Annotated in this window: 49 protein-coding genes and 1 riboswitch (2 of these 50 cut by a window edge); of the genes, 30 read left to right on the forward strand and 19 right to left on the reverse strand. The window is 59.6% G+C overall.

Features of this window, described 5'->3' with window-relative positions; all coding sequences use genetic code 11:
• The 4 genes from WLY71_RS00260 to WLY71_RS00275 form a co-directional block, all read left to right on the forward strand.
• Nucleotides 1-883 carry the 3' portion of an L-carnitine dehydrogenase gene (locus WLY71_RS00260; protein ID WP_347802044.1) on the forward strand. 83 nt of this gene lie to the left of the window's left edge, so only the last 883 of its 966 coding nucleotides appear in the window; the start codon falls outside the window, past its left edge; its stop codon occupies nucleotides 881-883.
• Nucleotides 884-1,044: 161 nt separating this feature from the next.
• Nucleotides 1,045-1,521 carry a thioesterase family protein gene (locus tag WLY71_RS00265; RefSeq protein ID WP_347802045.1) on the forward strand — a complete coding sequence of 159 codons (477 nt, stop codon included), beginning with the start codon at nucleotides 1,045-1,047 and terminating at the stop codon, nucleotides 1,519-1,521.
• Between the two features lie 14 nt (nucleotides 1,522-1,535).
• On the forward strand, nucleotides 1,536-2,699 hold the full coding sequence (locus WLY71_RS00270; RefSeq protein ID WP_347802046.1) for a gamma-butyrobetaine dioxygenase: 1,164 nt from the start codon (nucleotides 1,536-1,538) through the stop codon (nucleotides 2,697-2,699).
• 398 nt (nucleotides 2,700-3,097) lie between these two features.
• Nucleotides 3,098-3,361, forward strand: coding sequence for a hypothetical protein (locus WLY71_RS00275; protein ID WP_347802047.1), 264 nt, complete (start codon nucleotides 3,098-3,100; stop codon nucleotides 3,359-3,361).
• Between the two features lie 118 nt (nucleotides 3,362-3,479).
• Here the strand turns inward: WLY71_RS00275 and gbdR are convergent, their stop codons facing one another.
• Both gbdR and WLY71_RS00285 read right to left on the reverse strand, forming a co-directional pair.
• Nucleotides 3,480-4,583 carry a choline metabolism transcriptional regulator GbdR gene (gbdR, locus tag WLY71_RS00280; RefSeq protein WP_201198415.1) on the reverse strand — a complete coding sequence of 368 codons (1,104 nt, stop codon included), beginning with the start codon at nucleotides 4,581-4,583 and terminating at the stop codon, nucleotides 3,480-3,482.
• 521 nt (nucleotides 4,584-5,104) lie between these two features.
• Nucleotides 5,105-6,481: an L-serine ammonia-lyase gene (locus WLY71_RS00285; RefSeq protein ID WP_347802048.1), complete on the reverse strand. Its 1,377-nt coding sequence runs from the start codon at nucleotides 6,479-6,481 to the stop codon at nucleotides 5,105-5,107.
• A 436-nt stretch (nucleotides 6,482-6,917) separates the two neighbouring features.
• Between WLY71_RS00285 and WLY71_RS00290 the strand changes: the two genes are divergently transcribed.
• The 3 genes from WLY71_RS00290 (at nucleotide 6,918) to choV (ending at nucleotide 9,952) form a co-directional block, all read left to right on the forward strand.
• Complete coding sequence (locus WLY71_RS00290; RefSeq protein ID WP_347802049.1) at nucleotides 6,918-7,865, forward strand: choline ABC transporter substrate-binding protein; 948 nt, start codon at nucleotides 6,918-6,920, stop codon at nucleotides 7,863-7,865.
• Between the two features lie 66 nt (nucleotides 7,866-7,931).
• The gene (gene choW, locus WLY71_RS00295; protein WP_282380591.1) at nucleotides 7,932-8,777 is read left to right on the forward strand and encodes a choline ABC transporter permease subunit; all 846 of its coding nucleotides are present in this window, start codon (nucleotides 7,932-7,934) and stop codon (nucleotides 8,775-8,777) included.
• Nucleotides 8,774-9,952 carry a choline ABC transporter ATP-binding protein gene (gene choV / locus WLY71_RS00300; RefSeq protein WP_283181978.1) on the forward strand — a complete coding sequence of 393 codons (1,179 nt, stop codon included), beginning with the start codon at nucleotides 8,774-8,776 and terminating at the stop codon, nucleotides 9,950-9,952. Before choW ends, choV begins: the two co-directional genes overlap by 4 nt.
• A gap of 216 nt (nucleotides 9,953-10,168) precedes the next feature.
• Here choV and WLY71_RS00305 read toward each other — a convergent pair whose 3' ends face one another.
• Nucleotides 10,169-12,118 carry a BCCT family transporter gene (locus WLY71_RS00305; protein ID WP_347802119.1) on the reverse strand — a complete coding sequence of 650 codons (1,950 nt, stop codon included), beginning with the start codon at nucleotides 12,116-12,118 and terminating at the stop codon, nucleotides 10,169-10,171.
• A 379-nt stretch (nucleotides 12,119-12,497) separates the two neighbouring features.
• Here WLY71_RS00305 and betI point away from each other — a divergent pair, with 379 nt between their 5' ends.
• From betI to yccS, 9 genes are all read left to right on the forward strand, one after another.
• Entirely contained in the window at nucleotides 12,498-13,091 is a 594-nt protein-coding gene (gene betI, locus WLY71_RS00310) for a transcriptional regulator BetI (RefSeq protein ID WP_283181979.1), read from the forward strand.
• Between the two features lie 107 nt (nucleotides 13,092-13,198).
• Complete coding sequence (gene betB, locus WLY71_RS00315) at nucleotides 13,199-14,671, forward strand: betaine-aldehyde dehydrogenase (RefSeq protein ID WP_347802050.1); 1,473 nt, start codon at nucleotides 13,199-13,201, stop codon at nucleotides 14,669-14,671.
• Between the two features lie 155 nt (nucleotides 14,672-14,826).
• Entirely contained in the window at nucleotides 14,827-16,530 is a 1,704-nt protein-coding gene (gene betA / locus WLY71_RS00320) for a choline dehydrogenase (RefSeq protein WP_347802051.1), read from the forward strand.
• Between the two features lie 284 nt (nucleotides 16,531-16,814).
• The gene (locus tag WLY71_RS00325; protein WP_347802052.1) at nucleotides 16,815-18,257 is read left to right on the forward strand and encodes a TldD/PmbA family protein; all 1,443 of its coding nucleotides are present in this window, start codon (nucleotides 16,815-16,817) and stop codon (nucleotides 18,255-18,257) included.
• Nucleotides 18,257-19,594, forward strand: coding sequence for a TldD/PmbA family protein (locus tag WLY71_RS00330; RefSeq protein ID WP_347802053.1), 1,338 nt, complete (start codon nucleotides 18,257-18,259; stop codon nucleotides 19,592-19,594). Before WLY71_RS00325 ends, WLY71_RS00330 begins: the two co-directional genes overlap by 1 nt.
• Nucleotides 19,595-19,783: 189 nt before the next feature.
• On the forward strand, nucleotides 19,784-21,211 hold the full coding sequence (gene mdtD, locus WLY71_RS00335; protein WP_347802054.1) for a multidrug transporter subunit MdtD: 1,428 nt from the start codon (nucleotides 19,784-19,786) through the stop codon (nucleotides 21,209-21,211).
• A gap of 101 nt (nucleotides 21,212-21,312) precedes the next feature.
• Entirely contained in the window at nucleotides 21,313-22,698 is a 1,386-nt protein-coding gene (dbpA, locus tag WLY71_RS00340; protein WP_129440455.1) for an ATP-dependent RNA helicase DbpA, read from the forward strand.
• 152 nt (nucleotides 22,699-22,850) lie between these two features.
• Entirely contained in the window at nucleotides 22,851-24,029 is a 1,179-nt protein-coding gene (locus WLY71_RS00345) for a BaiN/RdsA family NAD(P)/FAD-dependent oxidoreductase (protein ID WP_347802055.1), read from the forward strand.
• Between the two features lie 185 nt (nucleotides 24,030-24,214).
• Complete coding sequence (gene yccS, locus WLY71_RS00350) at nucleotides 24,215-26,398, forward strand: YccS family putative transporter (RefSeq protein WP_347802056.1); 2,184 nt, start codon at nucleotides 24,215-24,217, stop codon at nucleotides 26,396-26,398.
• Nucleotides 26,399-26,516: 118 nt separating this feature from the next.
• Here the strand turns inward: yccS and WLY71_RS00355 are convergent, their stop codons facing one another.
• Nucleotides 26,517-27,254: a substrate-binding periplasmic protein gene (locus WLY71_RS00355; RefSeq protein WP_347802057.1), complete on the reverse strand. Its 738-nt coding sequence runs from the start codon at nucleotides 27,252-27,254 to the stop codon at nucleotides 26,517-26,519.
• Nucleotides 27,255-27,511: 257 nt separating this feature from the next.
• Here WLY71_RS00355 and WLY71_RS00360 point away from each other — a divergent pair, with 257 nt between their 5' ends.
• Complete coding sequence (locus WLY71_RS00360; RefSeq protein ID WP_347802058.1) at nucleotides 27,512-27,964, forward strand: GNAT family N-acetyltransferase; 453 nt, start codon at nucleotides 27,512-27,514, stop codon at nucleotides 27,962-27,964.
• 96 nt (nucleotides 27,965-28,060) lie between these two features.
• Here WLY71_RS00360 and WLY71_RS00365 read toward each other — a convergent pair whose 3' ends face one another.
• The 3 genes from WLY71_RS00365 to WLY71_RS00375 all read right to left on the reverse strand — a co-directional run bounded on the left by WLY71_RS00365 (nucleotide 28,061) and on the right by WLY71_RS00375 (nucleotide 31,126).
• Nucleotides 28,061-28,351: a winged helix-turn-helix domain-containing protein gene (locus tag WLY71_RS00365; RefSeq protein WP_218440357.1), complete on the reverse strand. Its 291-nt coding sequence runs from the start codon at nucleotides 28,349-28,351 to the stop codon at nucleotides 28,061-28,063.
• A 114-nt stretch (nucleotides 28,352-28,465) separates the two neighbouring features.
• Nucleotides 28,466-28,957 (reverse strand): M48 metallopeptidase family protein, encoded by a 492-nt coding sequence (locus WLY71_RS00370; protein ID WP_347802120.1) that lies wholly within the window; start codon nucleotides 28,955-28,957, stop codon nucleotides 28,466-28,468.
• A gap of 45 nt (nucleotides 28,958-29,002) precedes the next feature.
• A complete protein-coding gene (locus WLY71_RS00375; RefSeq protein ID WP_347802059.1) occupies nucleotides 29,003-31,126 on the reverse strand; it encodes a putative bifunctional diguanylate cyclase/phosphodiesterase in 2,124 nt (707 codons plus the stop codon).
• A gap of 323 nt (nucleotides 31,127-31,449) precedes the next feature.
• Between WLY71_RS00375 and WLY71_RS00380 the strand changes: the two genes are divergently transcribed.
• Nucleotides 31,450-32,118, forward strand: coding sequence for a polysaccharide lyase family 7 protein (locus tag WLY71_RS00380; protein ID WP_347802060.1), 669 nt, complete (start codon nucleotides 31,450-31,452; stop codon nucleotides 32,116-32,118).
• Nucleotides 32,119-32,708: 590 nt separating this feature from the next.
• Nucleotides 32,709-32,933, forward strand: a complete 225-nt coding sequence (locus WLY71_RS00385; protein WP_347802061.1) for a fructose-bisphosphate aldolase — start codon at nucleotides 32,709-32,711, stop codon at nucleotides 32,931-32,933.
• 68 nt (nucleotides 32,934-33,001) lie between these two features.
• On the opposite strand, the gene fba is transcribed toward WLY71_RS00385, so the two are convergent.
• The 6 genes from fba to tkt form a co-directional block, all read right to left on the reverse strand.
• Complete coding sequence (gene fba / locus WLY71_RS00390; RefSeq protein ID WP_046045276.1) at nucleotides 33,002-34,066, reverse strand: class II fructose-bisphosphate aldolase; 1,065 nt, start codon at nucleotides 34,064-34,066, stop codon at nucleotides 33,002-33,004.
• A 242-nt stretch (nucleotides 34,067-34,308) separates the two neighbouring features.
• Entirely contained in the window at nucleotides 34,309-34,641 is a 333-nt protein-coding gene (locus tag WLY71_RS00395) for an MliC family protein (RefSeq protein WP_347802062.1), read from the reverse strand.
• A 56-nt stretch (nucleotides 34,642-34,697) separates the two neighbouring features.
• Entirely contained in the window at nucleotides 34,698-34,919 is a 222-nt protein-coding gene (locus WLY71_RS00400) for a hypothetical protein (protein WP_046045274.1), read from the reverse strand.
• Nucleotides 34,920-34,953: 34 nt separating this feature from the next.
• A complete protein-coding gene (locus tag WLY71_RS00405) occupies nucleotides 34,954-36,117 on the reverse strand; it encodes a phosphoglycerate kinase (protein ID WP_347802063.1) in 1,164 nt (387 codons plus the stop codon).
• 12 nt (nucleotides 36,118-36,129) lie between these two features.
• A complete protein-coding gene (gene epd, locus WLY71_RS00410) occupies nucleotides 36,130-37,197 on the reverse strand; it encodes an erythrose-4-phosphate dehydrogenase (RefSeq protein ID WP_347802064.1) in 1,068 nt (355 codons plus the stop codon).
• 150 nt (nucleotides 37,198-37,347) lie between these two features.
• Entirely contained in the window at nucleotides 37,348-39,345 is a 1,998-nt protein-coding gene (gene tkt, locus WLY71_RS00415) for a transketolase (protein ID WP_347802065.1), read from the reverse strand.
• Between the two features lie 273 nt (nucleotides 39,346-39,618).
• On the opposite strand from tkt, the gene WLY71_RS00420 reads away from it, so the two are divergent.
• The 4 genes from WLY71_RS00420 (at nucleotide 39,619) to WLY71_RS00435 (ending at nucleotide 44,243) form a co-directional block, all read left to right on the forward strand.
• On the forward strand, nucleotides 39,619-40,614 hold the full coding sequence (locus WLY71_RS00420; RefSeq protein WP_347802066.1) for an ArsR/SmtB family transcription factor: 996 nt from the start codon (nucleotides 39,619-39,621) through the stop codon (nucleotides 40,612-40,614).
• A gap of 18 nt (nucleotides 40,615-40,632) precedes the next feature.
• Nucleotides 40,633-41,823, forward strand: coding sequence for a methionine adenosyltransferase (gene metK, locus WLY71_RS00425; RefSeq protein ID WP_033060397.1), 1,191 nt, complete (start codon nucleotides 40,633-40,635; stop codon nucleotides 41,821-41,823).
• A 251-nt stretch (nucleotides 41,824-42,074) separates the two neighbouring features.
• Nucleotides 42,075-43,748: an NAD-dependent DNA ligase LigB gene (gene ligB / locus WLY71_RS00430; protein ID WP_347802067.1), complete on the forward strand. Its 1,674-nt coding sequence runs from the start codon at nucleotides 42,075-42,077 to the stop codon at nucleotides 43,746-43,748.
• A 99-nt stretch (nucleotides 43,749-43,847) separates the two neighbouring features.
• Nucleotides 43,848-44,243 carry a DUF1090 domain-containing protein gene (locus tag WLY71_RS00435; protein WP_347802068.1) on the forward strand — a complete coding sequence of 132 codons (396 nt, stop codon included), beginning with the start codon at nucleotides 43,848-43,850 and terminating at the stop codon, nucleotides 44,241-44,243.
• A gap of 3 nt (nucleotides 44,244-44,246) precedes the next feature.
• Here the strand turns inward: WLY71_RS00435 and WLY71_RS00440 are convergent, their stop codons facing one another.
• Nucleotides 44,247-44,696 (reverse strand): c-type cytochrome, encoded by a 450-nt coding sequence (locus WLY71_RS00440; RefSeq protein WP_347802069.1) that lies wholly within the window; start codon nucleotides 44,694-44,696, stop codon nucleotides 44,247-44,249.
• Nucleotides 44,697-44,824: 128 nt separating this feature from the next.
• Between WLY71_RS00440 and mltA the strand changes: the two genes are divergently transcribed.
• Entirely contained in the window at nucleotides 44,825-45,997 is a 1,173-nt protein-coding gene (gene mltA / locus WLY71_RS00445) for a murein transglycosylase A (RefSeq protein WP_347802070.1), read from the forward strand.
• A gap of 80 nt (nucleotides 45,998-46,077) precedes the next feature.
• Here mltA and WLY71_RS00450 read toward each other — a convergent pair whose 3' ends face one another.
• Nucleotides 46,078-46,461 (reverse strand): MAPEG family protein, encoded by a 384-nt coding sequence (locus WLY71_RS00450; protein WP_347802071.1) that lies wholly within the window; start codon nucleotides 46,459-46,461, stop codon nucleotides 46,078-46,080.
• A gap of 40 nt (nucleotides 46,462-46,501) precedes the next feature.
• Complete coding sequence (locus WLY71_RS00455; RefSeq protein ID WP_347802072.1) at nucleotides 46,502-47,335, reverse strand: EamA family transporter; 834 nt, start codon at nucleotides 47,333-47,335, stop codon at nucleotides 46,502-46,504.
• 310 nt (nucleotides 47,336-47,645) lie between these two features.
• Between WLY71_RS00455 and WLY71_RS00460 the strand changes: the two genes are divergently transcribed.
• A complete protein-coding gene (locus WLY71_RS00460) occupies nucleotides 47,646-48,833 on the forward strand; it encodes an MFS transporter (RefSeq protein ID WP_347802073.1) in 1,188 nt (395 codons plus the stop codon).
• A gap of 41 nt (nucleotides 48,834-48,874) precedes the next feature.
• Here WLY71_RS00460 and WLY71_RS00465 read toward each other — a convergent pair whose 3' ends face one another.
• Both WLY71_RS00465 and WLY71_RS00470 read right to left on the reverse strand, forming a co-directional pair.
• On the reverse strand, nucleotides 48,875-49,762 hold the full coding sequence (locus tag WLY71_RS00465) for a formate/nitrite transporter family protein (protein WP_347802074.1): 888 nt from the start codon (nucleotides 49,760-49,762) through the stop codon (nucleotides 48,875-48,877).
• A 171-nt stretch (nucleotides 49,763-49,933) separates the two neighbouring features.
• Nucleotides 49,934-50,338, reverse strand: a complete 405-nt coding sequence (locus WLY71_RS00470) for an acyl-CoA thioesterase (RefSeq protein WP_347802075.1) — start codon at nucleotides 50,336-50,338, stop codon at nucleotides 49,934-49,936.
• A 198-nt stretch (nucleotides 50,339-50,536) separates the two neighbouring features.
• A riboswitch (S-adenosyl-L-homocysteine riboswitch) is annotated at nucleotides 50,537-50,639 on the forward strand.
• A gap of 22 nt (nucleotides 50,640-50,661) precedes the next feature.
• On the opposite strand from WLY71_RS00470, the gene ahcY reads away from it, so the two are divergent.
• The 5 genes from ahcY (at nucleotide 50,662) to rhlE2 (ending at nucleotide 57,174) form a co-directional block, all read left to right on the forward strand.
• Nucleotides 50,662-52,071 carry an adenosylhomocysteinase gene (gene ahcY / locus WLY71_RS00475; RefSeq protein WP_077747242.1) on the forward strand — a complete coding sequence of 470 codons (1,410 nt, stop codon included), beginning with the start codon at nucleotides 50,662-50,664 and terminating at the stop codon, nucleotides 52,069-52,071.
• Between the two features lie 89 nt (nucleotides 52,072-52,160).
• The gene (metF, locus tag WLY71_RS00480; RefSeq protein ID WP_347802076.1) at nucleotides 52,161-53,006 is read left to right on the forward strand and encodes a methylenetetrahydrofolate reductase [NAD(P)H]; all 846 of its coding nucleotides are present in this window, start codon (nucleotides 52,161-52,163) and stop codon (nucleotides 53,004-53,006) included.
• Between the two features lie 74 nt (nucleotides 53,007-53,080).
• Nucleotides 53,081-54,163, forward strand: a complete 1,083-nt coding sequence (locus tag WLY71_RS00485; RefSeq protein WP_347802077.1) for a hypothetical protein — start codon at nucleotides 53,081-53,083, stop codon at nucleotides 54,161-54,163.
• Nucleotides 54,164-54,251: 88 nt separating this feature from the next.
• Complete coding sequence (locus tag WLY71_RS00490; protein WP_347802078.1) at nucleotides 54,252-55,067, forward strand: substrate-binding periplasmic protein; 816 nt, start codon at nucleotides 54,252-54,254, stop codon at nucleotides 55,065-55,067.
• A gap of 223 nt (nucleotides 55,068-55,290) precedes the next feature.
• A complete protein-coding gene (gene rhlE2 / locus WLY71_RS00495) occupies nucleotides 55,291-57,174 on the forward strand; it encodes an RNA helicase RhlE2 (protein ID WP_347802079.1) in 1,884 nt (627 codons plus the stop codon).
• A 252-nt stretch (nucleotides 57,175-57,426) separates the two neighbouring features.
• Here rhlE2 and WLY71_RS00500 read toward each other — a convergent pair whose 3' ends face one another.
• On the reverse strand, nucleotides 57,427-57,671 hold the 3' portion of the coding sequence (locus tag WLY71_RS00500) for a YceI family protein (protein WP_133835621.1). It continues 349 nt past the right edge of the window; only the last 245 of its 594 coding nucleotides appear in the window; its start codon lies beyond the right edge, outside the window — the gene reads right to left on this strand; the stop codon is at nucleotides 57,427-57,429.

Raw genomic sequence — 57,671 nt, forward strand, 5'->3', positions numbered from 1 at the left:
CCACGGCCTCGACGTGGTGGCCTGGGACCCGGCGCCCGGTGCCGAAGCCGCGCTGCGCAAACGCGTCGCCAATGCCTGGGGAGCGTTGGAGAAACAGGGCCTTGCGCCAGGTGCATCGCAGGATCGGCTGCGCTTTGTCGCAACCATTGAAGAATGCGTTCGCGACGCGGATTTCATTCAGGAAAGCGCCCCTGAGCGTCTGGACCTGAAACTGGAACTGCACAGCAAAATCAGCGCGGCGGCCAAGCCCAATGCCTTGATCGGCTCCAGTACTTCCGGCCTGTTGCCGAGTGAGTTCTACGAGAGTTCGACGCACCCGGAACGTTGCGTGGTCGGGCACCCGTTCAACCCGGTTTACCTGCTGCCGCTGGTGGAAGTGGTGGGTGGCAAAAACACCGCGCCCGAAGCCGTTCAAGCGGCAATGAAAGTCTACGAATCCTTGGGCATGCGTCCGCTGCATGTGCGCAAGGAAGTGCCGGGGTTTATCGCCGACCGCTTGCTCGAAGCGCTGTGGCGTGAGGCGCTGCACCTGGTTAACGACGGTGTAGCGACCACCGGTGAAATCGATGATGCGATCCGCTTTGGCGCGGGCCTGCGCTGGTCGTTCATGGGCACGTTCTTGACGTACACCCTGGCGGGTGGCGATGCGGGCATGCGGCACTTCATGGCGCAATTCGGGCCGGCGTTGCAATTGCCGTGGACGTATCTGCCGGCACCGGAGCTGACCGACAAGTTGATTGATGATGTGGTGGATGGCACCAGCGATCAGCTGGGCACGCACAGCATTTCGGCGCTGGAGCGCTATCGTGATGATTGCTTGCTGGCGGTGCTGGAGGCGGTGAAGACCACCAAGGCCAAACATGGCATGGCGTTTAGCGAATAAACCAAGTCAGGGGCCAGCAGGTCTGGCCTCATCGCGGGCAAGCCCGCTCCCACAGGGATCTACTGAGTGGCATAGATTGTATATCCACCTCAAATCACTGTGGGAGCGGGCTTGCCCGCGATAGCGACAGCCCAGACACCAACAACGTTGGATCACTCACCATGCCCACCCTAACCACCTACCAAACCAAAATCATCCCCGACTGGGTCGATTACAACGGCCACCTGCGCGATGCCTTCTACCTGCTCATCTTCAGCTACGCCACCGACGCGCTGATGGATCGTCTGGGCATGGACAGCAACAACCGCGAAGCCAGCGGCAACTCGCTGTTCACCCTCGAACTGCACCTCAATTACCTGCACGAAGTGAAGCTCGACGCCGACGTCGAAGTGCACACCCAAATCATCGGCCACGACAGCAAACGCCTGCACCTCTATCATAGCCTGCATCTGGCGGGAGATGAGAAGGAATTGGCGGGCAACGAGCAAATGTTGCTGCACGTCGATCTTGCCGGGCCGCGCTCCGCACCGTTCAGCGAAGACACCTTGAGCAAGCTGCAAGCCCTCGTCGCCGAGCAAACCGACCTTCCCGCCCCCGACTACATTGGCCGAGTGATCGCGTTACCCCCTAAAAAATAACAAGGAGATCGCCATTGAACACCGCCGCCGCTTTTGCCGACTTCCGTATCTACCCGTTGATCAGCGCGTTGACCGCCGTACACACCCTGGCGGACCGAATTCAAGTGAAGTGGGCCGATGACCGTGTCAGCCCCTTTCATCATCAGTGGCTGCGGGACAACTGTCCGTGCCCGCTGTGCGTCTACACCGTGACCCGCGAGCAAGTGCTGGAAATCGTCGACGTCGCCGAAAACCTGAAGCCCTCGGACGTCAGCATTGATGCCGAAGGCTGCCTGCGTGTCGATTGGCAGGACGGCCATCTCAGCCGCTTCGATCCTGGCTGGTTACGGGCCCACGCCTACGACGATGAGTCCCGCGCCGAACGCCGGGCATCCAAGCCAAAAAGCCAGCTCTGGAACAGCCACCTGACGCTGCCGGTGTTCGAATACCAGGCGTTGATGAACGACAACGACGCCTTGCTGCAATGGCTGCTGGCCGTGCGCGATACCGGCCTGACTCGGGTCCGCGGAATGCCCACCGAGCCGGGCTCGTTGAAGCTGATTGCCCAGCGGATTTCCTTCATCCGCGAGAGCAATTTTGGCGTGCTGTTCAACGTGCAATCCAAGGCCGATGCCGACAGCAATGCTTACACCGCTTTCAACCTGCCGCTGCACAGCGACCTGCCAACCCGGGAGTTACAACCGGGGCTGCAATTTCTGCATTGCCTGGTGAATGACGCCGAGGGTGGCGAGAGTATTTTCGTCGACGGTTTTGCCATTGCCGAAGCCTTGCGTCAGGAAGATCCCGAGGCGTTTAAAAGCCTCTGCGAAATCCCTGTGGAATTCCGCAACAAAGACCGCCACAGCGACTACCGCTGTCTCGCGCCGATCATCGCGCTGGATGCCTTTGGGCAGGTTTCGGAAATCCGCATGGCGAATTTTCTGCGTGGTCCGTTCGATGCGTCGGTCGAGCAGATGCCCGCTCTCTATCACGCCTACCGCCGCTTTATTGCGATGACCCGGGAAACGCGATTCCGCGTGATGACGCGGTTAAACCCCGGCGAAATGTGGTGTTTCGACAACCGCCGCACCCTCCACGCCCGCAACGCCTTCGACCCCGCCACTGGCGCCCGGCATTTTCAGGGTTGCTATGTCGACCGTGATGAATTGTTGTCGCGCATTCTCGTGCTGCAGCGTTAAAACGCGTCATCGTTCATCGCGAGCAAGCTCGCTCCCACAGGGATCTGCAGCGGACACAGTATTTGTGTACGACACAGTTCCAATGTGGGAGCGAGCTTGCTCGCGATGGCGTCAGTCCAATCAACACTTCCATACCTGATTCACAGGCAAAAAAAACCCCGATCAAGCCGTGACAGGATCGGGGCAGAGGTGGGTACTGTTGAGGAGCCGTTGCGCGAGGGTGACCAAACCTTCGTGAAGCCAGCTGATCCCAGTGTGCCCACTCTCCTCCTGCGCAAGTTAGCCGAAAACGACCTGTTCATAGGTATTGCGGCCATTGCGACAAATCGTCCTTGCCGCCACTCCGTACCCCTACGAGAATCGAGCCACGACACCGTTCCCTGAAGAAGGATTGCGTCATGATGTACGCCGATTTGATTGACCAGGAAGACCTGTTGGGCCAGCTCAAGGCGTTAGGATTTGCAATACCCCCGGGTGCAACCGCTGAGCAGGCCTGCGAATGCGCGGTACGGGGTTTGAACAACGAACGGGCAACGGAACTGCGGACAATGGTCAAGCAGATGTACACCAGCAGCGCGACCATCCTGCCGGCCGTGCGCCAGGCCATCGACAAGCAATTGCTGCCCGCGTTGGCGGAGTATCAGCAGAGCCGTAGCGCCTGATAGAACCCATCGCGAGCAAGCTCGCTCCTACAGTTGACCGCATTCCCCTGAGAGAACTCGGTCAATGTGGGAGCGAGCTTGCTCCGGGCGGCGTTCCGACGATGAAGCCAACCCGGTCTTAGAGCCTTACGCTAGCGAAAGTCGACTCATTACGCGCCTGACTCAACGCCGACAACGGTCCTGACAGCGGCGACAGCACCAGTGCTTGCGGCAGTGGCATCATCGCCACTTGTTGCGTGGTGTTGGAACCTACGCGTTCGTCACGCGGCGGAATGCCGAAGTATTCGCGGTAGCACTTGGAGAAGTGCGGCGTAGACACGAAGCCACACACCGATGCCACTTCGATGATCGACATCGGCGTTTGCTTGAGCAACTGCCGGGCGCGGATCAAGCGCAGTTTCAGGTAATAACGCGATGGCGAGCAGTGCAGGTATTTCTGGAACAGCCGCTCCAGCTGACGACGCGACACGGCGACGTACACCGCCAGTTCGTCGAGGTCGATCGGCTCTTCGAGGTTGGCCTCCATCAGCGCGACGATTTCCTGCAACTTCGGCTGGTTGGTGCCGAGCATGTGCTTGAGCGGCACACGCTGGTGATCCTGCTCGTTGCGGATGCGCTCGTAGACGAACATTTCCGAAATCGCGGCCGACAGTTCACGACCGTGATCGCGGCTGATCAGGTGCAGCATCATGTCCAGCGGCGCGGTGCCGCCGGAGCTGGTGAAACGGTTACGGTCGAGGGTGAACAGACGGGTACTCATGGCCACACGCGGGAACGCTTCCTGCATCGAGGCCAGGCACTCCCAGTGCACACTGCAATCGAAACCATCCAGCAGGCCGGCGCACGCCAGGGCCCAGCTGCCGGTGCAGACCGCACCGAGACGGCGGGACTGACGCGCCTGGCTTTGCAGCCACGAAACGTGTTCACGGGTAACAGTGCGCTGGATGCCGATACCGCCGCAGACAATGATGGTGTCCAGGGCAGGCGCTTTGTGCATGGAGCAGTCGGGAGTGATTTGCAGACCGTCACTGGCCCAGACCTGACCACCGTCGACGGTGAGTGTGGTCCAGCGATACAGCTCGCGGCCGGACAGTTGGTTGGCCATGCGCAGGGGTTCTACTGCGGAGGCCAGAGAAATAAGCGTGAAATTGTCCAGCAGCAAAAAGCCGATGGATTGAGGCGCACGGTTCTGGGGTTGGGCCCCGGAGTTGAACGTCGTCATCGCGGTATCTCCTCACACAAAGCGGGTGATGGCCTCAGGCGGAGGCTCTTGTTATTGCCATCGTTCTCGCGTGGGAGACGGGCTTTGTAATGACAGAGCAAATGCCATGCCTAAAGTTGAATGGCCGTTCAATAACTCCTGAAAACGACGTCGCGCCGCGTCTATATAAGCCGCGCCGCGAGTGGGGGTTATAAGTGCCATTATCGGCGGGAGGCGCTCTGCCCAGTTGGGCGTGAGCAAATCGGTAGCACTTGTGGGAACAGGGCTACAGCGACCTGGTAAAGAGTGTCACCGCAAGCACAGGTGACAGGCGGTAATGGCCAGCTTGGATCCCGGATCTCCGGCAAGTGGCTTATCTGTAAGCGACGCGCCAAAACGTGGCGTGCTTTGAATCGAGTGTTCACTTACCGCGCAGTTTTGACTGGTCTGGCGCCTTCACGCCCTGAGCTTTTCCGTCAACACGGTTTTGCTGTGTCCGGCTCGCTGGTCAACGGCGATCCGACGATGCAGGCGACGCGGTCTCAGCACTCAACCGCGCTAACCGCCAACCCACCGCGCGATGTCTCTTTATATTTGTCATGCATGTCCGCGCCGGTATCACGCATTGTGCGGATCACCCGATCCAGCGAGATAAAGTGCTGACCGTCGCCACGCAGCGCCATCTGCGCTGCGTTGATCGCCTTCACCGCGGCAATCGCATTGCGCTCGATGCACGGTACTTGCACCAGCCCGCCCACCGGGTCGCAGGTCAGGCCGAGGTTATGTTCCAGACCGATTTCCGCCGCGTTACACAGCTGCTCCGGTGTCGCACCCAGAATCTCCGCCAGCCCGGCCGCCGCCATGGCGCAAGCCGAACCGACTTCGCCCTGGCAACCGACTTCCGCACCGGAAATCGAAGCGTTTTTCTTGCACAGAATCCCTACCGCCGCCGCACTGAGGAAATAGTCGACTACGTTGGCGTCAGTCACCACCTCGCTGAACTTCATAAAGTAATGCAGCACCGCCGGAATTATCCCCGCCGCGCCATTGGTCGGTGCAGTCACCATGCGCCCGCCAGCGGCGTTTTCTTCGTTGACCGCCAGGGCGAACAGGTTGACCCACTCCATTGCGCTCAGCGTCGAGCCGATCACATTGGGTTTTCCCAACTCTTGCAGGCTGCGGTGCAACCTGGCCGCGCGACGGCGCACATTCAGGCCGCCGGGCAAGATGCCTTCGTGCTTGAGGCCTTGTTCGACGCAATCCTGCATGGCGCGCCAGAGTGTCATCAGGCCAGCGCGAATTTCCTCTTCGCTGCGCCAGACCTTCTCGTTGGCCATCATCAATTCGGCGACGCGCAGGTTGTGCTGCTTACAGAGGCTGAGCAGTTCGACGGCGCTGGAGAAGTCGTACGGCAACACGGTGCGATCCAGATCGACCACGCCGCTGGAAGCCTGGGCTTCGTCCACGACAAAACCGCCGCCGATGGAATAGTAGGTGTCGCGATGCAGCTCGCCGTCATCACCTTCGACGATCAGCGTCATGGCGTTAGGGTGGAACGGCAGGTTCTCGTCGATCAGGCGCATGTCCCGGGCCCAGATGAACGGGACCGACAAACAACCGTCGAGCAACAGCGTGTGGGTTTCGCGCAGGGTTTCGATGCGGAGGCCGATTTGCGACGGATCGATCGCGTCCGGCCACTCGCCCATCAGCCCCATGATCACCGCGTTGTCGCTGCCGTGACCGATGCCGGTGGCCGACAACGAACCATAAAGCTGAACTTCGACGCGCCGTACTTGTTCCAAAAGACCCTGCTCACGCAAACCTTGCACGAACAGCGCCGCGGCCCGCATGGGTCCCACGGTGTGCGAACTGGAAGGGCCGATGCCGATTTTGAACAGGTCGAAAACACTGATAGCCATTACTGCCGAACTCCTGGATGTGCCAACTCCAGACGCAAAAGCGCCCAGTGACGGAGCTGCTACGCTCAAGCTGCAATCCGCCGGGATGGCCGCATCATCAGGCTTTTACCGTGTCGTTCGACGTCTCACACCGACCCACTCATGCCCACCAACGCCGCGAGCCATCAGCGCTACGTTTTCACGGTTTTTTTACGGCTCAAAGGAGCAGAAAGGGCTGAAAATAGCTGTAAACGACCTCACCGACACTGGATGCGACCATCCCTGTACTGGTTACGACGCACCCTGTAGGCGTCAGATTTTCACTGGTACATGATCGTATCGACTCGATTGCAAGGCGCCGTGGTAAAGCTGTCTCCAAAACGCCATCCAACCGCAACACATAAGTGCGGTGGTCCAGTCGGAACACTGCCAAAAAAAAACACCAAGGAGTCCACCCATGAAAGGTTCCCCGTCGTTGTTGTTGGCCGCCATGCTAAGTCTGCCGGTTCTGGCGCAAGCCGCAGAACCGGCTCAATGCAGCACCGTAAACTTCTCCGATGTCGGCTGGACTGACATTACTGTCACCACCGCCACCACCAGCGTCGTACTCGAAGCCCTGGGCTACAAAACCAAAACCACGATGATTTCCGTGCCGGTGACCTATAAGTCCCTGGCCGACGGCAAGAACATGGACGTATTCCTCGGTAACTGGATGCCGACCATGGAAAACGACATCAAAGCCTACCGCGAAGCCGGCGCTGTGGAGACCCTGCGCGCCAACCTGGAAAACGCAAAATACACACTCGCCGTCCCCGAAGAGTTGTATAACAAGGGGCTGAAGGATTTCGCCGATATCGCCAAGTTCAAGAAAGAACTCGACGGCAAGATCTACGGCATCGAGCCGGGTAACGACGGCAACCGTCTGATCCAGAGCATGATCGACAAGGACGCCTTCGGCTTGAAAGCCGCCGGCTTCAAGGTGGTCGAGTCCAGCGAGGCAGGCATGCTCTCGCAAGTCGATCGCGCTCAGCGTCGCAACACCGCCGTGGTGTTCCTGGGCTGGGAACCGCACCCGATGAACACGCGTTTCAAGATGAAGTACCTGACGGGCGGCGACGACTACTTCGGCCCGAACTTCGGTCAGGCGACCATCTTCACCAACACCCGCAAGGGCTACGCCCAGGAATGCAGCAACGTTGGACAGTTGCTGAAAAACCTGGTGTTCACCCTCGACATGGAAAGTACCCTGATGGGCAACGTCCTGGACGACAAAATGAAGCCTGACGCGGCCGCTAAGGCCTGGCTGAAAAAGAATCCACAGGTCCTCGATACCTGGCTCGCTGGCGTGACCACCATTGACGGTAAACCAGGCCTGGAGGCCGTGAAAGCCAAGCTCGCGCAGTAATCGCTTACGCCGGGCGGGTTCGCTCGCCCGGGCTGTTTATTTCCTTGCATGCGGACGTTCACTACCATGCTGATTGATCAGAAAATACCTCTAGGCCAGTACATCGCGGGCTTCGTTGAATGGTTGACGCAACACGGCGCCAACACCTTCGACGCGATCGCCGTGTCACTGGAAACGATGATCCACGGCGTGACTTTTGCGCTGACCTGGTTCAACCCGCTGGCATTGATCGGCCTCATCGCGCTACTGGCACACTTTATTCAACGAAAGTGGGGACTGACCGTTTTTGTCATCGCCTCCTTCCTGCTGATCCTCAATCTGGGGTACTGGCAGGAAACCATGGAAACCCTTGCCCAGGTGTTGTTCGCCACCCTGGTCTGCGTGGTCATCGGCGTGCCGTTGGGCATCGTCGCCGCGCACAAACCCATGTTCTACACACTGATGCGTCCGGTGCTCGATCTGATGCAGACCGTGCCGACCTTCGTGTACCTCATTCCTACCCTGACCCTCTTCGGTCTGGGTGTGGTCCCGGGTCTGATTTCTACGGTGGTGTTCGCAATTGCCGCGCCTATCCGCCTGACCTACCTGGGTATCCGTGATGTTCCCGCAGAATTGATGGACGCTGGCAAAGCCTTCGGCTGCTCGCGCCGTCAACTGCTCGCACGCATCGAACTGCCCTACGCCATGCCAAGCATCGCGGCCGGTATCACCCAGTGCATCATGCTGTCGCTGTCGATGGTGGTGATCGCGGCACTGGTGGGCGCCGACGGTCTGGGCAAACCCGTGGTCAACGCACTGAACACTGCTGATATCGCCCTGGGCTTCGAAGCCGGCCTGGCGATCGTATTGCTGGCGATCATGCTCGACCGTATCTGCAAACAACCCGAAGCCAAAGTAGGGGGTGACGCATGAGCATTATTCGCTTCGAAGACGTCGACGTAATCTTCTCCAAAGACCCGCGCGAGGCCTTGAAACTCCTCGATCAGGGCATGACCCGTGACCAGATCCTGAAAAAGACCGGGCAGATTGTCGGCGTCGAAAAGGCCAGCCTGGACGTCGAAAAAGGTGAAATCTGCGTACTGATGGGCCTGTCCGGCTCCGGCAAGTCCAGCTTGCTGCGCTGCATCAACGGCCTCAATACCGTCAGCCGCGGCAAACTGTTCGTCGAGCACGAAGGCAAGCAGATCGACATCGCTTCCTGCACCCCGGCGGAACTGAAAATGATGCGCACCAAGCGCATTGCTATGGTGTTCCAGAAGTTCGCCCTGATGCCTTGGCTGACCGTTCGCGAGAACATCAGCTTCGGTCTGGAAATGCAGGGTCGTCCGGAGAAGGAACGGAAAAAACTGGTCGATGAAAAACTTGAGCTGGTGGGCCTGACCCAGTGGCGCAACAAGAAGCCGGACGAGCTCTCCGGTGGTATGCAGCAACGTGTGGGCCTGGCCCGCGCGCTGGCGATGGATGCCGACATTCTGCTGATGGACGAACCGTTCTCGGCCCTCGACCCGCTGATCCGCCAAGGCCTGCAAGACGAACTGCTGGAACTGCAAAGCAAGCTGAACAAAACCATCGTGTTCGTGAGCCACGACCTCGATGAAGCCCTGAAGCTCGGCAGCCGTATCGCGATCATGAAAGACGGTCGGATCGTCCAGTACAGCAAGCCGGAAGAGATCGTGTTGAACCCTGCGGACGATTACGTGCGGACCTTCGTCGCCCACACCAACCCGCTCAACGTTCTGTGCGGTCGCAGCCTGATGCGCACCCTGGACAACTGCAAACGCATCAACGGGTCGGTATGCCTCGATCCGGGCGGTGACTCCTGGCTGGACCTGGCCGAAGGCAACACCATCAAGGGCGCACGCCAGAACGGCGCGAGCCTGGACCTGCAGAACTGGATCCCTGGGCAAGCCGTTGAAGGCCTGGGTCGTCGTCCAACGCTGGTGGATTCGAACATCGGCATGCGCGACGCGCTACAGATTCGATATCAGACGGGTAATAAGCTGGTGCTGCACGACAACAACAAGGTGGTCGGGATTCTGGGTGACAGTGAGCTGTATCACGCACTGCTCGGCAAGAATCTGGGTTAAGGCAATACACACAAAAACGCCGCGAGAGGATCGCGGCGTTTTTGTTAGTGCTCAGAACCTGTGGAAGAACCTGTGGGAGCGAGCTTGCTCCGGGCGGCGTTCCGACGATGAGGGCATAACAGTCAGCATCAATGTTGCCTGACCCACCGCCATCGCGAGCAAGCTCGCTCCCACAAGGTTTGCGGTGCGGCTCCTTGCACCGCATTACTTCAAGTCTCAGCTATAGACACGGCCAAGGAGCTGCCGATGGCTTTCAAACTGATCGAGCACGTCACGGGTGATCTGATCCTGAGTGAAGCCCATCAAGTCGTAGTCCTGGCTGCCGTTGTGCAAGTACACCTCGGCGCGGTAGTAACGTGCACGTGGTTCATCAGCACTCTCAGCCGAAACCGTGTCACTCGCCGCAGCCAGATAACCGTCCAGGCTCACTTCGTAGACAAAAGGGTTGCCCTCTTCCATCTCGATCCGCAGGCCCATGCAACGCTTGGCCTTGCCCAGCAACGTTTGCACGTCCAGGCCTTGAGTACGCAGTTGCACCGCAGCCTCTTCCAGCGCCGGGCTGACTTGCTTGTCCATGAAACGTTGAACGATCGACTGATTCGGCTGCAAGTCCAGCTGAGTCAAACGCTCGCTGAAACCACGACGACCGCGCGCTGCGAGCTGCGCTTGCTCCTGTTCGATCTGCACGTCCTGGCGCATGGCCTTGTGCAAGCCGAACATAAAGAGCACCAGCACCACCGAGAACGGCAGACCTGCCAGCACCACCATGGTTTGCATGGCTTCGAAGTTGCCGGCAAACAGCAGGCCGATGGTTACCAGGGTAATTACCGCCGACCAGAAGATACGCAGCCAGTGCGGCGCATCTTCGTCGACGTTACCGCCCTTGCACGAAAGGTTGGCCATCATCACCGCGCCGGAATCCGCCGGGGTCAGGAACAGCACGAAACCGACAAAGATCGACACGCCGATCACGATTTTCGATGCTGGGTAGTGTTCAAGCAGTTGGTAGATCGCCATCGACGGCTGTTCGAGCGCCGTCTTGCCGAGTTCCACCGCCCCATGGTTCATCACCAGGTCCAGGGCCGAGTTACCGAAGATCGACAACCATGCCAGAGTGAAACCCAGCGGGATCAGCAGCACGCCGGCCACCAGTTCACGTACCGTGCGACCACGGGAAATACGCGCGATGAACATGCCGACGAATGGGGCCCAGGAAATCCACCAGGCCCAGTAGAACAGGGTCCACAGGCCCAACCAGCGGTCGGACTTCTCACTGTCGCCTTCATACACATAGAGGTCGAAGGTTTTCAGCACAGCGCCGTTCAGGTAGTCGCCAATGTTCTGCACAAAGGCATTGAGCAGGTGCAAAGTCGGGCCGAACAACAGCACGAAAATCAGCAAACCACTGAACAGCACGATGTTCAGGTTGGACAGACGGCGAATACCGTTTTCCACGCCGGACACCGCAGCGATGGTCGCCACGGTGCTCATCACGATGATCACGATCAGCAGGTTGGTGTTGTTGTGCTCCATACCGAACAGGTTTTCCAGGCCCGACGACACTTGCAGCGAACCAATCCCCAGGTTCGTCACCAGACCCAGCAGGGTCACGAACATGCCGAAGCCGTCCACCGCATGACCGGCCGCGCCTTTGACCCAACGCTCGCCCACCAGCGGATACAGCGCCGAACGCAACGCCAGCGGCTGGTTATGACGGTAAGCAAAATAGGCCACGGCCAGACCGACCAATGCGTAGATCGCCCAGCCATGCAGGCCCCAGTGCAGGAACGTCAGCTGAACGGCCTGACGGGCGGCCATGTTGCTGGCAGCCACGCCTTCGGGCGGATTGAAGTAGTGGTCCAGCGGCTCGGAAGCACCGAAGTACAGCAGCGAAATGCCGATACCCGACGAGAACAGCATCCCCGCCCAGGCGCCGTAGCTGAAGTCCGGGGTGTCGTCCTTGCTGCCCAGTTTGAGCTTGCCGTAGGACGAAAACGCCAGGCCGACCACGAACACCAGGTAAGCGGCGATCACCACCATGTAGTACCAGCCGAAGCTGCGGGACAACCAGGCCTGGGCAATACCGAGCAATCTGCCGGCCTCTTGCGGGGCGATGATCAGAATGGCGGTCAACAACAGGATCAACGCGGTAGAGGTGTAGAACACCCAACCGTTGACCGTCACCTTCTCGGGTGGGGTCTTTATAAGAGAGGCAGAACTCATGGCACAGATGCTCCAGGCAGTGCGAGAGAAGAACACAAGGCAACGCGTTACCCGACCAATCGGTTAGTTGGCAGCCGACAGGCGGGTGATATAAAGACACCCCGAAAAAAGCCCGAAACCCGGGAGCGCCAGTGCGCGTGGGTTTCGAGCGTTTTCGGATGTCGTTTTTCCGCCAACTACATGTAGGAAAAACCTGTAGGCAGCGACGAATTGTCGCAGATCTTATTCTTTGTTGATTGAACGTTCAATCAAAACAAAATAGACTGGCCTTCAATCCGATAGACGTTTCACGTCCGCCGGAAGGCCTAAGGAGATGTGCAAGATGCCCAAGGTCGGTATGCAACCCATCCGTCGCCAGCAGTTGATCGAAGCCACATTGCAGGCGGTCGATCAGGTCGGAATGGGGGACGCCAGCATTGCGCTGATCGCCCGTTTGGCCGGTGTCTCGAATGGCATCATCAGTCACTATTTTCAGGACAAGAACGGCCTGATTGCTGCCACGGCGCAGTATCTGATGAGTGTACTCAGCGAGAACGTCACCGCGCGCCGTCAGGCGCTGGAGGACAGCAGCCCGCGGGCGCACCTCCAGGTGATTATCGAAGGCAACTTCGACGCCAGCCAGGTCAATGGCCCGGCAATGAAAACCTGGCTGGCCTTCTGGGCCACCAGCATGCACCACCCGTCTTTGCACAGGTTGCAGCGGATCAACGATCACCGTCTGTATTCCAACCTGTGCTGCCAGTTCCGCCGCGTATTGCCGCTCGAAGACGCGCGCAGTGCAGCCCGGGGCCTGGCAGCCCTCATTGACGGTTTGTGGTTGCGCGGCGCGCTGTCGGGAGATGCTTTCGACACCGGGCAGGCGCACCAGATCGCTTACGAATACATGGATTTCCAACTGGCCAAGCAGGTGAGTTAGAGCACACAGAACCGCTCAGCACCTGAACCGCCACTGACCAGCGTTGCCCAAGCTATAAGGCACGCCCAGTGGTCAACGCCAACCACTTATGCACTTGCGAGGACACTATGGCCCGTTTCGAACTGCAAAAACTTTACATCGATGGCGGTTACTCCGACGCCAGCAGCGACGCCACCTTCGAAGCCATCAACCCGGCTAACGGTGAAGTCCTCGCAACAGTACAACGTGCGACCAAGGAAGACGTTGAGCGCGCTGTAGTCAGCGCCGAAAAGGGTCAGAAAATCTGGGCCGCGATGACCGCCATGGAGCGTTCGCGCATCCTGCGTCGTGCCGTTGACATCCTGCGCGAGCGCAACGATGAACTGGCTGCTCTGGAAACGCTGGACACCGGCAAGTCGTTCTCCGAAACCAAGTACGTCGACATCGTCACCGGCGCTGACGTGCTGGAGTACTACGCAGGTCTGGTTCCGGCCATCGAAGGCGAGCAAATCCCGCTGCGCACCACTTCTTTCGTCTACACCCGTCGCGAGCCGCTGGGCGTCGTGGCCGGTATCGGCGCGTGGAACTACCCGATCCAGATCGCCTTGTGGAAATCCGCACCTGCCCTGGCGGCCGGTAACGCGATGATCTTCAAGCCAAGCGAAGTCACTTCCCTGACGACCCTGAAACTGGCCGAGATCTACACCGAAGCCGGCGTTCCGGCTGGCGTGTTCAACGTACTGACCGGCAGCGGCCGTGAAGTCGGCACCTGGCTGACCGAACACCCACGCATCGAAAAAATCTCCTTCACCGGCGGCACCGACACCGGCAAGAAGGTCATGGCCAGCGCTTCCGCCTCGTCGCTCAAAGACGTGACCATGGAACTGGGCGGCAAATCCCCGCTGATCATCTTCGACGACGCCGACCTCGATCGCGCCGCCGACACCGCCATGATGGCCAACTTCTACAGCTCCGGTCAGGTCTGCACCAACGGCACTCGCGTGTTCGTGCCGAGCCACCTGAAAGCCGCTTTCGAAGCCAAGATCGTTGAGCGCGTTGCGCGCATCCGCGTCGGCAACCCGGAAGACGAGAACACCAACTTCGGTCCGCTGGTCAGCTTCGCCCACATGGAAAGCGTGCTGGGTTACATCGCCAAAGGTAAGGAAGAAGGCGCTCGCGTGCTGTGCGGCGGCAGCCGTCTGACCGAAGGCGAATTCGCCAAAGGCGCGTTCGTGGCCCCGACCGTGTTCACCGACTGCACCGACGAGATGACCATCGTTCGCGAAGAAATCTTCGGCCCGGTGATGGCGATCCTGACCTACGAAACCGAAGAAGAAGTGATCCGTCGTGCCAACGACACCGACTTCGGCCTGGCCGCTGGCGTTGTCACCAAAGACCTGAACCGCGCTCACCGCGTGATTCATCAACTGGAAGCCGGTATCTGCTGGATCAACGCCTGGGGCGAGTCCGACGCGAAGATGCCGGTCGGCGGCTACAAGCAGTCGGGCGTGGGCCGTGAGAACGGCATCAGCTCGCTGAACAACTTCACACGCATCAAATCGGTACAGGTCGAACTGGGCGATTACGCCTCGGTGTTCTAAGCCCCGGCTGAAAACCCTGTAGCAGCTGCCGAGGCACGAGGCTGCGTTGCGCGTCCGCAGGACCGCCCTCAGAGGGCCGCTGCGCGACCCAACGCAGCCTCGTGCCTCGGCAGCTGCTACAGGCGACCTGACCAACTTCAAAGAGGGTGCATTTAATGTCCCAAGAATTCGATTACATCATCATCGGTGCCGGCTCGGCCGGTAACACCCTGGCGACCCGTCTGACTGAAGACGAAGGCGTCACCGTTCTGCTGCTCGAAGCAGGCGGCCCGGACTACCGTTTAGACTTCCGCACGCAAATGCCGGCCGCTTTGGCGTTCCCGCTGCAAGGTCGTCGCTACAACTGGGGCTACGAAACCGATCCAGAACCACACATGGACGGTCGCCGGATGGAATGCGGTCGCGGCAAGGGCCTGGGTGGTTCTTCGCTGATCAACGGCATGTGCTACATCCGCGGCAACGCGATGGACTACGACAACTGGGCCAAACTGCCAGGTCTTGAAGACTGGGACTACCTGAACTGCCTGCCGTATTTCCGTAAGGCTGAAACCCGCGACATCGGCCCGAACGACTACCACGGTGGCGAAGGTCCGGTCAGCGTGACCACGCCGAAAGCCGGCAATAACCCGCTGTTCCACGCGATGGTTGAAGCCGGCGTGCAAGCCGGTTACCCGCGTACCGAAGACCTGAACGGTTACCAGCAGGAAGGTTTCGGTCCGATGGACCGCACCGTGACGCCGAACGGCCGTCGCGCCAGCACCGCTCGCGGTTACCTGGACATCGCCAAGAAGCGCTCGACCCTGACCATCGTCACCCACGCCCTGACCGACAAGATTCTGTTCGAAGGCAAGCGTGCGGTCGGCGTGCGTTACTTGATCGGCGCCGCTGAAGAACGCGTTGAAGCCCGCGCCCGCAAAGAAGTGCTGCTGTGCTCCGGCGCCATCGCTTCGCCGCAGATTCTGCAGCGTTCCGGCGTCGGCCCGGCCGAGCTGCTGAAAAAACTCGATATCCCGGTGGTCCACGACCTCCCGGGCGTGGGTGAAAACCTGCAGGATCACCTTGAGCTGTACCTGCAATACGCGTGCACCCAACCGGTCTCGCTGTACCCGTCGCTGCTCTGGTACAACCAGCCGGCCATCGGTGCCGAGTGGCTGTTCAACGGCACCGGCATCGGCGCCAGCAACCAGTTCGAAGCCGGCGGTTTCATCCGTACCCGTCCGGAATTCGATTGGCCGAACATCCAGTACCACTTCCTGCCGGTCGCGATTAACTACAACGGCAGCAACGGTGTGAAAGAGCACGGTTTCCAGGCGCACATGGGTTCCATGCGTTCGCCGAGCCGTGGTCGCATCCAGGCCAAGTCCAAGGATCCGCGCGAGTACCCGAGCATCCTGTTCAACTACATGGCCACCGAGCAGGACTGGCAGGAATTCCGCGACGGCATCCGCCTGACCCGTGAAATCATGCAACAGCCTGCACTGGACGCGTTCCGTGGCCGCGAAATCAGCCCGGGCATCGACGTGCAAACCGACGAGCAGCTCGACAAGTTCATCCGCGAACACGCCGAAACCGCGTTCCACCCGTCCTGCTCGTGCAAGATGGGCACCGACGAAATGGCGGTGGTTGACGCTGAAGGTCGTGTGCACGGCATGCAGAGCCTGCGTGTGGTCGATGCCTCGATCATGCCGATCATCACCACCGGCAACCTGAACGCGCCGACGATCATGATCGCCGAGAAAATCGCCGACAAGATCCGTGGTCGCAAGCCATTGTCACGTAGCAAGGCTGATTACTTCGTGGCCGGCGATGCGCCGGTGCGTGGCAAGCCGTTGCGTGATGTGAGCCTGACGGCTCAGTAAGACCGTTACACCGCGTCACGGCCAATCGCGAGCAAGCTCGCTCCCACAGGTTTTGGGTTGGATTACATATTTGTGATTCACCCGCGATCACTGTGGGAGCGGGCTTGCCCGCGATGGGGCCCGGCCTAACGCCACATAATTTCCTGACACACCCCGGTAATCCCTTCCTACACCGCACCGCCCTTGATCCTACCCCCCGCCCAGGCCTAATCTAGCGCCACGCAAACGTTTCACCCCCCTCGCAACATCGATACACCGCCACTCCATACCAAGGAGGTTCCCGAATGTTCGATTTCCACCCCCAGCTCAAGCAGCGCTTCGCTGCCTTGCGCACGGGCGCTGAATTCTTTTCGCTGCGTTATGTGCGCGAATCCGGCCAGTACCTGTCGGTGCGCAAAAACGTCGCTGAACCTCCCAGCCTGAGCCGTGACGAAGGCGCGATGCTGACCGTTCGGGTCAACGGCGTCGAAGCCTACGCCGCGACCAACGACCTGTCCCAGTCCGGCCTGCAAGCCGCGCTGGAGCGAGCCGAGCAACAAGCCCGCCGACTCAAGCCCCACGCCCTGCTCGACCTGCGCGAGCAAGCCGTTTCCAGCGACCGCGCCGACTACTTTTCGCCGAACCTGGACCAGCCCTTCCCGTCCCTGAGCGATTGCTACCAACTGCTCGGCGCCGAATCCGCATCCGTGCCCAAGGACGAGCGACTGGTGAACTGGCAGGTGAGCATCGGCATCACTAACGTCGAGCAGATCTACCTCAACAGCGCCGGTGCCGAACTGCGCCAGGCCCAGCGTTTCGTCTACCCGAGCGTGGACGTCACCGCCTACGACGGCAATGACAGCCAGACCCGTACCCTAGGCCGCGAAAATTTCGGCCAACAAGGCGGCTTTGATGTGATCAGCCGCTGCGGCCTGGTCGGTGCCGGCCCGAAAGTCGCCGATCAGGCGCTGCAATTGCTGCTGGCGCCCAACACCCCGCAAGGCCCGCGCGACCTGCTGTTGATGCCGGACCAGATGATGCTGCAGATCCACGAATCCATCGGTCACCCGCTGGAGCTGGACCGCATCCTGGGCGATGAACGCAATTACGCCGGCACCAGTTTCGTCAAGGCAGAAGACTTCGGCAGCCTGCAATACGGCTCCAGATTGCTCAATGTGACCTTCGACCCGGACATCCCTGAGCAGCTCGCCAGCTACGGCCATGACGACGACGGCACGGCCGCGAACAAACAATTCCTGATCCGCGAAGGTTTGCTGCTGCGTCCACTGGGCGGCGCGCTGTCGCAATTCCGTGCCGGCATGGACGGCGTCGCCAACAGCCGCGCCTGCGGCTGGAACCGTCCGCCGATCGACCGCATGGCCAACCTGAACATCGAGCCCGGCGATCAACCGCTGGAGCAACTGATCGGCAACATCGAACACGGCATCATGATGTCGACCAATCGCTCGTGGTCCATCGACGATGCGCGCAACAAATTCCAGTTCGGTTGCGAATGGGCTCAGTTGATCGAAAACGGCGAACTCAAAGGCGTGGTGAAGAACCCCAACTACCGGGCGATTTCCGCGCAGTTCTGGAAAAGCCTCAGCGCCGTTGGCGATGCCAACTCCGTCAAGGTCCTGGGCACGCCGAACTGCGGCAAAGGCGAGCCGAACCAGGTGATCCGCGTCGGCCATGCCTCGCCGGCCTGCGTGTTCAGCAACGTTGATGTGTTTGGGGGAGATGCCTGATGAGTACGTCGAAAAATCAGGCCGAGTCATTCAAAGTCTTGGTCAACTGGGTGCGCGATGCGATTCGCGAGCCGGAACAATTCACCCTCAGCTACGCCGCCGAATCCTCGGCCTTCGTGCGCTTCAACCACGCCAAAGTCCGTCAGGCCGGGCAGGTGCAACAGGCGAGCGTCGGTTTCAAACTGATCAATGATGGCCGCCACGCCGACCTGAACATCACCCTTTCCGGTGATGCTGAAGTCGATACTCAGCGCCTGACAGAAGGTCTGCAACAGTTACGCGAAACCTTGCCGCTGCTGCCGCAGGATCCGTACCTGCTGCTCAACCACAACGGTTGGCAGAGCAAGAATGTTCAGGCGCATCCGCTACCGGAGACCGAGCAAGTGGTCGCTGAAATCACCCAGGCCGCCGAAGGGCTGGACCTGGTGGGTTTCTACGCCGCCGGCCCGATCAGTCGCGGTTTCGCCAGTTCTTCGGGCGCGTTCGGATGGCATCAGGCCAACAGCTTCAACTTCGATTTCAGCCTGTTTCATGAGAATGGCCAGGCGGTGAAAGCCAGCTACGCCGGGCACGACTGGATCAGCGAAGGGTTTGCCAAGCGCTTTGCGCAGGCGCGCGAGCAGTTGGCGCTTCTCGGCAGACCGCAACACACCCTGGCGCCGGGTCAGTACCGCGCCTATCTGGCGCCGGCAGCCCTGGGAGAAATCATGGACATGCTGGGCTGGGGCGGTTTCTCGGCGCAGTCGATTGCCAGCAAAAACAGTCCGCTGCAGAAGCTTTATGCGGGCGACAGTGCGTTCAGCCCGTTGGTGTCGGTGGATGAAAAGGTCAGTGGTTCGTTGAGCCCGGCATTCTCCGGCGAAGGTTATCCGCGCAGCGATCTGGGGTTGATCGTCAATGGCAAGGCCGGCGCGCAGATGGTCAGTTCACGCAGTGCGGCCGAGTACGGCCTGACCGCCAATGGCGCCAGCGGTGGTGAAATGCCAAGCGCAGTGAACATGGCGGCCGGTACGTTGCCTGATGCAGAGATTCTCAAGCAATTGGGCACGGGCTTGTACATCAGCAACCTGTGGTACCTGAACTATTCCGATCAGCCGGCGGCACGCCTGACCGGCATGACGCGGTTTGCGACCTTCTGGGTCGAGAACGGCGAGATTCAGGCGCCGGTGAGTACGATGCGGTTTGATGACAGTGCGTACAGTTTGCTTGGATCGCAGCTGGAAGCGTTGACCGAGGAGCGCGAGCTGATGTTGTCGGCCAGTACCTACAGCCAGCGGGCCACCGCTTCGGCATTGTTGCCGGGGGCGCTGGTCAGCAAACTCACGTTAACGCTGTAAACACTTTGTAGCAGCTGGCGAAGCCTGCGTTCGAGGACGCAGTCCTCGCCAAACCGGCAACCGAGTTACTTCTGTAGTAACGCGCTCGCTGAACTCGCGAGGACTTCGTCCTCGAACGCAGGCTTCGCCAGCTGCTACAGGATTTCATCGACTTGCGGACTGCTTCATCTCACCCCCACAAGAGGTCCCATGCCCAACCGCCCGCCTCTCGACGCTGTCACCGCCCGCTGGGTGCCGTGGGTCGTCGCCATCGCGTTCTTCATGCAATCCCTCGACGGGACCATCCTCAACACCGCCCTGCCCGCCATGGCCCGAGACTTGGCCGAAGACCCTTTGCGCATGCAGGGCGTGATCATCGCCTACATGCTCACCATCGCCCTGCTGATCCCTGCCTCAGGCTGGATCGCCGACCGTTTCGGCACCAAGAAAATCTTCTTCGGCGCGATTCTGCTGTTCAGTCTCGGCTCGTTGCTCTGCGCGTTGTCGAGCACCCTGAGCATGCTGATTGGCGCGCGGGTGATCCAGGGCCTGGGTGGTGCGTTGATGCTGCCGGTCGGACGGTTGGTGGTGCTGCGAGCCTACCCGCGCTCGGAGTTGGTGCGGATCATGGGCTTCATCACCATTCCCGGATTGCTCGGCCCGTTGATCGGCCCGACCATGGGCGGCTGGATGGTGGAATACCTGACCTGGCACTGGATCTTCCTGATCAACCTGCCGGTGGGCGCTGTCGGTTGCTATGCCGTGTGGAAATTCATCCCCGACCTGCGCGGCACTGAACGCACCCGCTTCGATAGCCTGGGCTTTTTACTGTTCGGCGCGGCGATGGTGCTGATCACCGTCGCCATGGAAGGTCTCGGCGAATTGCACCTGCCGCACTTGCGCGTGATGTTGCTGCTGTTCGGCGGCATGGCGTGTCTGGCGGCGTACTGGTTGCGGGCCGGGCACATCGATAATCCGCTGTTCGCGCCATCGTTGTTCAAGACCCGGACGTTTGCCGTGGGCATCCTCGGCAACCTGTTCGCCCGTCTGGGCAGCGGCGCCCTGCCGTTTCTCGTTCCATTGCTGCTGCAGGTGGCGCTGGGTTACTCGCCGTCCCAGGCCGGGATGAGCATGCTGCCGCTGGCGGCGGCAGCGATGGTCGCCAAGTCGGTGGCGCGACCGCTGATCGAACGTTTGGGCTATCGCATCGTGCTCACCGGCAACACGGTGGCGCTGGGGCTAATGCTGGCGAGCATGGGGCTGGTCAGCGAGCAAACGCCGTACTGGCTGCTGTTGGTGATGCTATCGATTCTGGGGGCGATCAACTCGCTGCAGTTCACCGCAATGAACACCGTAACCCTGATCGACCTTGACGACGCCAGCGCCAGCAGCGGCAACAGCCTGCTGTCGGTAGTTGCGCAATTGTCCCTGAGCCTGGGTGTGGCCTGTGCCGGCGCGCTGCTCGGCGGCTTCACAGCGGAGATTGGCAACGACGGCGTGGACACGGTTTTGGGCGCGTTCCAGCTGACTTTTGTAACAGTCGGGATCATGGCGATGCTCGCCGCAACGATCTTTTCTCAGCTTTCACCAAAGGATGGCCGACGGATGGTCAGCCGCGAACACGATATAGAGCACTAGCCTCGTGCCTCGGCAGCGGCTACGACTATTCGTCCAGAATTTGCAGGTGAAGAGAGCGAGACTGGTACACTGCGCGACATTTTGTTTTGCAGGCCAGTCCCGTGACCACCATCGCCACCGCTTTTAATACTTTGCCGCTGTCCGCCGCCATGCTGGCTAACCTCGACTCCCTCGGTTATGCCCAGATGACGCCGATCCAGGCGCAAAGCTTGCCGGTGATCCTCAAGGGGATGGACCTGATCGCCCAGGCCAAGACCGGCAGCGGCAAGACTGCCGCCTTCGGTATCGGCCTGCTGAACCCGATCAATCCGCGCTTCTTCGGTTGCCAGGCGCTGGTCATTTGCCCGACTCGCGAGCTGGCGGATCAGGTTGCCAAGGAACTCCGTCGTCTGGCCCGCGCCGAAGACAACATCAAGATCCTGACCCTGTGCGGCGGCGTGTCCTTCGGCCCACAGATCGGCTCTCTGGAGCACGGCGCGCACATCATCGTCGGCACCCCGGGCCGCCTTCAGCAGCATTTGCGCAAAGGTTCGCTGGTGCTCCATGGCCTGAACACGCTGATCCTCGACGAAGCCGACCGCATGCTCGACATGGGTTTCTACGACTCCATCGAAGAAATCATCGCCCAGTGCCCGGAGCGTCGCCAGACCCTGCTGTTCTCCGCCACGTACCCGACGGGCATCAAGCAGTTGGCCGCGAAGTTCATGCGCAACCCTCAGATCGTGAAGGCCGAGGCGTTCCACGACGACACGCAGATCGAGCAGCGTTTCTACGAGATTTCCCCGGAAGAGCGCATGGACGCCGTGGTCAAAGTCCTCGCGCATCATCGTCCGGCATCCTGTGTCGCCTTCTGCTTCACCAAGCAGCAGGTTCAGGAAACCGTCGATCACCTGACCTCCAAAGGCATCTCCGCCGTCGGCCTGCATGGCGATCTGGAACAGCGTGACCGCGACCAGGTACTGGCCATGTTCGCCAACCGCAGCACCTCGGTGCTGGTCGCCACTGACGTCGCCGCTCGCGGTCTGGACATCGATGCGCTGGACATGGTGATCAACGTCGAACTGGCCCGGGATTCGGAAATCCACATCCACCGTGTTGGCCGTACCGGTCGTGCTGGTGAGAAAGGGATTGCGATCAGCCTGGTCGCACCGTCCGAAGCCCACCGCGCCCAAGCCATCGAGCAACTGCAGAACTCGCCGTTGAGCTGGGATCAGCTGGACAACCTCAAATCCCAGGGCGGCGCTCCGCTGCTGCCGGTGATGAGTACGCTGGTCATCGGCGCTGGCCGTAAAGACAAGGTTCGTCCGGGCGACATTCTTGGCGCATTGACTGGCGATGCGGGTATTCCGGGCGCTCAGGTTGGCAAGATCGCGATTTTCGACTTCCAGGCCTATGTGGCTGTGGAGCGCGGAATCGCCAAGCAAGCGTTGCAGCGCCTGAATGACGGCAAGATCAAAGGCCGTTCGCTGCGCGTTCGTATCCTGTAAGAGATCGTCTGCCCAACGAAGATCCCCTGTGGGAGCGAGCTTGCTCGCGTGGCGGACTGTCAAACAACATCTATGTTGAATGTGCAGGCCTCATCGCGAGCAAGCTCGCTCCCACAGTTTGTTTTGTGGTGACACATTAAGAGGACACCGTTTTGCGCTCTACCGAAGTCGTGATCATTGGCGCTGGCGCCGCAGGTTTGATGTGTGCGCTGACTGCCGCCGGGCGCGGGCGCAAGGTGATGCTGCTCGACCATGCGAACAAGGCCGGCAAGAAAATCCTGATGTCGGGCGGTGGCCGCTGTAATTTCACCAACATGTACACCGAACCTGGCAATTTCCTCTCGCAAAACGAACACTTCTGCAAATCCGCCCTGGCGCGCTACACCCAGTGGGATTTCATCGGCATGGTCGCCAAACACGGCGTGCCGTACCACGAGAAGAAACTCGGCCAGCTGTTCTGCGATAACAAATCCAGCGACATCCTCGACATGCTGCTCAACGAGTGCGATCAGGTTGGCGTCAGCCTGCACCTGGACACCTCAATCCAGACCATCGAGAAACTCGAAAGCGGTTACCTGCTGGATACCACACTCGGTCAGTTAACCTGCGAATCGCTGGTGATCGCCACTGGTGGTCTGTCGATTCCAACCCTGGGTGCGACCGGTTTCGGCTATCAGGTGGCCAAACAGTTCGGCCACGACTTGCTGCCGACCCGCGCCGGGCTGGTGCCGTTCACCATCACCGATCAGCTCAAAGAGCTTTGCACCGAGCTGTCCGGTACGTCGGTGGATTGCCTGGTGAGCTGCAACGACCAGAGTTTCCGCGAGAACATCCTGTTCACTCACCGCGGCCTCAGTGGTCCGGCGATTTTGCAGATTTCATCGTTCTGGGAATCCGGCGACACGGTTGAGATCAATCTGATGCCGGACCATGACGTGCCGAGCTGGCTGCAACAACAGCAAGTCGAACGTCCGAACAGCGAGCTGAAAACCCTGCTGGGGGAAATCTTCACCAAGAAGATGGCCAACCTGCTGGCGGATAACTGGTTCGTCTCCAAACCGATGAAGCAGTACACCCACGCGGAAATTGCCGACATCGCCGAAAAACTGGCGAGCTGGAAAGTGGTTCCGGCCGGCACTGAAGGTTATCGCACCGCTGAAGTGACATTGGGCGGCGTCGATACCAACGAGGTGTCGTCCAAGACCATGGAATCGCTGAAAAGCCCCGGCCTGTATTTCATCGGCGAAGTGCTCGACGTCACCGGGCATCTGGGCGGATTCAATTTCCAGTGGGCCTGGGCCTCGGGTTACGCCGCCGCGCAATACGTCTGACCCGCACCGCCCCCGCCTGTAGGAGCTGTCGAGTGAAACGAGGCAGCTCCTACAGGGGATTTCATTTCAAGGTGATGTTCGCCAAGGAAGGAACAGATTTTGCTGTCAGATGTGATCGGCGCCATTGCGTCGGCGTCATTACTGGCTCAATTTAGCGTCATTGCCTCGGAAGGCCTTCGCACTTCATGTCATCGACCCCCTTAAGTCAGTCTCTGCGGCGCCTCTGGGCGCTGGATAAATTCAGCTACAGCGTGCGGGTATTCATCGCCCTGACCGGCAGCATGGCGCTGTGTTGGTACAAGGATGAAATGGGGCTGCTGATCCCGCTGTTCCTCGGAATCATCGCCAGCGCCCTGGCCGAGACCGACGACAGTTGGCAGGGCCGCCTTAACGCACTGGCCGTGACGCTGGTGTGCTTCAGCGTCGCCGCCCTCTCCGTCGAACTGCTCTTCCCCTACCCCGTCGTTTTTGTCATCGCCCTGGCCCTGGCCAGTTTCGGCCTGACCATGCTCGGCGCCTTGGGTGAACGCTATGGCGCGATTGCCTCCGCGACGTTGATTCTGTCGGTCTACACCATGATCGGCGTGGACCAGCGCGGCGGTGCAGTCACCGATTTCTGGCACGAGCCGGTGCTGCTGGTGGCCGGTGCAGCGTGGTACGGTTTGCTTTCGGTACTGTGGCAGGCGATGTTTTCCAATCAGCCGGTGCAGCAAAGCCTGGCGCGATTGTTCCGTGAACTGGGTTTTTACCTGAAGCTGAAATCGTCGTTGTTCGAGCCGATCCGGCAGATGGACGTGGAAGCGCGTCGACTGGAACTGGCGCAGCAAAACGGTCGTGTCGTGGCAGCACTGAACGCCGCCAAGGAAATCATCCTGCACCGGGTTGGCAACGGTCGGCCGGGCTCGAAAGTCAGCCGTTACCTGAAGCTGTACTTCCTCGCCCAGGACATCCACGAGCGCGCCAGTTCCTCGCACTACCCTTACAACGCCCTGGCCGATGCCTTCTTTCACAGCGACGTGATGTTCCGCTGCCAGCGCTTGCTGCGCCAGCAAGGCAAGGCCTGCCGAGCGCTGGCCGAGTCGATCCAGATGCGCCAGCCGTTCATCTATGACGCCAGCTTCGCCGAAGCCCTGAGCGACCTGCACGCCTCCCTCGAACACCTGCGCATTCAGAGCAACCCGGCGTGGCGCGGATTGCTGCGGTCGTTGCGGGCACTGGCGGCCAACCTCGGCACGCTCGATCGTTTGCTCAGCGACGCCAGCAACCCCGATGCCCTGGCGGACGCCACCGACAGCAGCCTGCTCGACCGTTCGCCCCGCAGCCTCAAAGATGTGTGGATTCGGTTACGCACCCAGCTGACGCCGACGTCATTGCTGTTCCGTCACGCACTGCGTTTGCCCTTGGCCTTGAGTATCGGCTACGGGATGGTGCATTTGATCCACCCGTCTCAGGGTTACTGGATCATCCTCACCACGCTGTTTGTCTGCCAACCGAACTACGGCGCCACCCGCCGCAAACTCGGCCAGCGGATCATCGGCACCGCCATCGGCCTGACCGTGGCCTGGGCGCTTTTCGATCTGTTTCCGAATCCCTTGGTCCAATCGTGCTTCGCAATCGCCGCCGGGGTGGTGTTCTTTATCAACCGCACCACCCGCTACACCTTGGCGACGGCCGCGATCACTTTGATGGTGCTCTTCTGCTTCAACCAGGTCGGGGATGGTTACGGGCTGTTCCTGCCGCGGTTGTTCGATACCTTGCTCGGCAGCCTGATCGCCGGGCTGGCGGTGTTCCTGTTCCTGCCAGACTGGCAGGGCCGACGCCTGAATAAAGTGCTGGCCAACACCCTGACGTGCAACAGCATTTACCTGCGCCAGATCATGCAGCAATACGCCGCCGGCAAAAGCGACGACCTGGCGTATCGCCTGGCCCGGCGCAACGCCCACAACGCTGACGCAGCATTGTCGACGACGCTCGCCAACATGCTGATGGAACCGGGGCATTTCCGTAAGGAGGCGGACGTCGGTTTCCGCTTTCTGGTGCTGTCGCACACCTTGCTCAGTTATTTGTCTGGACTGGGCGCACACCGGGAAGCCCAGCTACCGTCCGACGTGCGCGAGCATTTGATCGACGGTGCCGGCGTGAGACTGGCCGCCAGCATCGATGAAATTGCCCAAGGGTTGGCGAGCAAACTGCCGATTGCGATTCAAAGCGATGAGGAAGAGGCTCTGGCCAATACGCTTGAACAGATGCCGGACGAAATTGATGAAGGCCAACGGTTGGTGCAGACGCAGTTGGCGTTGATCTGCCGTCAGCTTGGGCCATTGCGGACGTTGGCAGCGCACCTCATCAAGGAAACGAGTGAGGATTGAGATCTGCGGTAACTGGGCGGGCCTCTTCGCGAGCAAGCCCGCTCCCACACTGATTTGTGGCGCGATGAAGATCCACTGTGGGAGCGAGCTTGCTCGCGAAGGGGCCATCAGCCACACCTTACATCCCATGTAGCTTCATCAATCGCTGATAACTGCCATCCACTTTCATCGCCGCGATCTCGCGGTCGAAACCGGCGACGATCTGTTCATGCCTGGGGTTCTTCAGGCTGACCAGGATGTGCAGGCTGTTCTCGCTCAATGGCTTGGGCAAAAACTCCACGGCATTGCGCACCTTGGTTGATTCCCGGGCCAGGTAGTAACGCGCGACGTATTCGTCTTCCAGCGTCAATTTGACCCGGTTGGCGGCGACCATACGCACAGCCATGGAAAAGCTGTGCACCGGGACTTTCTGCAGCGATACGTCGTCATCGAACTCTGGCGAATAGGCGTAACCGCGCACCACCGCTATCGGGTAGGTGTGCAGTTGTTGCAGGTTGTTGTATTCGATCGGCGTGTCTTTGCGCTTGAGAAAGCGCACCCGGTTGAGCAGGTATTCGCCGGAAAACTGGCCAAGCTTCGTGCGATCGTCGGTGTACCAGGCGTTGACCAACACGTCGTATCGACCCTCGCCAACCCCCAGCAAGGCCCGTGCCCAAGGCACTTGTTCAAATTCACTGGCATAACCGGCCCGGGCCAGCGCTGTGCTGACGATGTCCGTGGCCAACCCACCGTTGACCAGCGTGGCGTCGGTAAAGGGTGGCCAGGCATCGGCTACCAATCGCAGCTTTTCCGCTGCCACGCTTTGAGTCAGCAACAGCAATCCAATCAAAGCAAAGGCTCGATGCAATCGCGGCATGCTAGAAAATCCTTAGCGGGCGGGACGCCCGACGTGTTTTCAGCCAAAACTCCAAGGCCCCCGTACTGCCAAACCCAGGTACTAACATTAGCTCATCGAAGCCACTGCACAGCGCTTCATCTCAGATTACACAAACAAGACAAGGCCGCGCGAAATGAATGATGGCATTTTGGCCTTTGTCACAGATTTCTCTGCCATAAAGACATCTTTCGCCTGGGCGCTTAGTATCGGAGTGACGATGTTCAAGGAGTGTGAAGATGACAATCGATTGGGTCTGCAAACACCACAGCGATCTGGGCAAAGAGCAGTTGTACGCCATTCTGCAGCTACGTGCAGAGGTGTTTGTCGTTGAGCAGAAATGCGTCTATCAGGACGTCGATGGCCAGGATCTGGAAGGTGACACCTGCCATTTAATGGCTTGGGACGGGGATCGGCTGGTGGCGTACCTACGGTTGCTCGACCCGGAGTTACAGGGGGGCGACGTGGTCATCGGGCGAGTGATCATTGCCCCTCAAGCGCGCGGTACAGGGCTTGGGCATGAGTTGATGGCACAGGCGCTGAAACAGGCTGAAAAGCGCTGGCCTGAAGTACCGATCTATCTCTCGGCCCAAGCGCATTTACAAGGGTATTACGGGCGATACGGGTTTGTGGTGGCGGGCGAGGAATTTCTCGAGGATGACATTCCGCATATCGGGATGCGTCGCTCTTAAAGGCCTCTTCGCGAGCAGGCTCGCTCCCACAGGTATTTCATCGTACTTGTGGGAGCGAGCCTGCTCGCGAAGGCGTCAGCGATATCACCGCAGAACTCAGGGATATTCGAGCACCGCTTTGATCTGCCGAAGATTGCGTTCGATCCACCCCCGGTCTATCGCCCCCCACTCGCGAATCCGATAACGCCCGGCATGATTGCGCGCCCCGTCTTCCTGCTCGAACTCGCAAACAATGTCCAGATCCGCCAATGCCGCGATGGTGTCCTGAGCCGTGCGCCGGGGCATGCCGGTCACTTCGGTCAGCGCCGGGACGCTACTGGCCAACCCGCTATCAATCAGGTACGCCACGTACAACCGACGATAGAAGCTGCTCTTGGTCTTGCTCACGTCCCCTCCTTGTTATTAGAAGATCAAAAGATCGCAGCCTTCGGCAGCTCCTACAGGGTGTACGCCTTCCAATGTAGGAGCTGCCGAAGACTGCGATCGTTTGATCTTGATCTTCTATTGCATATCCCGCCACGTCAGGTACACCCGCACATCGAACTCCACCTGGTGATACCCCGGCAACATGTGTTCGCAAAGCTTGTAGAACGCCTTGTTGTGATCCGACTCTTTGAAGTGCGCCAGTTCATGCACCACGATCATTTTCAGAAACTCGGCAGGTGCATCCTTGAACAATGAAGCAACACGAATTTCTTTCTTGGCCTTGAGCTTGCCGCCCTGCACCCGGGATATCGCGGTGTGCAATCCGAGGGCGCGGTGGGTCAGGTCCAGGCGGTTGTCGAACAACACCTTATCGATGGCCGGGGCGTTACGCAGGTATTCCTGCTTGAGGTCCAGCGTATAGGTGTACAACGCCTTGTCGCTCTGTACCCGGTGTTTTTCCGGGTAACGCTGGCTCAGGTACTCGCCCAGCCGACCGTCGGCGATCAGCTGGCGCACTTGGTCCTGCAGCGCGGCGGGATAGGCCTGGAGGTATTTCAACGCGGTCATTGGGGCGGCAACACGATTCACGAAAAGGTCGCCAGTGTAGCGAATTCAGCCGGTCAGCGTGTTCCAGTCGAACGGCCGCACAAAGTCGCCGACGTCCTCGGCCATCATCGGCCGTGCGACCAGAAACCCTTGCACGTACTCGCAACCATTGGCTTGCAGCCACCGATATTGCGCAACGGTTTCCACCCCCTCGGCAATCACCAGCATCCCGTACTCCTTGCACAGTTCGATCACATTGCGCACCAGCGCCGCATCGCGTGAGGACTCCAGTAGCCGGGCAATCAAATGCCGGTCGAACTTGAGCGTGTCCAACTCCAGATCCCGCAGATGAGACAGCGAACACGGCCCGGAACCAAAGTCATCCAGGGCCACCCGCACACCCAGGTTACGCAGCAGGCGCAGCTGTTTGCGGGTTTCCTCGGGGTTTTGCATCAAGGCCTCTTCAGTGACCTCGATTTCCAGATGGCGCGCCTGCAAACCATGGCGTTCCAGCACCTGACGCAACTCAGTGACCAGATTGGGCATGCCGAACTGCGTACTGCTCAAACTGACGCCCAGCACCAGGTCGTCGGCAAACAAGGTTTCCCAGGCTTTTCGCTGGCTCGCCCCTTGTCGATAGATCCAGCTGCCCAGGCGACTGATCAACCGCGCCTCTTCCAGCAATGGCAAAAACAGTCCCGGCGGAACATCGCCGACGCTCGGGTGCTGCCAGCGGATCAGCGCTTCGAACCCGCGAATCTGCCCGCTGGCAATGGCCACCTGAGGTTGATATACCAAATTGAAATCACGGTTCTCGATGGCCGCGCGCACACTTTCTTCGAGCATCAGTCGCGAGCGCGCCCGGCCGTTCATTTCGTGATCGTAGAAACGATATTGCTGACGGCCGGCGCGCTTGGCTTCGTACATGGCGATGTCTGACGCACGTAACAAGCCGTCGAGATTGGCACCGCAATCCGGGTACGTCGCAATGCCGATGCTGGCGCCCAACGCGATATCCAGACCATCGATCTGCTGACAGATCGACACCCGCTCAATCAGCTTCTCGGCAATCTTTGCCGCTTGCTCGGGGAATTCCAGATCCAGCAATGCGGTGAACTCATCACCGCCCATGCGCGCCAGAATGTCGAATGGCCGCAAACAGGCCTTCAACTGCTCGGACACCCAACGCAGCACCCGGTCGCCGGCATCGTGACCGAGGGAATCGTTGACCCGCTTGAAACCGTCGAGGTCCAGATACAGCAGCACCCAGGCGCTGTCGGAACGATCGCCACGCAGCAGCAGGTTTTCCGCCGTTTGATAAAAGCCGCGACGATTGAGCAGCCCGGTCAATGGGTCAGTGACCGCCTGGAACTCCAGTTGCTGATGCAGATGGCGCACCACCGACATGTCCAGCACCGTCACCACCATCGCCTGTTGTTCGCTGGGCAATGGTGCGCAGGACAGCGCCACGGGCACCTGCTGGCCGGGCGCCGTACGCAGCAATGCATCATGCAGGCGTAGGGTTTCGCCGCGTTTGTAACCGGCGAACAGCTCGGAGTCGGCCCAGATCGGGATGTGCGGATTTTGCAGGAAATCCAGGAACTCTTTGCCTTGCAGGTCTTGCACCGTGGCATTGAGCAGCCGCGACATCGCCGGATTGGCAAAGCGGATCAGACCGTCCTCACCGACCACCAGGATGCCTTCGGCGGCGTTGTCGAGCACCGAGGCATTAAACGCGCGTGCGACCTCCAGATCGTGACTCAGGCGCTGCAACGCGCGGCGATTGCGCTGATGCTCGAGCAGCGCCTGGACTTTGGGCTTGAGAATTTGCGGGTCGAACGGTTTGAACAGGTAATCCACCGCACCACTGGCATAGCCCTTGAGCACGGCGTCCTGGGACTGTTCGTTGGCAGTGAGGAAAATGATTGGCGTGAGGCGGGTTCGTTGGCTGCCGCGCATCAGGCGTGCCACTTCAAAACCATCCATGCCCGGCATCTGCACATCCAGCAGCACCAGGTCGACATCGTGTTCGAGTAACAGACTGAGCGCCTCGAAGCCCGAGGCGGCGGTCATGACCTGCCAGTCCTGGCGCTGCAACAACGCGCGCATGCTGATCAGGTTTTCAGGGTAATCATCAACGATTAAAAGAATTGAGTTGCCTTCAGCTGGCGTGGGTTGCGCGCATTCCATGCTGCTTCTCTTATGCGGGACGTCAGGCCGGTTTCTCGTGAAAACCGGACAAATACTAAGCCTTCACTCTAGACCGGGTTCCGCAAAAGCAGAAGCTATCAGTACGCCATCATTTAACCAAAGCGTCCATTTGCCGACTAACGGTCGCCGCCACAGGCCCCTGAAACCGGGAAAGATGGCCTTTTAACAGGATTTTGACGTCACCCGTTTGTCATTTACGCATTAACAAATTGAACTCCTGCGATTATAAGGATTGCCCCCAAGGCGCGTGCCAGAGCTTCTGGCACGTGCGTGCAGTAAAAAATCCGTGGAAGCTTTTGTCTATGATTGATCTCGCAACCTGGAACCTCAGCGTTCCCGTCGGCAATCCGCCGTACACCGTTGAAACGTCAAAACTGGTGGATGGCTTCAAGGATCAATACTTCCACTCCGACACCGGCACCTTGTTTTTCTGGGCCCCGGTCACCGGTTCCAAAACTGAAAACGCAAAGTATCCTCGCACCGAACTTCGCGAAACCTACAGCAATGGCACCCTGAAAAACTGGCTCTACCCGGACGCCGACAACTCCCTGCGTGCCACCCTGGCGGTGAACCAGGTGCCGAGCACGGGCAAGATCGTCATCGGACAGATCCACGCCTATGAAAGCCAGAAACCCCTGGTGAAGCTGGAGTATCAGTACTCGACCAACACACGGTCAGGCAACATCGTCGCCAAGGTGCGCATGCGCCCGGATGACGATGACGCACGGATAATCACCCTTGCTACCGGGGTGAAACTGGATCGGGAGTTCAACTACCTCATCCACTTGAGCCCAGGCGGCGCGCTGGGCATCAGTGCGGCGGGCTACCAGTGGGACACCGAAATCAGCAAGACCTGGAGCGTCAAGCCGCTGTACTTCAAGGCCGGGGCGTATGTGCAGGACAACACCGGGTACACCAGCGAAGGCGGGAAAGTGACGTTCAGCAAGTTGGATATTGATCACGATAAGTAACCTTCTCACGCTGATCGTTCCCTCGCTCCCGCGTGGGAATGCAGCCCGGGACGCTCCGCGTCCCAACCCTCCCAAGAACAACTCGATCTCTGTAGCAGCTGCCGAGCCTGCGAGGCTGCGTCCGAGGACGAAGTCCTCGCAAGCCCGAGGAACCCGGTCTACCTGAATAAATGCGCTGCCTGATTTACGACTGCTGCGTCCGAACGCGGCCCGAGCCGAACGCAGCCTCGCAGGCTCGACAGCTGCTACAAAATCCTGGCATCCGCAAAACTCGTGGGACTCCCTCGCTACAATGCCCGTGGGCGGTCCTACACCCCGGTTGCAGCCGCCAAAGTCGCCGCTTATAGTTCGCCCCGTCGCTGACAGCAGTCGGCGATAGGGTTTCGCAGCCCTACCGAGTTAGAACCACAACCGTCAAAATACGACACGGGCAGCGTTTGCCCGTACTCGTTTTTTATGGCGGCTGTGCGTGGGAGACCCTCGGGTCTGCCGGGTCTTAACTCCTCGGTCTGCGAACCCGCGCACAGCTGCCACCCAATTTGTTTCGCAGCAAACGGTGGCAAATTCTTTTCTTGAGTTAAGGATTTTCCATGAACAATCAACAACCGCCTCGCCGCTTCACCCCCATGTCCCAATTCGCCACCGACTACCCCGTCCTGCTCATCGACAGCGACGCCCCGCTGCGCGAACTCCACAACTGCGTCAGCGAACGCCTCAACGCCGTCACCAACATCGCCCGGATCATGGTCCAGGATGTGAGCGATGTGTTTCGGGTGATTGAGCAGCGTGGGTTTGAAACGCCCAAGAGTCAGTAGTCAATTTTCAGGCAATAAAAAACCCGCATCGCTGCGGGTTTTTTAATATCGGTAAGAACGCTGAAGGCTTAGTTAACCTTGGCGTTCAACTCACCTTTCAGGTAACGCTGATACATCGCTTCCAACGAGATCGGCTTGATCTTCGAAGCATTACCGGCAGTGCCGAACGCTTCATAACGCGCGATACACACATCACGCATCGCCGTCACGGTCGCGCCGAAGAACTTACGTGGATCGAATTCACTCGGGTTGGTAGCCATCAGGCGACGCATCGCACCGGTGGACGCCAGGCGCAGGTCGGTATCAATGTTGACCTTACGCACGCCGTGCTTGATGCCTTCGACGATTTCTTCAACCGGTACGCCGTAGGTTTCTTTGATGTCGCCGCCGTACTGGTTGATGATCGCCAGCCAGTCTTGCGGAACCGAAGACGAGCCGTGCATCACCAGGTGGGTGTTCGGGATGCGTTTGTGGATCTCTTTGATGCGGTCGATGGCCAGCACGTCGCCGGTAGGCGGCTTGGTGAACTTGTACGCGCCGTGGCTGGTGCCGATGGCGATGGCCAGGGCGTCGACCTGGGTGCGTTTGACGAAGTCAGCGGCTTCTTCCGGGTCGGTCAGCATTTGGCTGTGATCCAGAACGCCTTCGGCGCCGATGCCGTCTTCTTCACCGGCCATGCCGGTTTCCAGCGAACCCAGGCAGCCCAGCTCGCCTTCTACCGATACGCCGCAGGCGTGAGCCAGGGCTACAGTTTGCTGGGTGACGCGGATGTTGTAGTCGTAGTCGGTCGGGGTCTTGCCGTCTTCGCCCAGGGAACCGTCCATCATCACCGAGCTGAAGCCCAGTTGGATGGAGCGCTGGCAGACGTCAGGGCTGGTGCCGTGGTCCTGGTGCATGCACACCGGGATGTGCGGGAATTCTTCGATTGCCGCCAGGATCAGGTGACGCAGGAACGGTGCGCCGGCGTATTTGCGAGCACCGGCCGAAGCCTGGACGATCACCGGGGAGTCAGTCTTGTCAGCGGCTTCCATGATGGCGCGCATCTGCTCAAGGTTGTTGACGTTGAAGGCTGGAACGCCGTAGCCGAACTCGGCTGCGTGGTCCAGCATCTGGCGCATGCTGATAAGTGCCATTGTGTGTGTCTCTCCCGGTTGAGGGTCGTTAATCGTGCCAGCCTGCCGTAGCGGCGGCGGCTATTCAAGTTATTGCAGATCGGGGGTTGCCCCGGCCCGCTCATTCGGTAGTACGCAGAAACCCTGTGGGAGCGAGCTTGCTCGCGATAGCGGTGCAACAGCCACATCATTGTTGGATGTGATGACCTCATCGCGAGCAAGCTCGCTCCCACATTGGATCTCTGTGAATCAAATCAATCGTCTTACTGAGTTTTACAGCCGCGGCCGATCAAATCATTGGTGGCGACCCAGTACACCAGGCCTTCCTCACCTTTTATGTGAAACGCCAGCATGTCATTGCTGTACAGCGAACCTTCGGCGCCCGGCTCATGTTTCAAGCGGTAGACCTGATCGGCACCGCCCAGGCGAACGTCGACTTCCTTGCGGCTTTCGTCGGTGTAGCGCCAGAGCACTTTGGCCTGACTGTCGCAGGTCCAGGTGATCCAGCTATCCGTCGATTCGGCAGGCTTGAACAGGTTCAAATTAGCGCAACCTGCCAGTAGAGCCAGCGCCGCAACGGCGATAAAACCTTTCATCCATGTTCCTCGACTGACGACGCACGCCGCCAGCCCTGAGTAAAGTGTCAGACCCGTCAAGGGCAACCATGTTCCTTGGCCGGGGTCTGTGTCTCATATTTGTCCAGGCCATCAGGCCCGGAACGCTTGTTGATCACCGGGTTGGTTTCGGCCTGCCAGTCGGCCTGGTAGCAGCCTTTGTCCTGTTCAGGCGTCTCGGGTACCTTCGGAGCTTTCGGGTTACTCCCGCATGCTGCCAACGACCCCGCGATAATCAACAGCGCTAACGTTTTGACCATCTGAACACTCCTTTGCCTGGTCAAATGGGCGGCCTCAGGCCTTGGCCCGGCTTTCCAGGACTTCAACGGCCGGCAGCACCTTGCCTTCGACGAACTCGAGGAACGCGCCGCCACCGGTAGAAATGTAGGAGATCTGATCGGCAACGCCATATTTATCGATGGCGGCCAGGGTGTCACCGCCGCCAGCGATGGAGAATGCCGAGCTGTCTGCGATGGCCTGGGCCAGGACTTTGGTGCCGTTACCGAACTGGTCGAATTCGAACACGCCCACCGGGCCGTTCCACAGGATGGTATTGGACGACTTCAGCAGCTCGGCGAAATTCGCCGCGGTCTGTGGGCCGATATCCAGAATCATGTCGTCCGCAGCCACATCAGCGATCAGCTTGACGGTAGCGGTCGCGCTTTCAGCGAATTCCTTGGCAACCACGACGTCGACCGGCAGCGGTACGCTGACCTTGGCGGCGATGGCGCGAGCGGTGTCCAGCAAATCCGGCTCGTACAGGGACTTGCCGACCGGGTGACCGGCAGCGGCCAGGAAGGTGTTGGCAATGCCACCGCCGACGATCAGCTGGTTGCAGATTCGGCTCAGGCTGTTGAGTACGTCGAGTTTGGTCGAGACCTTGGAGCCGGCAACGATGGCAGCCATTGGCTGAGCCGGGGCGCCGAGGGCTTTGCCCAGTGCGTCCAGTTCGGCGGCCAGCAATGGGCCAGCGGCCGCGACTTTGGCGAACTTGGCCACGCCATGGGTCGAACCCTCGGCGCGGTGAGCGGTGCCGAAGGCGTCCATCACGAACACGTCGCACAGTGCGGCGTATTGCTGGGCCAGTTCGTCAGCGTTCTTTTTCTCGCCTTTGTTGAAGCGCACGTTTTCGAACAGCACGATGTCGCCGGCCTTCACGTCAACGCCGGCCAGGTAATCAGCCACCAGCGGCACTTCGCGCCCCAGAGCCTTGCTCAGGTAGTCAGCGACTGGCTTGAGGCTGTTCTCGGCCGAGAACTCGCCTTCGGTCGGACGGCCAAGGTGCGAACAGACCATCACGGCCGCGCCTTTTTCCAGGGCCAGCTTGATGGTCGGCAGCGAGGCCAGGATTCGCGCATCGCTGGTGACAACACCGTCCTTGACTGGGACGTTGAGGTCTTCGCGGATCAGTACGCGCTTACCTTGCAGATCGAGGTCGGTCATCTTCAACACGGTCATGGGTCGCATTTCCTACTGTTTTGGAGAGCAGTGTTTTGGAGAGCCAGCTGATTGCAGATAGTGTTCCGCAACATCCAGCATTCGGTTGGCAAAACCCCATTCGTTGTCGAACCAGGCCAGGATGTTCACCAGCCGTGGGCCGGAAACTCGGGTCTGACTGGCATCGACGATGGCCGAATGTGGGTCATGATTAAAATCACAACTGGCGTGAGGCAACTCGGTGTAGGCCAGAAGGCCTTTGAGCGGGCCGCTGGTGGCGGCCTCGCGCAAAATCCGGTTGACCTCGGTGGCGTCGGTGTCGCTCACGGTCTGCATCGTAATGTCGAGGCAAGACACGTTAACCGTCGGCACCCGCACGGCTTTGGCCTGAATTCTCCCGGCAAGTTCCGGTAACAGGCGTTCGATGCCACGCGCCAGACCAGTGGACACCGGAATCACCGACTGAAACGCCGAACGGGTGCGGCGCAAGTCTTCGTGATGATACGCGTCGATCACCGGCTGATCGTTCATCGCCGAGTGAATGGTGGTGATCGACACGTACTCCAGACCAATGGCCTGATCCAGCAGGCGCAACAGCGGCACGCCGCAGTTGGTGGTGCAGGACGCGTTGGACACCAGCAGCTCGTCGCCGGTCAGGCAATCCTGGTTCACGCCGTAGACGATGGTGGCGTCGACATCCGCCTCGCTGGCCATCGGCTGGGAAAACAGCACGCGTGGTGCGCCGGCGTCCAAAAAGCGTTGGCCGTCGACCCGAGTGTGGTACGCGCCGGAGCACTCCAGCACCAGATCGACGCCCAACGACGCCCAATCGATGCCTTCGGGGGTGGCACTACGCAGGACCTTCACGCAGTCGCCATTAATATGCAGACAATCGCCGTCGACCTTCACTTCACCGGGAAAGCGCCCGTGAGTGGAGTCGAAGCGTGTCAGGTATTCGATGCTGGCCATGTCCGCCAGATCGTTGATCGCAACAATTTCAAACCCGGTCTTATCGCCTCGCTCAAACAACGCACGCAAGACGCAACGACCAATCCGGCCGTAGCCGTTGAGTGCAACTTTGTAAGGACGCGGTTGAGGCATGGGGTTCTCGATTACCGTGGTGAATCCGTCAGTGTTGCGTTGCCTGGACCAACGCTATCGCGAGCAAGCTCGCTCCCACAGGAGAACGCATTCCAATGTGGGAGCGAGCTTGCTCGCGATGGCGTCAGCTCAGACGCCGCATCTTCTGGATCAGTCTTCCAGCAGCTCTTCAGCCTGACCCAGGATGTTTTCCAGGGTGAAGCCGAACTCTTCGAACAAGGCAGGCGCAGGCGCCGACTCGCCGTAGGTGGTCATGCCAATCACGCGGCCTTCCAGGCCCACGTACTTGTACCAGCAGTCCGCGTGAGCGGCTTCGATGGCGATACGGGCGCTGACCTGCAACGGCAGAACGGCTTGCTTGTAACCGGCGTCCTGAGCATCGAACACGCTGGTGCAAGGCATCGAAACAACACGCACTTTACGACCCTGTTCGGTCAGCTTGTCGTAGGCCTGAACCGCCAGGCCGACTTCGGAACCGGTGGAGATCAGGATCAACTCAGGCTCGCCGTCGCAGTCCTTCAACACGTAACCGCCACGGGCGATGTCGGCGATCTGGAACGCATTACGGGTTTGGTGCTGCAGGTTCTGACGCGAGAAAATCAGCGCCGAAGGGCCGTCCTTGCGTTCCAGAGCCAGTTTCCAGCACACCGCCGATTCAACGGCATCGGCTGGGCGCCAGGTGTCGAGGTTCGGCGTGCTGCGCAAGCTGGTCAGTTGCTCGATCGGCTGGTGAGTCGGACCGTCTTCGCCCAGACCGATGGAGTCGTGGGTGTAGACGAACACGACACGCTGCTTCATCAGCGAGGCCATGCGCACGGCGTTGCGGGCATATTCCATGAACATCAGGAAGGTCGCACCGTAAGGCACCAGACCGCCATGCAAGGCCACGCCGTTCATGATCGCGCTCATGCCGAACTCGCGAACGCCGTAGTACATGTAGTTGCCGCTGGCGTCTTCAGCCGAAACACCTTTGCAACCTTTCCACAGGGTCAGGTTGGAACCGGCCAGGTCAGCGGAGCCGCCCAGCAGTTCAGGCAACAGCGGGCCGTAGGCATTCAGGGCATTCTGGCTGGCTTTACGGCTGGCGATGGTTTCGCCTTTGGCAGCGACTTCAGCAATATAAGCAGAGGCTTTTTCAGCGAAGTCTTCCGGCAGTTCGCCGCTCAGACGACGAATCAGCTCGTTGGCCAACTCAGGGAAAGCAGCAGAATAGGCAGCGAAACGCTGATCCCATTCAGCTTCGGCCGCGCGACCGGTTTCCTTGGCGTCCCACTCGGCGTAGATGTCGGCCGGGATTTCGAACGGACCGTGATTCCATTTCAGCGCAGCACGGGTCAGAGCGATTTCCGCGTCACCCAATGGGGCGCCGTGGCAGTCTTCCTTGCCTTGCTTGTTCGGTGAACCGAAACCGATGGTGGTCTTGCAGCAGATCAGGGTTGGCTGATCGCTTTTACGCGCAGTTTCGATCGCGATCTTGATCTCTTCAGGATCGTGACCGTCGACGTTGCGGATCACCTGCCAGTTGTAGGCTTCGAAACGCTTCGGCGTGTCGTCGGTGAACCAGCCTTCGACTTCGCCGTCGATGGAGATGCCGTTGTCATCGTAGAAGGCGATCAGTTTACCCAGGCCCAACGTACCGGCCAGGGAGCCGACTTCGTGGGAAATGCCTTCCATCATGCAGCCATCACCCAGGAACACGTAGGTGTGGTGATCGACAACGTTGTGGCCCGGACGGTTGAACTGCGCCGCCAGGACTTTCTCTGCCAGGGCAAAACCCACCGCGTTGGCCAGGCCCTGGCCCAGTGGACCGGTGGTGGTTTCAACGCCTGGGGTGTAGCCCAATTCCGGGTGACCCGGGGTGCGGCTGTGCAGTTGGCGGAAGTTCTTCAGGTCTTCGATCGACAGATCGTAGCCGGTCAGGTGCAGCAGCGAGTAGATCAACATCGAGCCGTGACCGTTGGACAGCACGAAGCGGTCACGGTCGGCGAACGATGGATTGCTCGGGTTGTGCTTCAGGTAGTCACGCCAAAGTACTTCGGCGATATCCGCCATACCCATAGGGGCACCGGGATGGCCGCTGTTGGCTTTTTGCACGGCATCCATGCTGAGGGCACGAATGGCGTTGGCACGCTCACGACGGCTGGGCATCGCTGTTCTCCTGCGGATATTGAATCGAGAGTGAATAAAACGAAACGGAAAAAAGGCGAGCATTTTCCCTCACCCACCCGCCTCGGGGCAATGACAGATAGTCATCTGAAGGCGTTTTTCCGGTGGATAAAGTCGCATTTGCCTGATGAAACCTTTCCGCTGACGATTTGTAGAGTGACCCTTTCCCCGAGAAGTGCCATCTATCGAGCAATATCAAAACTTTTTGATATTGCTCTTGCGGTGTTTTCTGACCGTCACTAGACTGCTGGCCTTATGAATTTACGTGTGCCTTCCATTCGACATGACGATTGCGATGAGCTGGCGGCCCTGTGCAAGGCCGGCGGCGATCCTCTGCGGCTGAATGTATTGCGCGCGCTGGCCAACGATTCGTTTGGCGTACTGGAGCTGGCGCAGATCTTTGGCATCGGCCAGTCCGGCATGAGTCATCACCTCAAGGTATTGGCCCAGGCAGGTTTGGTGGCGACGCGCCGTGAAGGCAACGCGATTTTCTACCGTCGCGCCCTGCCTCACACCGACCTGTTGGGTGGCAAGCTGCATGCCGCGCTACTGGAAGAAGTGGACAACCTGACCCTGCCTGCCGATGTGCAGTCGCGGATCGGTCAGGTCCATGGGCAACGAGCGGCGGCCAGCCAGGACTTTTTCTCACGGGTCGCGGAGAAGTTTCGCGCCCAGCAAGACTTGATCGCCGGTCTGCCGCAATACCGCGAAAGCGTGGTGGCATTGCTCGACAAACTAAGTTTCAGCGAAGGCGCCACGGCCATCGAAGTCGGCCCCGGAGATGGCGCATTTCTGCCGGAACTGGCGCGCCGCTTCACACAGGTCACGGCGCTGGACAACAGCCCGGCGATGCTCGAACTGGCGCGCCAGGTTTGCGAACGTGAAACACTGGCTAACGTCAGCCTTCAATTGGCCGATGCATTGAACGGTGTCCGCCTCAAGGCTGACTGCGTTGTACTGAACATGGTGTTGCACCATTTCGCCGCGCCGGCCGAAGCACTCAAGCACATGGCCAACTTGCTGCAACCGGGCGGTAGCCTGCTCGTGACAGAGTTATGTAGCCACAACCAGAGTTGGGCCAGGGAGGCCTGCGGTGATCTATGGTTGGGGTTTGAACAGGACGATTTGGCCCGTTGGGCCACCGCTGCGGGACTCGCTCCCGGGGAAAGCCTCTATGTAGGCTTACGTAATGGTTTCCAGATCCAGGTCCGCCATTTTCAGCGACCGGCTGGCGACACTCACCATCGGTAAATTCAGGAAAAAATCGAGATGAGCGAATACTCCCTCTTCACCTCCGAGTCCGTGTCCGAAGGGCATCCGGACAAAATCGCCGACCAGATTTCCGATGCTGTGCTGGACGCCATCATTGCTGAAGACAAGTTCGCCCGTGTAGCGGTCGAGACCCTGGTAAAAACCGGCGTTGCAATCATCGCAGGTGAAGTCACCACGTCGGCCTGGGTCGACCTGGAAGAGATCGTGCGTAACGTGATTCTGGACATCGGCTACAACAGCTCCGATGTCGGCTTCGACGGCGCCACTTGCGGCGTGATGAACATCATTGGCAAGCAGTCCCCTGACATCAACCAGGGTGTCGACCGTGCCAAGCCTGAAGATCAGGGCGCCGGCGACCAGGGCCTGATGTTCGGCTACGCCAGCAACGAAACCGACGTGCTGATGCCAGCACCGATCACCTTCTCGCACCAGCTGGTTCAGCGTCAGGCCGAAGCCCGTAAATCCGGCCTGCTGCCTTGGCTGCGCCCGGATGCCAAGTCGCAAGTGACTTGCCGTTACGAAGGCGGCAAGGTTGTCGGTATCGACGCTGTTGTACTGTCGACCCAGCACAACCCTGACGTGTCCTACAAAGACCTGCGCGAAGGCGTGATGGAGCTGATCGTCAAGCATGTACTGCCTGCCGAGCTGCTGTCCAAAGACACCCAGTTCCACATCAACCCGACTGGCCAGTTCATCATCGGTGGGCCGGTAGGCGACTGCGGCCTGACCGGTCGCAAGATCATCGTTGACAGCTACGGCGGCATGGCCCGTCACGGCGGCGGCGCGTTCTCCGGTAAAGATCCATCGAAGGTTGACCGTTCGGCCGCCTACGCAGGTCGTTACGTGGCTAAAAACATCGTGGCGGCCGGCCTGGCTGAGCGTTGCGAGATTCAGGTTTCCTACGCCATCGGTGTTGCTCAGCCGACGTCGATCTCGTTGAACACCTTCGGCACCGGCAAAATCAGCGACGACAAAATCGTCAAACTGGTTCGCGAAGTGTTCGACCTGCGTCCATACGCAATCACCACCATGCTCGACCTGCTGCACCCGATGTACCAGGAAACCGCCGCGTACGGCCACTTCGGTCGCACCCCGGCAACCAAGACTGTGGGCGATGACACTTTCACCACCTTCACCTGGGAAAAGACCGACCGCGCCGATTCCTTGCGCGCTGCTGCCGGCCTGTAAGACTTTCCCGGCGGTACCAAAAGCCCTGCACGGTTCGCCGTGCGGGGCTTTTTATTGCGAAAAATCGAAAGATCGCAGCCTCGTTTCACTCGACAGCTCCTACCGGGATTTGTGTAGGAGCTGTCGAGTAAAACGAGGCTGCGATCTCTTGATCTTCCTGTCTCTCGAAACACACCGAAAAACATCCTCGCTAACGACGCCCGAAAGCTGACTAACCTTGAAAGCATTCTCCCTGAGCAAGGACGCTCACGATGCTTCTGCGCGTGTTTTTCAGTTTTCTACTGATGATTTTCTGCCTGACCACCCACGCTACCGAGTGCCCCGACTGGCCACCCGCACGCGCCCTGGACGAAATCACGTCACTGCAGAAACAAATCGACCTCTGGGACGACAGCTATCACCGGGGCGGCCGTTCATTGGTCGCCGATGAACTCTACGATCAGTCCCGTGCACGACTGACCGAATGGCGCACTTGTTTCGACCTGGACCAATCCGCGGAACCGCTACGTACCGCAGGCGGCACGATGCCTCATCCCATCGCCCACACGGGCCTGGAAAAACTCCGCGATGGTCGCGCCGTCGAAGCCTGGCTAAAAGGACGGAGCGATGTCTGGATTCAGCCCAAGATCGACGGTGTGGCGGTGACGCTGATCTACCGCAAAGGCTTGCTGACTCAGGCAATCAGCCGCGGTGACGGCGTAAATGGCCAGGATTGGACGGCTTCGGCGCGCCAGATCGCCGCCATCCCCCAACAATTGCCGCAGCCACTGGACCTGCTGCTGCAAGGTGAACTCTATTGGCGCCTGACCGACCACGTACAGGCCCGTGCCGGCAGCCTCAATGCACGCGCCACAGTGGCCGGCTTGATGGCCCGCAAAAAGTTAAGCACTGAGCAAGCCGCCGGGATCGGCCTGTTTGTCTGGGACTGGCCCCAAGGCCCGGCCAGTTTGCCCGCCCGCATCGCAGTCCTGGATGAGTTGGGCTTCCCGAGCACCGCACCTTACAGTCACCCGATCAAGGTATTTGCCGACGCTGAACGTTGGCGCGATCACTGGTATAGCTCGCCCCTGCCCTTCGCCAGCGACGGCATCGTCTTGCGCCAGGATCAGCGCCCACCCGCCGAGCGCTGGCAGGCTAAACCGCCTTATTGGAGCGTCGCCTGGAAATACCCTTTTGGCCAAACCCTGGCCGAGGTGCGCAAGGTCCACTTCAAGATTGGACGGACCGGACGAATCACCCCGGTACTGGAACTGACGCCGGTAACGCTCGATGACCGGCAGATCAAGCGAGTCAGTGTGAGTTCACTGCAACGCTGGGAAACACTGGATATCCGGCCCGGAGACCAGGTCTCCATCAGCCTGGCAGGCCTGACCATTCCCAGGCTTGACGGCGTCGTGCTGCGCAGCACCCAACGCACTGAATTGAGCGCACCGCTGGCGGACGACTTTCATCATTTGAGTTGCTGGCAGCCGACACCGGGGTGCGAAAGCCAATTCCTCGCCCGACTGACCTGGCTCAGCGGCAAGCAGGGACTGGCGTTGCCGCATGTCGGTCCTGGCACTTGGGAGAAACTTTTCGAAACAGGCCGTCTGAATGGCCTGCTGGATTGGTTGACCCTCGATGCTCAAGAGCTTGCTAACATTAACGGCTTCGGCGAACGCAGCAGCGCTCGTCTTTTGAACAGTTTCAACAGTGCCCGACAACGCCCTTTCGCTCGCTGGCTCAAAGCCCTGGGTTTACCGCCGACCGGCCAGGCGCGGCTTGCCGATACATGGCAGGAACTGGCACAACGAAATATCGAACAATGGCAGGCAGAAGCCGGCATCGGCCCGGGACGCGCAGCGCAATTGAGCGCATTTTTCCGTGACCCGCAGGTCCTGGCCTTGAGTGAAACATTACGTCTTGCGGGGATTGACGGTTTTTAGCGGCCGGCGATGCCCGCCAACCCGGGAACCCAATGGTGCCGCGGGGCTCAAACACCCCATCGCCACATCGACCCGATCGCTTTTTCACATGGAGCTTTTATGAAACTTCTTTCACCGCTCGCCCTGTTGACCCTTTGCAGCGTGCTGGCCGCTCCGCTGATGGCCGCCGAAGAAGCTCCGGGCCTGACCGGCTGCGCCGCAAAGAAGCAGGGCCTCATCAACCAGATTGAACTGGCCAAGTCTCACGGTAACGCCGACCAGCAGGCAGGCCTCGAAACGGCCCTGAGCGAAGTCACTGCTCATTGCACTGACGCTTCCCTGAAGAAAGAACGGGAGAACAAGGTGCTCGACGCCAAGCACGAAGTCAGCACGCGTCAGGCTGACCTCGACAAGGCCATGAAGAAAGGCGACGCCGAGAAGATCAACAAGCGCAAAGACAAACTCGCCGAGTCCCGCAAGGAATTGCAGGACGCACTCGATGAACTGGATAAGTAAGGATCAATGATCCCGAAACTCTTTATGGCAGGCACTGCAGGCATCTTCGACCTTCTGCACGGCCGGCCCCAGGTTACTGGCCTTGTAGGGCTGAACCTTGCTGGCAATCACCAATTCACCGGTGGCGACTTCAAGGTTGCGGGCCATGTCCTGGAAGTGTTCCTGTTTCTGCCAGACATCGCTCTTGGCGCTGGTGTGATCTTCTTCGCGCACCTGCGGAAAATGTTTCCAGGGTTCACGGGACAACGCATCGAGTTTCACGGCACCGTCAGCGAATTTCGGGCCGTCGAACGGAATGCGACCACGCAACATGCCGCCCAGGTCTTCGCCGGTCTTGAGCATTTGCTTGAAGATCGCCTTGCGCTGGCCCAGCGGCGAGTTGGGGTCGACACCACCGCAGGCAGACAACGTCAGGCAGGCCAGCAATACAACAGAAAGTCTTTTAAGAGTCATGGTGGCTTCAGGTCACGGGAAACGGCGGCCAGTATCCTCGCGTCATCGGCAAAGACCAATAGCCCTATTATCAATACGGGTTGTTTGAGCGCATGGAGCACTCAGGCAACCGACAAAGGAATTACTCCATGAACAGCCGTTTCAAGGCCTGGCGTCACAACCTCGCCTGGACCCTTCCGATGGTGGCCGTGCTTGCGGGCTGCACCGGTGGCGACAACAACACACCGAAAACCCACGCCCTGGCGACCTACTCCAGCGCCACGTGGGAAGCACTTCCGACGGTGTCCGACAACGACCTGGTCGCCGGCTTCGGTTCGTGGCGTAGCGCCTGCACCCGACTCAAAGCCGACCCGGTGTGGGGCTCGACGTGTGCGGCTGCCGCCAACGTGCCGCAAATCGCCAGCGACATACGTGGCTTCCTCAAGCAGAACCTCGACGTCTACGGCCTGCGCGCCGCCAATGACAATCCCAACGGCTTGATCACCGGCTATTACGAGCCGGTCTACCCCGGCAGCCTGACCCAGACCGAAGTGGCAAACATCCCGGTGTACGGTGTGCCCGAGGACATGATCATCGTCTCTCTGGACAGCATCTACCCGGAACTCAAAGGCAAACGCCTGCGAGGCCGACTCGAAGGTCGCGTGCTCAAGCCTTACGACGATGCGGCCACGATTGAAACCAAAGGGGTCAAGGCACCGGTTGTTGCCTGGCTTACCGATCCGATGAACCTGCAATTCCTGCAAATCCAGGGTTCGGGTCGTATCCAGCTCGATGATGGTCGACAGTTGCGCATTGCGTATGCCGACCAGAACGGTCACCCGTATCGACCGATCGGCCGCTGGCTGGTGGACCAGGGCGAGCTGAAAAAAGAAGAAGTGACCATGGGCGCCATCAGCAATTGGGCCAAGGCCAATCCGACGCGCATTCCGGAACTGCTGGGCAGCAACCCCAGCTACGTATTCTTCACCCGCAATCCGGACAGCAACGAAGGGCCTCGCGGCTCGTTGAACGTACCGCTAACCGCCGGCTACAGCGCGGCGGTGGATCGCAAAGTGATTCCGCTGGGCAGTCTGTTATGGTTATCGACCACTAAACCGGACGGCACCGCACTGGTACGCCCGGTTGCCGCTCAGGACACCGGCGGCGCAATTGCCGGCGAAGTCCGTGCGGACCTATTCTGGGGCACAGGTGAGGCGGCCGGGCAATTGGCTGGCGACATGAAACAGCAGGGGCAGATCTGGATGCTCTGGCCTAAAGGCGCAGCCCTGCCTCAAGTGCCTCAGGTGACCGACAAGCTTTAAAGTCAAAAGACCGCAGGCTCGCCGCAAAATCGCGGAAGAGCGTAGGAGCTGGCGAAGCCTGCGATCTTTTGAGCTTGCTCTTAAACAGAAACCACAAAGAAACTGACGATCAACCCCATCCCCACCAACCACACCAGCGACCGCAAAATCGCCCAGTCCGCCAAGTAGCAAATGATGTACAGCAGCCGACTGGTGATAAACAACACCGCCAGCACATTGATCGTCACCAGTTCGGCATTGCCGGCCAGGTGCGCAACGATCACCGCCGCCGCGAACGCGGGAATCACTTCAAGACTGTTCAGATGCGCCGCATACGCGCGTCGGCCAAAACCATTCAGTGACTCGAGAAAGTCACGGGGGTCATGATTGTCTTTCGGCCTGAACCCGCCACTGACCCTGGCGATGCCCGTGCAGATATAGGGCAGGAAAATCGCGATCAAAATGCACCACAGAGCAACCGTCATAACGCATTCCCTTCTTCAAGTTTCAAGAGTCGAGCTCCAGTCAAAACTTCATCACCAGCATGCCGATCAGCACCAGCCCACAGGCTAAGAGCCGTGGCCTGCCGAAAGGTTCTTTCAGGTAACGCATGCCGAACAGCACCACCAGGATCACACTGATCTCGCGCAATGCCGCCGCTTCGGCAATCGAGCCCAGCTGCATGGCCCACAGCACCAGAGCGTAGCTGAACAACACGCAAAACCCGACCGCCAACCCCAGTCGCCACTGCTCACGCCAGAACAACATGAAGGCCGGTCGCTTACGCACCAGCGCCAGTAAGGGGAACGGCCAGGCACTGAGCAACGTGACCCACACCAGATAATCCAGCGGATGCGACCAGCGCCGCAACGCCTGGCCATCGATGAAGGTGTAACAGCCGATGCACAGGCCGATCAACGCCACCACCGGCAGCATCGACCACGGCAATCGCGCACCGCCGCCGCCCTGCCAGAGCAGGCACAGCATGCCGAACGGGATCAGCAGAATCCCGAAGATCTGCTGGTTCGTCAGCACTTCTCCGGCAAAAATCAGCGTCAGTGCCAGCACCACCAGCGGCGACAGGCCACGCATCAGCGGATAGACCAGCCCGAGATCACCGACCCTATAGGCCTGGATCAGCAAATAGCGATAGAGCAATTCAAACGCCGCCGATGCCAGAATCCACGGCCAGATGTCCATGGGCGGCAAGTTCACGAACGGCAGCATCAGCGCGACAAACAGCATTGCAACGCTGTCCATGCAGGCCACCACCAGCAGCCGTTCCGCACTGAATTTGATCAGGGTATTCCACGCCGCGTGCAACAGCGCCGCTACTAACACCAGTGCTGTTGCAAGCACGGCACACTCCTTATTTTGTCCCGCCCTCTGTAGGAGCTGTCGAGTGAAACGAGGCTGCGATCTTTTGATCCTGGAAAATCAAGATCAAAAGATCGCAGCCTCGTTTCACTCGACAGCTCCTACGGAGTTCAGTTGGATAATTGATTCGCCATATGTCAGCAGCTGTTTATACTGCAAGCGACCACGCCGCACTCAGTTGCGCACAGACTAATTCCAATAAATTTTTGCCACCGCCCGCTCTCCCCAAGAACGGGCGTCGGCATGCGTATGCCTGATCAGAGCGTCAAGACTACCGACAGAGACCTTGCGCATGCCACTCGCCTTGCTTGCCCTCGCTGTTGCCGCGTTCGGCATCGGCACCACTGAATTCGTCATCATGGGCTTACTGCCCGATGTCGCCCGCGACCTCGCCGTGAGCATTCCCCACGCGGGCCTGCTGATCACCGGCTACGCACTGGGCGTGGTGTTCGGTGCGCCGATCCTCGCGGTCGGCACCGCCAACATGCCGCGCAAAGCCACGCTGCTGGGCATGACGTTGATGTTCATCCTCGGCAACATTCTTTGCGCATTGGCGCCGAACTACGCCACGTTGATGGCCGCACGAGTGGTCACCGCGCTCTGCCACGGTGCGTTCTTCGGCATCGGTTCGGTGGTTGCCGCCGGCTTGGTGGCACCGAACAAACGCGCCCAAGCGATTGCGATGATGTTCACCGGCCTGACCCTGGCCAACGTGCTGGGCGTGCCGTTGGGCACTGCGCTCGGGCAATACGCCGGCTGGCGCTCGACATTCTGGGCGGTGTCGGTGATCGGTGTGATCGCGGCTATCGCGCAGTGGGTCTGGCTGCCGAAGGACATCGCCATGGACAAGGCCAACCTCGCCAGCGAGTTCAAAGTGCTGGGCAAGGTCAACGTGTTGTTGGCGCTGGGCATGAGTGTGCTGGCGTCGACCAGCCTGTTCAGCGTCTTCACTTACATTGCCCCCATCCTGCAAGACATCACCGGTGTCAGCCCGCATGGAGTCACCATCATGCTGCTGCTATTCGGGGTCGGTTTGACCGCGGGCAGCATGCTCGGTGGTCGACTGGCGGACAGTCGTTTGCTGCCTTCACTGGTCGGCATGGCGCTGGCCGTAGCAGTTGTATTGGCTGCCTTTAGCCAGACCAGTCACTCGGTGATCCCGGCAGCGATCACGCTGGTGTTGTGGGGGATCTTCGCCTTTGCCCTGTGCCCGATTTTGCAACTGCTGATCATTGATCAGGCCCATGAAGCACCGAATCTGGGTTCAACGTTGAACCAGAGCGCGTTCAACCTCGGCAACGCAGCCGGTGCGTGGATAGGTGGGCTGGTTGTCGCCAGTGGTGCGGATCTGGCGGACTTGCCGTGGACCGGCGCGCTGGTCAGTGGGTTGACGGTGGCGACGGCGGTTTTCTACATCTATCTGCAACGCCGTGGGGCGGGGGTGGTCAATGTGTCCGGTACAAACACCCCAGGGGGATAGAGGGCTGGGTAGCTCTTGATCTAACAAAGATTTCAAACTTATTACTTTTTGCTCTTCTGCGGGTCGGGCTCCGGGCCTTGATCCGCAGTCTTCTTTGGCGGCCCGCTCTCGCTGCGAATCTGCGCATGGCTGATCAGCGCGAAGATGAAGCTGCCGCCGATGATGTTCCCCGCCAGCGTCGGCCCGGCGAACACCTGCCAGAAATCCTTCCACGGCAACTCGCCGGCAAACACCAGATACGAGACCTCGGCCGAACCGACCACGATGTGGGTGAAATCCCCCAGCGCCATGAGGTAGGTGATGAGGATGATGATCCACATCTTCGCGCTCTCCATGGACGGAATCATCCAGACCATGGTGGCGATCATCCAGCCCGACACAATGCCTTTGGCGAACATCTGGCTGGCGTCGTTCTCCATGATCTTGCGTCCGATATCGAGGAAAGCCAGGTCGGTCTTGCTGTCGAAAATCGGCAGATTCAGCATCACATACGCCACCAGCAACGTGCCGCAGAGGTTGCCCACCAGCACCACCGACCACAGGCGTAGCAATCGACCGAAATTGTTCAGTGTGGGTTTGGTCATGATCGGCAGCACAGCCGTCAGGGTGTTCTCGGTGAACAATTGCTGACGGGCGAGAATCACCGCGAGAAAGCCTGCGCAGTAACCGAAACTGGCGATCACCTTGAAGCCTTCGCCGTCCGGCAGACGGGAATTGAGCAGCCCCATGGCCATCAGCGACAGGCCCATGGTCAGGCCGGCGGCCAGCGCCGACCACCACAAGGCGGCGACACTGCGTTCGAGTTCCTGATCGCCCTGGGTGCGGATGATTTCGTGCAGCACCGCCGCCCGCGGCGGCTGGCTCTTGTCGACGTCGTGCTGTTCTTCAGGGGAGAGGTTCGGGGTCTTGCCGTCTTTTTGCGTGTCCATAAAGCTCCGGAACCAGTGGCGTGTCATGTAGGTACGACACGCAGGGTCAGGGTCCGTTCTGTAGGAGCTGCCGAAGGCTGCGATCTTTTGATCTTGATTTTCAGCGGTCAGTGACGACGCCAGGGTCAAGATCAAAAGATCGCAGCCTTCGGCAGCTCCTACGGGCTCGCATTACTCGCTGATGCCATCTTCCTTGAACTGGTCTTTGACGTACTTGATCTCGGTTTGGCCGTGCGGTGCAGGCAAGCCGTCTTCACCCAGATTAACGAAGACAATCTTCTCCACCGTCAGGATGCTTTTGCGGGTGATTTTGTTACGCACTTCGCACTTCAGGGTGATGGAGGTGCGACCGAATTCGGTGGCGGTGATGCCCAGTTCGATGATGTCGCCCTGGCGCGAGGCACTGACGAAGTTGATCTCGGAAATGTACTTGGTGACCACACGCTGATTGCCCAGCTGGACGATGGCGTAGATCGCCGCTTCTTCGTCGAGCCAGCGCAACAGGCTGCCGCCGAACAACGTGCCGTTGGGGTTGAGGTCTTCGGGTTTTACCCATTTGCGGGTGTGGAAATTCATATTCACTCCTGACCGTCTTGCCGATTGATGCCGGCCATCATGGCAGAGCCCGACCTAGAGCTCTATCAAGCATCGGCTATGGCCTCGATTACCGTTCAGACATTGACCAACAGAAACGCTTTGGAAGTATCGCTCACACGGCTATAATCGCCACCGTTTCAAAACGGTCATCTTCGGTTGATACCGTTTTCCCGCCACCTGTCCGAGGGGCGCTGCAGCAGGTTCGACCTGTCAGGCTCGGATGGGGCGTTGCTTGACCGTTATCGGTCAGACACTAAACGCACAACGGCGCCCATTCGCATACATACGAATGGAGGCTCATCATGAGCGCTGTTATCACGCCTGCAGATTTTAACGATTACAAAGTTGCCGACATGTCCCTGGCTGCCTGGGGTCGTCGCGAAACCATCATCGCCGAATCCGAAATGCCAGCCCTGATGGGTCTGCGCCGCAAGTACGCCGGTGAGCAGCCGCTCAAAGGCGCGAAGATCCTCGGTTGCATCCACATGACCATTCAGACTGCCGTGCTGATCGAAACCCTGGTTGCCCTGGGTGCCGAAGTGCGTTGGTCGTCCTGCAACATTTTCTCGACTCAGGACCAGGCCGCTGCTGCTATCGCCGCTGCCGGCATCGCGGTTTACGCCTGGAAAGGCGAAACCGAAGAAGAGTACGAGTGGTGCCTTGAGCAAACCATCCTGAAAGATGGCGCGCCTTGGGATGCCAACATGATCCTCGACGACGGCGGCGACCTGACCGAGTTGCTGCACAAGAAATACCCGGCGATCCTGGACCGCGTCCACGGCGTCACCGAAGAAACCACCACTGGCGTTCACCGCCTGTTGGACATGCTGGCCAAGGGCGAGCTGAAAATCCCGGCCATCAACGTCAATGACTCGGTCACCAAGAGCAAGAACGACAACAAGTACGGCTGCCGTCACAGCCTGAACGATGCGATCAAGCGTGGTACCGACCACCTGCTGTCCGGCAAGCAAGCGCTGGTCATCGGTTACGGTGACGTGGGCAAGGGTTCGGCCCAGTCCCTTCGTCAGGAAGGCATGATCGTCAAGGTTTCCGAAGTTGACCCGATCTGCGCCATGCAAGCCTGCATGGACGGTTACGAGCTGGTTTCGCCGTTCATCGACGGTATCAACAACGGCACTGAAGCAAGCATCGACAAAGCGCTGCTGGGCAAGATCGACCTGATCGTGACCACCACCGGTAACGTCAACGTTTGCGACGCAAACATGCTCAAAGCCCTGAAGAAGCGTGCCGTTGTCTGCAACATCGGCCACTTCGACAACGAAATCGACACCGCTTTCATGCGCAAGAACTGGGCATGGGAAGAAGTGAAGCCACAGGTTCACAAGATCCACCGTACCGGCCCTGGCGCATTCGACGCCCAGAACGACGACTACCTGATCCTGCTGGCCGAAGGCCGTCTGGTTAACCTGGGTAACGCCACCGGTCACCCAAGCCGCATCATGGACGGTTCGTTCGCCAACCAGGTTCTGGCTCAGATCTTCCTGTTCGGCCAGAAGTACGCCGACCTGTCACCAGCCCAGAAAGCCGAGCGCCTGACCGTTGAAGTACTGCCGAAGAAACTCGACGAAGAAGTGGCCCTGGAAATGGTCCGCGGTTTCGGCGGCGTCGTGACTCAACTGACCAAGACCCAGGCCGACTACATCGGCGTGACCGTTGAAGGTCCGTTCAAGCCGCACGCTTACCGCTACTGATTGGACCCGGCGGGCTTTGCGCCCGCCGATCCTGACCAGGCGGACCGGCCATCACCGGCCCGCCTTTTGCGATTGCAAAGGGTATTCCCATGTCCGAAGACCGTCGCTACAGCTTTGAGTTCTTCCCTACGAAGACCGACGCTGGGCATGAAAAACTGATCGCTACTGCCCGTCATCTGGCGACCTACAATCCTGACTTCTTCTCCTGCACCTACGGCGCTGGTGGTTCGACCCGTGATCGCACCCTCAACACCGTGTTGCAGCTCGAAAGCGAAGTCAAAGTACCTGCCGCACCGCATTTGTCCTGCGTTGGCGACAGCAAGGACGACTTGCGCGGCCTGCTGACCCAATACAAGGCGGCCGGCATCACCCGTATCGTTGCCCTGCGCGGTGACCTGCCTTCCGGCATGGGCATGGCCAGTGGTGAAATGCGCCACGCCAATGACCTGGTTGAATTCATTCGTGAAGAAACCGGCGATCATTTCCACATCGAAGTCGCCGCCTACCCGGAAATGCACCCGCAAGCGCGCAATTTCGAAGACGATCTGAACAACTTCGTGCGCAAGGCCAACGCTGGCGCCAACAGTGCGATCACCCAGTACTTCTTCAACGCCGACAGCTACTTCTACTTCGTCGAGCGTGTACGGGCGATGGGCGTGAACATCCCGATCGTTCCGGGGATCATGCCGATCACCAACTACAGCAAGCTGGCGCGCTTCTCCGATGCCTGCGGTGCGGAAATCCCGCGCTGGATCCGCAAGCAGCTGGAAGCCTACGGCGACGACACCTCAAGCATTCAGCGTTTCGGTGAGCAGGTTATTACTGAAATGTGCGAACGCTTGTTGCAGGGTGGAGCACCGGGGTTGCATTTCTATACCCTGAACCAGGCCGAAGCGAGCCTGGCCGTGTGGAACAATCTGAAGCTACCGCGCTGATAGACTCCATGCCTCATCCCAAGGCCCTCTTCTGAGGGCCTTTTATATTCAAAGCCCATGGAATGTTGTTTCCAATGACGACTGAGTCCTCGCCACCACGCCCTCAACTGGTTTATCTGGTTTTTGGCTCCCAGACGTACCACCAGGAAGCGGTGTTCAGCATCGCCAGTGCCTTGGCCTGGCTGCGTGAAACGCCCCACGCAGAGCTCGACATCCAGGTTTTCAGTGACAACCCGCAGCCCTACGAGCACCTACCGGTACGAGTGCGCCCCCTCGACGAACCTACTCGTCGCCGCTGGAACGAACCCCACGGCTATCACTTTCGAGCCAAACATGTCGCGTTGCGCACGGTGCTTGAGGAGTCGGAAGTCGCATTGCTGATCGACACCGACACGTTCTTCCATTGTTCACCCGTCGAACTGTTCAATCGCGTGCAACCCGGCACTCTGCTGTGCAACGACTACTACACCCAATACGGCACCAATAAGGAGAACGTGCTCTACAGTGCGCTGTCGAGTACGCTTTTTAACAAAGGCCTGGCAGACGATCAGATGATGCTGCTCAACTCCGGCGTGATCGGGTTGCACCAGCAGGACGCGCAGGTACTTGATCACTCCATTGCCTTGATCGACGAATTGTTTCCCATGGCACAGGGGGCTTATACCCTTGAAGAGTTTTGCCTGTCGGTCGCAGCCTATCGCACGATGAAGATCAATAAGTGCCCGGACCTGATCCATCACTACTGGAGCCGCAAGCAGCTGTTCAGGGCCAAGGTTAAAGCCTGGGTCGTCAAACACGCCAAGAACCCGACCAGTCAGGCGGCATTGGACGATACTCGCCGCGTGTCAGCTCACCTCCCACGACCGCCACGGGCCCAGCGAATGCTCTACAAGCTCATCACCCTGGCACTGCCCAAACATCTGCGTCAGTTCATCCGCGAAATCCTCTACGGCTGCTATGAACATCACAACGAGTTCGACAAGGCCTGTGGGCCGGTGTGGTGGGACAAGGCGCTGCAAAACCAGGAAGAGCGCCTCGGCAAACCGGTCACTCCGCACTTGCTCGAACGCTGGTTCGACAAGGAATTGGTCCGACTGATCCTGGGCGGTCGACGCAAAGCTATCCACGACCACTTGCTCAATTCGCCCGATAAATAGAGATCTTGCGCACAATCTACCTCAAGGCCAGCGCTAAACATGCTCGCCAGAGCTTCTCATTAGGCCTTGAGAGTACTAACCTCAGGCCATGCCCGTTATTGCCCAGTTGCTGACAGTTCTGCTTTTTACTTGCCTGAGCTTTACCGCTCGGGGCGAGAAGCTGCGCATTGTCACTGAGCCCTGGGCGCCGTACGTGTACGAGGAAAACGGCAAATCCCTGGGGCTGGACTACGAAACCACCGCCATCGTCTTCAAACGCCTGGGCATCGAAGTGGAATGGCAGTTCCTGCCGTGGAAACGCTGCCTGTCGATGCTCGAAACGGGCCAGGCAGACGGCGCGCTGGACATCTTCCACAGCGATGAGCGCGACGCCACCCTGCTCTACCCCGGCGAGCCGCTCTCGGAAGTGGAGTTCGTGATGTTCTACGCCAATGAGCGGCCCCACCCTTTTCGCACCCTCGCCGACCTGAAAGGGCTGACCATAGGCACTTCCCCGGGCTATCTGTACAGCCAGGACTTCAGCGAATCGACCCTGTTCACCCGCGAACCGGCGCCGACCCATGAAGCCAACTTCGGCAAACTGGTGCGCGGGCGGATCGACCTGCTGATCACTGATCGCAGGGTCGGTCAGCACTTGCTTGATGAATTGGGCATCCGCGACAAGATTACCGAGAACCCGACCGTCATCAGTCACCAAAGCCAGTTCCTGGCAGTACGCCGCAACGCCGGCATGGACTTGTTGGTGCAGCGCTTCGGCGCCGAACTCAAACGCTTCAAGCGCGAGCCTGCGTACGCTGAACTGAGCGCCCGTTACGGCGCCCATCCGGCTGCCGAGGTCAAAGCCACCAGAGCCACCGCCGCCAGCGGAAAAACCGTTGAGCAGCAGGAAAGCGGCGCGCAGTGATTGCTCTGTTATACTCCGGCCTTCCCGCCAGGCTCACGCCCGGACGCTCGGACTTGTTCAAGGCATCTCGACCCCGCTACAGCGCAGCTTTTCAGCCCGCGCGAGCACTCCAGATGAGCCTTCTTGGCCCAGCAGGACCGGACGGGATTGCGTTCCTCTTAAACGCCATTCGCGCCAGGCAAGACTCCCATTGGGCCAAGCCCTAACTAAAACAGGATTACTCATGTCCTTTGCTTCCCTCGGTCTCTCCGAGGCTTTAGTCCGCGCCATCGAGGCAGCGGGCTATACCGAGCCTACTCCGGTGCAACAGCGGGCCATTCCCGCCGTGTTGCAAGGTCGCGACCTGATGGTCGCGGCTCAGACAGGTACTGGTAAAACCGGCGGCTTCGCCCTTCCGATTCTGGAGCGGTTGTTCCCCAACGGTCACCCGGACAAATCCCAGCGTCACGGCCCGCGCCAACCGCGCGTACTGGTCCTGACCCCTACCCGCGAACTCGCGGCTCAAGTACACGAGAGCTTCAAGGTCTATGCTCGTGACCTGAAGTTCGTCAGCGCCTGCATCTTCGGCGGCGTCGGCATGAACCCGCAGGTTCAGGCCATGTCCCGCGGTGTTGACGTGCTGGTGGCCTGCCCTGGCCGCCTGCTCGACCTCGCCGGCCAAGGCAGCGTCGATTTGTCCCACGTGGAAATCCTCGTGCTGGACGAAGCCGACCGCATGCTCGACATGGGCTTCGTCCATGACGTGAAAAAGGTCCTGGCTCGTCTGCCGAGCAAACGTCAGAACCTGCTGTTCTCGGCGACCTTCTCCAAAGACATCACCGACCTCGCCGGCAAGCTGCTGCACAACCCTGAACGCATCGAAGTCACGCCGCCGAACACCACGGTCGAGCGTATCGAACAGCGCGTATTCCGCCTGGCCGCCAGCCACAAGCGCTCGTTGCTGGCGCACCTGATTACCGCTGGCGCCTGGGAACAGGTGCTGGTGTTCACCCGCACCAAGCACGGCGCCAACCGTCTCGCTGAGTACCTGGACAAACACGGCCTCAGCGCCGTTGCAATCCACGGTAACAAGAGCCAGAACGCGCGCACCAAAGCCCTGGCCGACTTCAAGGCCGGCGAAGTGCGCATCCTGGTTGCCACCGACATCGCCGCTCGCGGCCTGGACATCGATCAGTTGCCACACGTGGTCAACTTCGAATTGCCAAACGTCGACGAAGACTACGTTCACCGTATCGGCCGTACCGGCCGTGCCGGTCGTTCGGGCGAAGCGATCTCGCTGGTCGCTCCGGACGAAGAAAAACTGCTGAAAAGCATCGAGCGCATGACCAAGCAGAAGATTGCCGACGGCAACCTGATGGGCTTCGATTCCAGCGCTGTAGAAGCCGAGAAGCCTGAAGTCCGCGAGCGTCCGGATGTGCGTAACCCGCGCAACCCACGTGGCCCGCGCGGTGACGGTCCGAACGGCACCGGTGGTGGCGGCGGTCGTAAAGACAAAGGCAAGGACAAGGGCGGCAAGGAAAAACCTGCAGCCACTGGCCGTGGTGATCGCCCGGCGCGTGAACACAAGCCACGCGAAGGCACTCCGGCTCGCGAGCAACAGCGTCCAGCGCCACGCGCTGCTGCTGCAGACCGTGCTCCGGACGAGTTCCTGGACGACGACGTCGATAACTTCGGTAACCGCGTCGACTACGTGCCACAGGCCAAACCCGCTCAAGGCCGTGGTCGCCGTCCGGGTGCTCCGGCACAAGGCACGACAGCTGGCGCAGGTGCTCCGCGCACCGGCGGCGGCAAGCCTCAGGGTCGTCAAAGCGGCCCACGCAGCAGCGATGGCGCCACCACCGGCACGCCGCCGGCCAAGCGCAGCGGCCCACGCAACGGCGCTCCACGTGACGGTCAGGCCCGTCGCGAAGAGTCCCGCAACCGCCGCCCGGCTCGCACCGACGACCAGCCGCGTTCGGAATCGGCCGTGCAAAACCCGCGCGGCCCGGCACCGAAGATCATTCACAAGGAGTCGAAAACCGATCGTTTCCCGACTCCTGAGCAACTTGATCAACTGCCAGGCCGTCCGCGCGGCGAGAAACCAGCGTTGCTGACTCGCAATCGCTGATTTAACGCAGCCATAAAAAATGCCTCTGATCGCGAGATCAGGGGCATTTTTTTGAACTCATGTAAAACCCTGTGGGAGCGAGCTTGCTCGCGATAGCGGTAGATCAGTTAGTGGAGATGTTGAATGTTAAACCCCCATCGCGAGCAAGCTCGCTCCCACAGTGGATTTGCGGTGGCCATGCAGATTATGCCAGGCAATAAAAAACGCCCCCGATCGCAAGATCGAGGGCGTTTTTTGTTTTAGCGGCGAACGTTACTTCGCTTTCACACCTTCAAACGAAACGTACAGCTCGACCGCGTCGGACTGTGGGCCCAGGTCTTTCTGCTTGCCGAAATCGGAACGCTTGATGCTAGTGGTGCCTTCGAAGCCGGCACGGTAGCCGCCCCATGGATCCTTGCCTTCACCCAGGAAAGTGGCCTTGACCACGACTGGCTTGGTCACGCCCAGCAGCGTCAGGTCACCGGTCACGTCAGCAGTGTCTTTGCCAGCGGCGTTTT

The organism is Pseudomonas rossensis (genome assembly GCF_039888995.1).
Classification (GTDB): domain Bacteria; phylum Pseudomonadota; class Gammaproteobacteria; order Pseudomonadales; family Pseudomonadaceae; genus Aquipseudomonas; species Aquipseudomonas rossensis.

Bases quoted from the DNA above. Each gene is read 5' to 3' on its own strand.
- WLY71_RS00265 (WP_347802045.1), top strand. From the start codon at position 1,045: ATGCCCACCCTAACCACCTACCAAACCAAAATCATCCCCGACTGGGTC.
- WLY71_RS00275 (WP_347802047.1), top strand. From the start codon at position 3,098: ATGATGTACGCCGATTTGATTGACCAGGAAGACCTGTTGGGCCAGCTC.
- gbdR (WP_201198415.1), bottom strand. From the start codon at position 4,583: ATGACGACGTTCAACTCCGGGGCCCAACCCCAGAACCGTGCGCCTCAA.
- WLY71_RS00285 (WP_347802048.1), bottom strand. From the start codon at position 6,481: ATGGCTATCAGTGTTTTCGACCTGTTCAAAATCGGCATCGGCCCTTCC.
- WLY71_RS00290 (WP_347802049.1), top strand. From the start codon at position 6,918: ATGAAAGGTTCCCCGTCGTTGTTGTTGGCCGCCATGCTAAGTCTGCCG.
- choW (WP_282380591.1), top strand. From the start codon at position 7,932: ATGCTGATTGATCAGAAAATACCTCTAGGCCAGTACATCGCGGGCTTC.
- choV (WP_283181978.1), top strand. From the start codon at position 8,774: ATGAGCATTATTCGCTTCGAAGACGTCGACGTAATCTTCTCCAAAGAC.
- betI (WP_283181979.1), top strand. From the start codon at position 12,498: ATGCCCAAGGTCGGTATGCAACCCATCCGTCGCCAGCAGTTGATCGAA.
- betB (WP_347802050.1), top strand. From the start codon at position 13,199: ATGGCCCGTTTCGAACTGCAAAAACTTTACATCGATGGCGGTTACTCC.
- betA (WP_347802051.1), top strand. From the start codon at position 14,827: ATGTCCCAAGAATTCGATTACATCATCATCGGTGCCGGCTCGGCCGGT.
- WLY71_RS00325 (WP_347802052.1), top strand. From the start codon at position 16,815: ATGTTCGATTTCCACCCCCAGCTCAAGCAGCGCTTCGCTGCCTTGCGC.
- WLY71_RS00330 (WP_347802053.1), top strand. From the start codon at position 18,257: ATGAGTACGTCGAAAAATCAGGCCGAGTCATTCAAAGTCTTGGTCAAC.
- mdtD (WP_347802054.1), top strand. From the start codon at position 19,784: ATGCCCAACCGCCCGCCTCTCGACGCTGTCACCGCCCGCTGGGTGCCG.
- yccS (WP_347802056.1), top strand. From the start codon at position 24,215: ATGTCATCGACCCCCTTAAGTCAGTCTCTGCGGCGCCTCTGGGCGCTG.
- WLY71_RS00355 (WP_347802057.1), bottom strand. From the start codon at position 27,254: ATGCCGCGATTGCATCGAGCCTTTGCTTTGATTGGATTGCTGTTGCTG.
- WLY71_RS00360 (WP_347802058.1), top strand. From the start codon at position 27,512: ATGACAATCGATTGGGTCTGCAAACACCACAGCGATCTGGGCAAAGAG.
- WLY71_RS00370 (WP_347802120.1), bottom strand. From the start codon at position 28,957: ATGACCGCGTTGAAATACCTCCAGGCCTATCCCGCCGCGCTGCAGGAC.
- WLY71_RS00375 (WP_347802059.1), bottom strand. From the start codon at position 31,126: ATGGAATGCGCGCAACCCACGCCAGCTGAAGGCAACTCAATTCTTTTA.
- WLY71_RS00380 (WP_347802060.1), top strand. From the start codon at position 31,450: ATGATTGATCTCGCAACCTGGAACCTCAGCGTTCCCGTCGGCAATCCG.
- WLY71_RS00385 (WP_347802061.1), top strand. From the start codon at position 32,709: ATGAACAATCAACAACCGCCTCGCCGCTTCACCCCCATGTCCCAATTC.
- fba (WP_046045276.1), bottom strand. From the start codon at position 34,066: ATGGCACTTATCAGCATGCGCCAGATGCTGGACCACGCAGCCGAGTTC.
- WLY71_RS00395 (WP_347802062.1), bottom strand. From the start codon at position 34,641: ATGAAAGGTTTTATCGCCGTTGCGGCGCTGGCTCTACTGGCAGGTTGC.
- WLY71_RS00400 (WP_046045274.1), bottom strand. From the start codon at position 34,919: ATGGTCAAAACGTTAGCGCTGTTGATTATCGCGGGGTCGTTGGCAGCA.
- WLY71_RS00405 (WP_347802063.1), bottom strand. From the start codon at position 36,117: ATGACCGTGTTGAAGATGACCGACCTCGATCTGCAAGGTAAGCGCGTA.
- epd (WP_347802064.1), bottom strand. From the start codon at position 37,197: ATGCCTCAACCGCGTCCTTACAAAGTTGCACTCAACGGCTACGGCCGG.
- tkt (WP_347802065.1), bottom strand. From the start codon at position 39,345: ATGCCCAGCCGTCGTGAGCGTGCCAACGCCATTCGTGCCCTCAGCATG.
- WLY71_RS00420 (WP_347802066.1), top strand. From the start codon at position 39,619: ATGAATTTACGTGTGCCTTCCATTCGACATGACGATTGCGATGAGCTG.
- metK (WP_033060397.1), top strand. From the start codon at position 40,633: ATGAGCGAATACTCCCTCTTCACCTCCGAGTCCGTGTCCGAAGGGCAT.
- ligB (WP_347802067.1), top strand. From the start codon at position 42,075: ATGCTTCTGCGCGTGTTTTTCAGTTTTCTACTGATGATTTTCTGCCTG.
- WLY71_RS00435 (WP_347802068.1), top strand. From the start codon at position 43,848: ATGAAACTTCTTTCACCGCTCGCCCTGTTGACCCTTTGCAGCGTGCTG.
- WLY71_RS00440 (WP_347802069.1), bottom strand. From the start codon at position 44,696: ATGACTCTTAAAAGACTTTCTGTTGTATTGCTGGCCTGCCTGACGTTG.
- mltA (WP_347802070.1), top strand. From the start codon at position 44,825: ATGAACAGCCGTTTCAAGGCCTGGCGTCACAACCTCGCCTGGACCCTT.
- WLY71_RS00450 (WP_347802071.1), bottom strand. From the start codon at position 46,461: ATGACGGTTGCTCTGTGGTGCATTTTGATCGCGATTTTCCTGCCCTAT.
- WLY71_RS00460 (WP_347802073.1), top strand. From the start codon at position 47,646: ATGCCACTCGCCTTGCTTGCCCTCGCTGTTGCCGCGTTCGGCATCGGC.
- WLY71_RS00465 (WP_347802074.1), bottom strand. From the start codon at position 49,762: ATGGACACGCAAAAAGACGGCAAGACCCCGAACCTCTCCCCTGAAGAA.
- WLY71_RS00470 (WP_347802075.1), bottom strand. From the start codon at position 50,338: ATGAATTTCCACACCCGCAAATGGGTAAAACCCGAAGACCTCAACCCC.
- ahcY (WP_077747242.1), top strand. From the start codon at position 50,662: ATGAGCGCTGTTATCACGCCTGCAGATTTTAACGATTACAAAGTTGCC.
- metF (WP_347802076.1), top strand. From the start codon at position 52,161: ATGTCCGAAGACCGTCGCTACAGCTTTGAGTTCTTCCCTACGAAGACC.
- WLY71_RS00485 (WP_347802077.1), top strand. From the start codon at position 53,081: ATGACGACTGAGTCCTCGCCACCACGCCCTCAACTGGTTTATCTGGTT.
- WLY71_RS00490 (WP_347802078.1), top strand. From the start codon at position 54,252: ATGCCCGTTATTGCCCAGTTGCTGACAGTTCTGCTTTTTACTTGCCTG.
- rhlE2 (WP_347802079.1), top strand. From the start codon at position 55,291: ATGTCCTTTGCTTCCCTCGGTCTCTCCGAGGCTTTAGTCCGCGCCATC.